The organism is Streptomyces sp. SAI-170, from assembly GCF_049739565.1.
GTDB lineage: Bacteria > Actinomycetota > Actinomycetes > Streptomycetales > Streptomycetaceae > Streptomyces.
In genome coordinates, this window is sequence record NZ_JBMGQD010000001.1 from 4,016,169 (window position 1) to 4,069,472 (window position 53,304).

Sequence of the window (53,304 nt, forward strand, 5' to 3'; positions counted from 1 at the left end):
TGTTCCACCCCGCGCTTGCAGTCGACACCGACCAACGCCACCGGGAGCTGCGCGAGCCCCTTGATCAGGTTGCGCTGATACATGGACTTGCCCGACTGGTTCGCCCCCAGGGTGAGCGCCATGGGCGCCTTGAGGTAGTCCCGCTCGAACGCGGTCCCGTCCTCCCGCAGTGCGACCGGCACCACCATGTCCCGCGGGACAGCCCCACGAGGCATCCTGACCCGGCGCAGCACGTCATAGCCGGTCATCCGCAGTTCGACGAACCCGGGCCGGGTCTCCACCACGGTCACCGAGTGCACACCCCACGCGTGACGCAGCCGCTCGGAGGAGGCCACCACGTCCGCCGGTTCCAGGCCGGCGGGAAGCCGGAGCGTCACCCGCAGACCGGTCGAGGTGCCCCGGATCCGGCGGATGCGCGGGGGAACCGGCTGGACCTCGCGACGTGCGACGTTACGGGTCATGAACGCCCGCAGCCCCGACGGCTGCACCGTCAGCCCGCACACGTCCATCGTCGAACGGTAGGTGAGGGCGAACCGCCCCCAGGTAACCGGCAGTCCGACCAGCGACCAGTACACGCGCGGGGCGCGGTACTTCGCGTATCCGAGACCGCCGGCGGCGCCTAACGCGCCCGTGGCCTCCAGCCACATCGTCAGGTCAGCCATGATCAGGCCGCCGGGACGATCGCGACCGCGCGGAACGAGATGCCGTGCCGCTTCTGGCCGTTGAACTCGTTCTCCCAGTCACGGGCCTTGAGTCCGGTCACCCGCACCGGCATCCCCGGCGCCAGCCCCTCCGGAAGACCCGTCTCCGGGATGGTCACCTGGTACAGGTTCCCCTCACCCTCGTCCGAGACCAGCAGGCCCACCGTCGACAGCGGCGCGCTGCTCTCCCGGTCGATGGCCCGCTCACCTGTCTTGGCGTTCGCCAGCTTCGGCGTCGGCGCGGTCGCCACGAACACCACAGCGGTCGAAAGGTCGATCTTGAAGGACGGCATGAACTCGTCTCCGCGGCATGGCAGTTGGCCACCCAGACACTCCAGGTAGCAGCTTCACTACGACCGTACTCACAGAAAAACTGCGAGTCAAGAAGTTCTGCTACTCGCAGGAACTCTGAAGTCCTGAGAGACTGACTGCGACTGAGAGGAGTGCACAGATGAGCGAGGGATTCGGCCTGGTCGTCCGCTTCACGCTGCGCGACGAGAAGGCGGCAGCAGAGTTCGACGAGCTGTGTTCGCGCACGTTGGAAGGCATCAAGGCCGACGAGCCAGGCACGCTCGCCTACGTCACCCACACGCCCGAGGGTGAGCCCTTGGTGCGGGTCTTCTACGAGCTGTACACCGACCGTGCGGCGTTCGATGCACACGAAGAACAGCCGCACACCAAGCACTTCCTTGCCGAGCGCGAGCAGTACCTTGCCGGTGTCGAGGTGACGTTCCTCGACGCGATCGCGGGGAAGGTGGCAGTTCAGCAGTGAGTTCCGAGGAGCGGCGCGTCTTCGGCGCGCGAGTGGCGGAGCTGCGCAAGCAGCGCGGCTTGACCCAAGGCGAGCTGGCTGCGGCGATCGGACGCACGTCGAGCTGGCTCTCCCAGGTGGAGCGGGGAATCCAGCCCGTCAATCGCCTTGACGTGCTGCGTCTGCTCGCCGACGGGTTGGGCGTGCCGCTCCAGGTTCTCCAGCCGGATGCGCCCCAGCCTGCGGAGCAAGAGCCGGCAGCTCAGGCCGAGACGAACGACCTGGACCAGGCCCGCCTCGTTCTCTCAGGCCATCCGGCAGTCGACATCCTGCTGAGCCCGCGTGAGGACTTCAGGCCGAGCACCATGCAAGACCTTCGCGAGGCAGCGGAACGGATTTGGGACCTCACGCACACCGACCAGTTCGCTGAGCTCAGCGCGGCTCTGGGCCCATTGGTTCCCCGCCTCGAACGAGCCTGCCGAACCGCTCCCGAGGAGTACCGAGCAGAGCTGCATGGTTTGACCGCGCGCATCTACCAGGCACTCGCAGCCGCCTTTGTGCGGCAGAACGAGGCGGACGCAGCGTGGGTCGCAGCAGACCGCGCGATCCGCGAGGCCGAACTGTCCGGCGAGCCCCTGGGCGTCTTCGCCGGCATTTACCGGCTTGCCCATGCCTTCGTACGGCTCAAGCACCTTGACCAGGCCGAACATGCCACGGCCACGGCCGTGAACGCCCTACAGGCCTACGTAAAGGATCACGAGCCCACACCTCAGCACCTTTCTGTGCTGGGTTCTCTGCACCTCATGCTTGCGCTCGTACACGCGCGAGCCGGCGAGAGATCTGCCGCCCGCGGGCAGATCGAGAAGGCCCGGAAAGTCGCTCACCAGCTCGGTGAAGACCGCAACGACTTCAACCTGGAGTTCGGGCCGACCAACGTCGAGATCCAGGCCGTGTCGACAGCCGTAGATCTAGGGGACGCAGGTGAAGCGCTGGATATCGGCGACTCACTCGACGCCAGCAGTTTGTCGATCGAACGGCAAGCGCGTCTGCTTATGGATCTGGGGCGGGCCCACGCGCAGCGGCGGCACTTTGGGGATGCCTTGAGCTGTCTACTCGCCGCTGAAGAGCTGGCCCCCGAGATGATCCATACGCACATCGCGGCCAGGGAAGTCATCAGGGAACTGATGCTCGTCGCTGGGCGAGCAGCATCGGACGAGCTGAGGGCTCTTGCAGAACGGACCGACGCGCTGGGCTGAGACGTCGCCGACCACCTTCAGGACTTCAGCCAGTTACGGCGGCGACGTGCGACGGCGAAGATCTGCTCGACCTGCCCCGGTGTGAACTTGCCAGTGACAGGGCCAAGCGCTGCCACGTCCCGTTCCTGGTAAATCCGGACGCTGTACTGGGTCGCAGCACGATCAAGGGACGCGATGCCGACGAATACAAGGGCCGGTTCGACTGGGACAGCAAAGTTGCAATGCCGCTCAAGCACGCCTTGGGCGTAGGCAGCCTCAGCCAGGCTCGCGACGGCGTACGGAACCGGCTTGCCGCCATTGATCTTGGCCATCGTGTCGCCGACCCAGACCGCAGCACCAGGGTGGGTCTTGGTGTTCATGCTGAACACACCGCCAGGGCCGATCAGCAAGTGATCGATGTCGCCGCCGTTGCTCTTGGGTACGCCATGCAGAACGCGCCAGCCATGAGCGGCCAGCCGTTCCAACTCACGGCCTACCCGCCTCTCACCTTCCAGGCCGGTGTACCAGCTGTCCCATTCCGATGGCCGACGCAGCAACTTCGCTCGCAGCCTTTGGGTGGGCGTGGGTCCTCGCTCAGCAATGAGCCCGAGCACACCTGCGCCAGGGCGGTTGCGTGCCAGGTCCTCGCTGGGAGCCGGATCGGGAAGCCTCGCCGGCGGCTGCCGACGCACAGGGTTACTCGGCGGAACAGGGCGTTTGCTTGGCGGCGAAGGGGTGAATCCCGAAGCGCCGGGGGACGCCACTGGTGAGGAGCCGACTGTGATCCCGTCGCCAAGGTGCCGACGCAGGAGGGCTAACGCCTCGTCCCGGTACCTCTGGACCTTGATCGTGACCACCTTCGTAGGCCGGTCCGCCCACGCCACAGTCGTCCCGTCCGGAAGGTTCACGTAGAGCCGATCCTTGCCGTGCCGCCTCCACGGATTCACCGTGAGATCACTCATGGCCTGCCCCCGACCCGCCAAGTGTGCCGTCCCCAACGCATATGGCAGCAGCAAGCCACCAAGTCGACAAGAGCGCCCCGCGAACATGGCTTGTTACAGGTTTCTCTACCTCATCAAGCCCCGGCTGCGCTCCGCTCCGCCGGGCGCGCTTCCCGGCTCCGCTCCGCGCGACGCTCCTGCCTTCGGCCCGCTCCGCGCGGGCTGCGCCGACGCGCGCCCACATGTGGATAGGCCGATGGCCATGAGTCGATCACCACACATCGCGGCCCACGCTCAAGACAATGCCTCCGGCGGGGGATCGGCCGGCACCGGGATGGAGGGGGCGCCGCCGCCGACTGCGGGTCCGTGGGTGGCGTGCGTGGTGGGCTCCCATCCCGTCCACCGCCGACCCAGGCAGAGCCGAGCAGACGCGGCCCATGGCGTCCAGGTCGTTCGTACAGTGGCGCGCTCCACCTGGACGCCATGAACCACGCCCGCTCCACGGTGTGTGGGTCGACGGCGGACGGGATGGGAGCTGGGGAGGATCGTGGCTAAGACTTGCTTAACGGCCCCCCGACTCGCCTGCAAGCAACTCGACGTCGTACGCTGACAGCAGGTCTACCGGGATTCGTTCGAGTGAGGGGGCCGTGGCCCTCTGGACAGAGAAGCCACGATCCGATGCAATAGCACTCCTCCGGACGGCTCGATGCTCGACCGCGAGGGCAAAAGGAGGAGGGGTGAAAGGCCAGTGGCCGTCCACCCCTCACAGGTAAAACTGGCGTTAGATGGCGGCAACCATCAAACGCCTCAGTCAGGCAGTACGCGCCTGACTCAGCGTCCGGTAGGCGGCTTCGCCCTTGCGGTCGATGCACGGCGGGAACGTAGCGCCCGCCTCATGGAAGGTCGAAACGCCATACTGGTCCGTGTACACGCCGGTCGCCGGCACGCGCTGGCCCGTCTTCCACTCTCCGTTGGGACCCTTCGGTCCGTGTCGTCGATTCATGCTGTTTCTTCTCTTTCTGTGAGTGATTCGATGAACGTCGTTGATCTGAACACGCGGAGGGCCGCGACTCCGGACCATTCGACCTCCGCCACATGCAAGTGCGGCAGCGGCTGGTTCGAGCTGAAGGTTCCCGGCAGCACCAGGCAGGGAGCCGTCTGCATGCGCCCAGACGGAACGGTCTCGGGATACGCTGGACAACCTCATTGCATGGAGTGCGGGACTCCTTGGACTCCTCGGTAGAGATCCGCTAGTCCTCATCACCACCGCCTACGCCATGATCGCTTTCAGGGGCGTCAGTCACGGCCGACCGCAGCACCCATGATCGATCCGGCATGCGATCAACAAGCCCAGCCCTCAACGCGCGCTGGTAGATCATGTTGATGGCAGACTTCGGAGCCCTCCAGGTCGGGTCCACCCAGCCACGGCTCTTCCATTCGTCCGTGATCTCGCGCATACGCATCGGCCGTTGAGCTTCGGCCAAGATCTGTGCCGCCCGACGCAGGGACAGTGACGGCTCACCCCTTCTGCGCGCCCCACGAGTCCCGCGCAGGGGCTCCGCCGCGGACTCCTCGACAGCAGGCCGAAGTTCAGGAGTCCGGCCAGCGTCTCCCGGTTCGAAGATCTGCTTGAGCCCGTACACGACGGACCGCAGGTTGTGCACGCGTTCCTGCACCTCGCGAAGCTCAGCTTCAGCCTCCACGAGTTGGCGTTGCGCCACCCCCAACGCGTCCCGAAGTGCTTGGTTCTCTCCCATGCTCCGAAGGATACCACATCTGAACGCCATTGTGCATGGCAACGTTTAAACGTGCCGTTGGCGTGCAGGCCGCCATGTGCCTCGAAAGACGGGTCCTCAGCCTTGGAAAGTAAGGGACGGTCATCCGAAATCGGACATATCTTCACTAGGGCCAACACTAGCTGGATCGAACAAACGGGCGGCTCCGCTCCCCTGGAGGGCACTGAACGAGTGCAGGAATGAAGTTTCGAGTTCACCCGCATACGGTGGGTCGAGGCCGCAGGGCACACGCTGCTCCGTGCCCTTACCGTGCCCGTCAGACCGGGTACTCATACGGAACAACATGGGTCACCAGACGCCGCACATGACGAAGGCCCCTGACCGTTTGACCTGATCAGGGGCCGTTCTCACTGCTCACCACGCGGAGGCGGCGGGATTTGAACCCACGGTGACATCGCTGCCACGACGGTTTTCAAGATCACCTACCTGAGCACGCGGCTCAGGTCAGAGCGCTTCCTTGTTCTCCTTGGGCGCCTCTCCCGACTTATGTACTGGAGGCAAGACACTCCAGGGGAAGTTGATCCACTCGTCGGTGCGCTTCCAGACGTACTCGCACTTCACCAGGGAGTGCGACTTCTCGTAGATCACGGCCGAGCGGACCTCGGCGACGTGGTCGAGGCAGAAGTCGTGCACCAGCTTGAGCGTCTTGCCGGTGTCGGCGACGTCGTCGGTGATCAGGACCTTCTTGTCGGAGAAGTCGATGGCGTTGGGGACGGGCGCCAGCATGACCGGCATCTCCAGGGTGGTCCCCACGCCGGTGTAGAACTCGACGTTCACCAGGTGGATGTTCTTGCAGTCCAGCGCGTAGGCGAGCCCACCGGCGACGAACACCCCGCCACGGGCGATGGACAGCACGATGTCGGGCTCGTAGCCGTCGTCGGCGATGGTCTGCGCGAGCTCGCGGATCGCGACGCCGAAGCGCTCGTAGGTCAGGTTCTCCCGTACGTCGCTCATACCTGGGTCCTGTGGAAGTTGAGGAAGGAACGGGAGGCGGTGGGCCCGCGCTGCCCCTGGTAACGGGATCCGTACCGCTCACTGCCGTACGGGAACTCGGCCGGCGAGCTCAGCCGGAACATGCACAGCTGGCCGATCTTCATACCGGGCCACAGCTTGATCGGCAGCGTGGCCAGGTTGGACAGCTCCAGGGTCACGTGCCCGCTGAAGCCCGGGTCGATGAACCCGGCCGTGGAGTGGGTGACGAGCCCGAGCCGCCCGAGGGACGACTTGCCCTCCAGCCGGGACGCGAGGTCGTCGGGCAGGGTGATGACCTCGTACGTCGACGCGAGCACGAACTCCCCGGGGTGGAGGATGAACGGCTCGTCGCCCTCCGGTTCGACCAGCCGGGTGAGGTCGGCCTGCTCGATGGCGGGGTCGATGTGCGGGTACCGGTGGTTCTCGAACACCCGGAAGTACCGGTCCAGCCGTACGTCGATGCTGGACGGCTGCACCATGGATTCGTCGTAGGGATCGATCCGTACCCGCCCGGCGTCGATCTCGGCCCGGATGTCCTTGTCTGAGAGAAGCACGCCCCGAGGATACGCAAGGCGCGCGGACCCGCCACAATCGTGACGACTCCGCGCGCTGGGCCTACCGCGTTTTGCACACGGCAGGTAACGGACGGTTACTGCTTCTGCAGGGTGACCGGCACGACGCTGCGCAGCCGCGCACACCGAGGACACCGCAGAAGCCGGCCCGGACCGAGCCGCTCGGCCTGCTGCATCGGGAACGAAGCGGTGCTGAACACGTGCCCATCGGCACAGCGGACGACGGTGCGTTCCATCAAGTCCCTTTAGTCCCTTCCCCAAGAGCCGCGTCACGCCTGGGTGGAATCCCGTGACGACGAAAGCCCACATTACGGGATGAAAGGGACGACCCTCCAGGCGGCACTCCGGCCCCATCGGGACCCTCTCCCACACCTCCACCGTACGCCCCAACTCCCGCCCCCCGCAGCCGCATCCCGCCCCTGAAACGCACTCAGACCCCACGGCTTCAGCACCGGGGGTCTGCGATGAGGTAGAGTGAGCGAGCATCGACACCGGCTCCTGTCGGCGTCTTACGCGGGTGTAGTTTAATGGTAGAACATCAGCTTCCCAAGCTGAGAGCGCGAGTTCGATTCTCGTCACCCGCTCCATGAAGAAGGCCCAGGTCATTGACCGGGGCCTTTTTGCTGTGCTGATTGGGTCAGTTGTGGCGTGCCAGACAGCTCGACGGGCCTCCCTGATGACACATCCCGAGCCGGCACCCGGCGGCGCCCAGGCGGACGGTGCTCCCGGTCACCCCCTCTCACCCAGGCCAGGCGTCGGCCATCGCGAGGAGCAACCCGCGCCCATGGGCGTCGGCGGCATCCGGCCGACGAAGGCGGACACGCCCCGGACATCCCGGGTTGTGGACCTCCACTCGCAGTGCGGTGCCCTCGCGGAACCACTCCACGCGCACGACCCACTTCTCGTCGGGCCGGCCGTAGAGGATCGCGTTGGTCACCAGCTCCGAGATCATCAGCGTGCAATCGTCGACCGAGCAGAGCGGGTTGTGCGGAGCGAGGAACTTCCGGAACCAGCGGCGGGCCCGCGGGACGGACTCCGGAGTCGGGCGTAACGCCATCGCCCCACGCCTCGGCCATTCCTCGCTCGGACAGCGGTCGATCAGGTAGGTCATCCGCACTCACTCCCGACCTCTCTAGAGAGGTCAACGGCTGCGCCGCGCTGCGTGGTGGGCGGAAGATGCGCACGGCTACAGGCAGCGAGCGAGCCCCAGACCTATGGCCTAGGCTCTCTAGAGAAGCGAGGAGGACGTCGGAATGGCCACCACCGACGACCGTCGGCCCAAGTACCAGCGGATCGCGGACTCCCTGCGCGAAGCGATCCGGTCCGGCGAGTACGGACCCGGTGATCGGCTCCCGGGAGAGAACGACCTCATGGCCACGTACGGAGTGGCCCGCATGACTGCCCGACAGGCCCTGAGCGTCCTGCGCGACGAAGGCGTCGTCGAAGCCCGCAAGGGTGCCGGCGTGTTCGTGAGGGCTTTCCGGCCGCTTCGACGCCGGGGCATCCAGCGCCCGGCGAGCGACCAGTGGGGCAACGGCCGTTCCATCTGGTCGGCGGACATCGAGAACCGCGCCCTTGAGGTCGACCAGGTCACCGTGTCCGAGGAAGAGGCACCCGATCGTGTGTGCGCCGTCCTGGACCTGGCCGACGAGGAGCTGGCCTGCGTGAGGCGCCGGCGCTTCGTCCTGGACGGCAAGCCGGTCCTGCTCGCGACGAGCTACCTCCCCTTGTCCCTGGTCACCGGATCGCCCATCACCCAGGAGGACACCGGACCGGGTGGCACGTACGCCAGACTCGCCGAACTCGGGCACGAGCCCGTTCACTTCCGCGAGGAGCTCCGCTCGCGCATGCCGTCGCAGGACGAGGCGGAACGACTGAGCATGTCCGCAGGTACCCCGGTCATCCTCATCTGCCGCACCGCCTTCACGGACCAAGGACGCCCTGTCGAGGTGAACGAGATGACGCTGGACGCCTCTTCGTACGTCCTGGAGTACGACTTCGCCGCGAGCGGGGGAACTGCTGGTCCTGGCAGGTGAGTTCATGGGGCGAGGACTCATCAGGAGTCGAGGACATCTGAAGCCCTTAATCGATCCCCGCGCAGGGGTGTCCGGTCACAATGGTGCCTTCGGCGGAGGATCGGCCGACACCGGGATGCAAGGAGCAGCGTGGCCCGGAGGAGACCTCGCGCCGCCGTGAGGACGACCTGCTGCGCGAAGAGGACCTGCACGACGAGGGGCTCTGACCAGTGCACGACTCGCCCACACCGTTGACTGGGATTACGCCGTTGGCGCGAAGCCTCCGGTCGGCCAGATTCCGGGCCGGCCCGACAGGGGAGACCCAACATCGTGGCAAACCGTGGAGCAGGAAACGTCATTCCGTACGAGGTACAGGGCAGCGGTCCGGAGAAGGTCATCGCACTCCACCACTGGCTCAGCGACAGGTCGAGTTTCGGCCATCTGCGGCAGCACCTGGACGGAGGCGCGTTCAGCTACGCGTTCGTGGACTGCCGTGGGTACGGCGAGGCGATGGACTTCCCCGGCACGTACACGATGGAGGAAATCGCGGCGGACGTCCTCGCCGTGGCCGACGACCTCGGCTGGGACACCTTCTCGGTCATCGGTCACTCCATGGGAGGCAAGGCGGCCCAGCAGTTGTTGCTGGACGCCCCCTCACGGATCCGCTCGATCATCGGCATCTCGCCCGTGCCGGCGTCCGGGTTCCCGCTCGAAGGGGAGATGTGGGAGCTGTTCGTCGGGGCCGTGGAGGATTCCGGCAAGCGCAGGACGATCTTCGAGGCCCTCACCGGCAGTCGGCACGACGACGCGTGGCTGGACGCCAGGGTGAACGGCTCGGAGCGCTCCTCGCAGGCGGCCCTGCGCGCGTACCTCGAATCCTGGACGCGCGGCCCCGATATCCACGAGCTGGTCAAGGGAAACGAGACGCCAGTTCTGGTAGTGGCCGGTGCGAGCGACCCGGCGATGGGCCCCGACACCATGCGGTCCACGTGGCTGCAGTGGTATCCGAACGCCGAGCTCGAGGTCTTCGACGACGCCGGTCACTTCGCTCCCGACGAAAGTCCGCAGGCCCTGGCAACGGCGGTCGAGAGGTTCCTCGGCCGCTAGAAGGCCAGCCGAGCGTACGGACTGCTGGGGCCCGCTCCGGCCGTCCCCGAGGTCACCGGAGCGGGCGGCGGCGGGCGGAGCGGCGGGTGCGCAGGGCCATGTAGAGGAGGTCTGCCACGAGTACCGCGATGCCGACGAAGAGGAGGAAGAGGAGTCCGTCGGCGACGGCCCCGATGAGACCCAGAACGATCGCGACGATGATCAGGACGAGGTCGACGTAGACGGATTCCAGTTCGCCGATCTTGTGGCCGCCGGGGTCCACCACGTCCTGGTTGCGCCACTCGCGGATGTCCGCTGTCTGGATCATGCCGCTCCTCCCTGCCCGGTCGTCGGTGCGGGAAGCGTGGCGACGAGGAGCTCGGTGGCCTGCGTGATGTTGTCGGCGTGGACCGCGCGGGCCATGGCCGTGCGGGCGGCATCGGGTTCCGTGTCCGGCGGCACCACCATCAGTGCGAAGTGGTCCTTGTCGCCACGGGTGATCAGGACGGTGTCGTCGCCGACGGGGAAGGAGTCGAGGTGGACGACCCGGTCGTCGATGACCAGCCGGGTCGGAATCTCGTCCCACGCGGTGGCGTCCAGGCCGACTCGGATGACGGGTCCGAGGTGCTCGGACAGGACGGACACCAGCGCGGGAACCTCCTGCTCCACCTCGCGCGTGCGCGGCCACCACGCCCCGTCGAGGACGCCCTGCCGGGAGTGCGTCGTCTCCAGCCGGAGCAGAGCCGTACCGGGGCGCACCGCCTGGTGGATCTCGTCCGGGAGGAGCAACGGGGGCGGGATGTCTGGGTCGGCCATGGTGGATCCGCTCGTCTGCGGGTGAGCTGCCGCGGCCGCCACGGCCACGCATGAGGGGCGACCGGCCGCCGACGGGGCGACTGTGCCGTCATCACACGGTAACTCCGGCTCCCGCGTGTCCGCCCGGCGCCGCACACTCGTTCGCACGAACCGGAAGCCTCTCCCTGTATAAGGCCGGAAATGGGCTGATCAGACGTACGCTGGAAGTACCGGAAGTACTTCGAGCACCAGCTTCCACGCAGGTGTCATTTCCGGGGAACACGAAAAACCGGGCTGCCGACGGGCAGCCCGGGGGCAGGTCCGCCATGACCACCATCCTCGACAGGACAGCGAACCGCGCCCTCACCCCAGGACTTCCGGCCCGCTTGTCGCTCACTCCGAAGACCACGCTCGCCGGTCGGCTCGACGGCGCCTGGTGGCCCCGTTCACGCGACCTGGCAGCCGAGCTGCCGGCGCTGGCCGACGCCCTCGAAGGACGCTGGGGCCGCATCACCCGCGTCCTGGTGAATCCCGGCCACTGGCCCGTCGTCCCGCACAAGGTCGCCGTCACCGGCCGCGTGCTGCACGTGGGCTGGTTCACCGAGCTGGACCCGGACAAGATCATCCTGCTGTCCTACACGACCGGCCGCTGCGACCTGCTCGTGGTTCCGCCTGAGACCGAACCCGCCTCCGCGGCCCGGCTGATGACCGCCGCCGCACTCCCAGGCAGCGTCCTCACCGCAGGCTCGCTGATGTCCGGCGAGGTTGCGACCGGCCGCCGTATGCGGGAGGCGCGCAGCACCGAAGACGCCTGGGAGAACGACGGCGGTGCAGCCCCGGCGCCCCGGTCGGACCCAGCGGCGCACCCGGTCGTCGGCGCGCGGATGATCCCGCTGCCGGGACGCATGAGGAGGTGAGGACATGGAGATCGTGATCACCCTCGTGGCAGGCGCACTTCTGATCGTGCTCGGCACACGCCTGATCCACCGGCTGAACTCCCAACACGACGCACGCATAGCGGCCCGTCACTTCGGCGATCCCTACCCCTCCCTCAGCCGGCCCCCCGGTCACAGCCACCCCAGGCCGCCCGAACGGATCGCCGATCGGCGGACTACGGGCACCTGGCCCTGACCTGCCTGACCTCAGACCACTCCTCCGGTCGAAGGCCGCGGGTGGGGCACCCGACACCCGGGACGACCCACCCGCCGACCTCTCGCTTTAGTCCCGAACGGAGCACTCCGTCTTGCACCCCACCGAGAACGAACCACCGCCGCAGGCCGAATACGCCGAGATCCGTATCGTCTCCGCCACGCCCGAGGCCGCCCGCGCGGTCGCCGAAGTGATCCGCCGGTGCTTCGCCGGCGCGGAGCAGCGCAGCTACCCCGTGCCGGGCGGCGGCACCCGGCTCCACCTCACCGTCGACACCGAGACCGCCGCCGGACCCGCCCGTACCTGGCTCGCCACCAGCAGACCTCCCACCGGCACCGGCCCTCACACCGAGGAGCCCTGAGCGGCAGCGGTACCGCCGGCAGATCCTCCAGGCCCTCTACACGGCCGCCGAAGGCAACCGCCTGCTCGGGTGTGATGCTCGAACCGGGGGACCGCGTCCTCTGCTTCAGCCAGCTGATCGACTGGGTCAACCAGTTGGGAGAAGACGGACCGAGGCGTCCGCGCGGTGGCACGGGACCTGTCCCACACGCTCAGGCGGGCCCGCGGCGAAGCCACCTCGGACGACGCCACTCTCGTCCTGGTCGAGTGGCTCGGCTGACCCGCCGCCGTGCCACAACGTGCCAGTAGAGGCGGTCAGCAGCGGACAACAAGGGAGCAACGTCCTCGATGTCAGACCGGCGCTGTACGGTCCGGCCGCATGGCTGAAAGACCGACGACGAACTGGCGCAGGGGCACAGCCGACGAAGCCGCGGAGCTTGCCGCCGGCACTCTGGACCCCGACTGCGCGTGCATGGTCCACCTGTTCCCTGACGAACTCCTGTCCGCGACCGACGCCGTCCTGGACGCCTTCGAGGCCGAGCTACCCACGCTCGCCGAAGGTGACGACGAGCAAGTCTTCGCCGTGGTCGAGCGTGTCGTCCTGGCCCTGAACGCAGTGAACGAAGCTCACGACGAGTGCGCCTTCGAGACCGATGAGCGCGAGCAGCTCTGCCTGTACATCGACGAGGCCCTCACGGAGCATGGGGTCGACGTCGCAGCCCTGACCGCCAGCCGCGGACTCGGCCGTCACGAGCTCACGGACCAGTGGCGGGCCTGGTGAACGCCTCACCCTCGCGGCAGCCGCTGGACCGGCGCCGTGGCGGAGCCGACCGCTCCTTGGCCAAGACCTTCTGCTCGCCGACCGACGGCACGCTCTACGCCACCACCGACGGCCTGCAGATCTGAGCGGCCAAGCGGCGCAGTTGAGGATTCAGTGGGTGGCAGGCACATGTGTCGAGGGGGACCTGTGCTCTCCGCGTGTCCTGTCTCGAGGCGTGTCGGGGGCGCGAGAATCAAACTCCGACAGAGGGATCCACCCCCAAGGTGGTGCCTTGGTGCCTGTCGCGTCTAGCGCGGCGCGCTGTCATCCGCCGGGAACGCAGGGCCGTGACCCGGCACGATGACGTCCGCGGTGGCGAGGACGCGGAGTCGGGATGTCCGGAGGGTCTCGTGGTTCGGGGCCACCGGGTCGAGGACGGGCCCGTTGGGGCGCCACCACAGGTCGCCGACGAAGGCGACGACGCCCGAATTCGTGCCTGCGAGCAGGGTGATGTCCTCGGGGCTGTGGCCGGGGGTGCGGATCAGCCGTAGGGACGGGGCGAGTTGGTGGCCCTCGGCGTCGCGGTCGGTCCACTGGTCGTTGTGGTAGATCGCCTTGTGGTCATGGACACGGGCCTGGCCGAAGAGGCCGACGTTCATGGTGTTGTCCGGGTGGTGGTGGCTGAGGACCACGTCGGTGATGTCGTCAGGGCCGAGCCCCAACTCGGCGAGGGGGCCGAGGATCCGGTCCCGGCCGGCCACCATGCCGGGGTCGACGATCACATGGCGTCCCCCGTCACGGACGTAGGAGACGGTGGCGGCGACCCCGGGACCGGTGGAGAGGGTGTAGCCGGTGGTCAGGATCGTGTACACGGCGCTGCGGCCGAGCGGTGCGTCTGTCATGGCCCCAAGTCTTCGGGCTGGGCGGCTGACCGACGAGTGGCCCTGCTGCCACTGATCGCAGGATTCGTGCCACACTCCCCGCATGCCGCCGTTCGTGACCGTCGCCGCCTACGCCCCGCCCGGGGTCGGCATGCTCGGTGCCGGCATCGTCTCCGAGGTGTTCGACGCGCGCGGCCAGGGTCTGCCCCGCTTCGACTTCGCGCTGTGCACGGACCGGCCCGGAAGGGTGCGCAGCGATGTCGGGCTGCCGCTCGTGGTCGAGCACGGGCTGGACCGGCTGGCCGCGGCCGACCTGGTGATCGCCTTGCCCTGGGCGGACTTCCGTACGCCCCCGGGACCTGCCGTGCTCGACGCGCTGACCGCCGCGCATGAGCGCGGCGCGCTGGTCGCGGGACATTGCGTGGGCGCTTTCGCGCTCGCCGCGGCCGGGCTGCTCGACGGGCGGCGCGCCACCACCCACTGGCGATTCGCCGGTCTGCTGGCCGACCGTCACCCGGGCATCACCGTCGAACCCGACGCCCTGTACATCGACGAAGGCCAGATCGCCACGGGCGCGGGAGCCGCTGCCGGCTTCGACCTGTGCCTGCACCTCCTGCGACGGGAGTACGGCGCCGCCACGGCCAACGCCATCGCCCGAGACCTGGTCCTTCCGTCCCACCGCGACGGCGGACAAGCCCAGTACCTGGCCACCCCGGCCCCCGAGGACTGTCAGGACGAACGGCTCGCGGACGTACTCGCCTGGGCCCGAGAGCACCTCCACGAGCCGCTCCCGGTGGCGGAACTGGCCCGCCGCGCCCTCATGAGCCGTCGCTCCTTCGCCCGACGCTTCGCCGCCTCCACCGGCACCACCCCACACGCCTGGCTGCTCGGCCTGCGACTCAGCCGCGCGGAGGAACTCCTCGAGACCACGGACCTCCCGGTCGAGGAGATCGCCCGCCTGGTCGGCTACGGAAGCGCGGCCGTGCTGCGCGAACAGTTCGTACGGCGCCGGGGCGTGCCGCCCCGTTCCTATCGCCGGTCCTTCACCCGCATGTCGTAGGCGAGGAGGCCGTGGCAGGCGGTCCATGCCGGGCATGTTGCTTCCCCGACCGGGTAGGCGCGGCCCTGAGGGCCTGCTCACCGGAGCGGGCGCGAACTGCAGGGAGGGCCTGGGATGACGACGGCATTCGTCGGCACGACGACCGACTCCGGCACGGAGTTGCCGCAGATCCCGGACCCCGGGAAGGTCGCACCCCAGGACGCCCGTGAGCTGACCCGGATGTTCCTCGAGCAGCTCGCCGTGCTCGAGGAAGGCACGCACGAGTACCAGTACGCGCGCAACACGCTCATCGAGATGAACATGTCGCTGGTGCGCTTCGCCTCGCGCCGCTTCCGCAACAGCGGCCAGGACATGGAGGACGTCGTCCAGGTCGGCACGATCGGCCTGATCAAGGCGATCGACCGGTTCGAGGTCTCCCGCGAGGTCCAGTTCACCAGCTTCGCGGTGCCGTACATCGTCGGCGAGATCAAGCGGTTCTTCCGCGACACCTCCTGGTCCGTGCACGTGCCGCGCCGGCTGCAGGAGGCGCGGTCCGAACTCGCCCGGGCCAACGAGGAATTGGGGAGCCGGTTGGGCCGGGCTCCCCGGGTCTCGGAACTCGCCGCTCTGCTGAACCTCACGGAGGAACAGGTCGTCGAGGTCCAGATCGCGGCGAACGGCTACACCTCCGCCTCCCTCGACGCCGCGATCACCGGTGACGCCGAGGACGGCGAGGCGGCCCTGTCGGAGTTCATCGGGGAAGAGGACACCGCTCTCCAACTCGTGGAGGACTTCCACGCCCTGGCCCCGCTCGTCGCCGAGCTGGACGAGCGGGACCGGCGGATCCTGCACATGAAGTTCGTCGAGGAGATGACCCAGGCGCAGATCGGCGAGGAGCTGGGGGTCTCGCAGATGCACATCTCGCGCCTCACCTCCCGCATCCTGGCCCGCCTGCGCTCGGGCATGCTCACCACCGACTAGCGGATCTCACGCCCGGCCGGAGTTCCTGCGGATGACGGAGTGGACGTGCATCTGGGTGGGCGTGCCGCCCTGCCCCCCGGCATCAGCCGAAGCTGCCCAGCCAACGCCCTCAGCCACCCCGAGCCGGCGCGGGTCGGTGGCAGGCCGCAGGTCAGAGGGTGATGAACGGTGAGTGCTCGATGAGCAGGAGTCTGCGCAGGGCCGTGCGGAGGCGGGAGGTGAGTCGGTGGTGTGGCGAGGAAGGTGTGGGCATGGCTCCCCCAGGAGTAAGGTACGCCTAGGCGCGTACCTGAAGTGAAGGTACGCAATGTCGCGTACCTTGTCGAAGGGGTGGAGTGATGGCGGCAGGCGAGTTGGAGCACCCTCGTGTCGAGGAGCTCGAGGTGGGGCCCATCCTGCTGGCGCTCGCGGACGCGAATCGGCGTCGGGTCGTGGCGGAGCTGGCCGAGCGGCCGGACGAGGAGCGGCTGTGCGCTTCGTTCGAGCTGCCGGTGAGCAAGTCCAGCCGCACCCGGCACTGGCGAGTGCTGCGCGAGGCGGGCCTGGTGTATCAGCGCGACGCGGGGAACGGGCTGTACATGCGCCTCCGGAAAGAGGACCTGGAGCGCAGGTTCCCCGGCCTGGTCCAGGCCGTCGTGGCCGCGGACCAGGGCCGGGGCTGACGTAGGCGAGGACGCCTCGCCCCACAGGTAGCAGCCCGTGCCTGATCAGGCCGCCGCCCGGGCGGTGGGCATCTCCGCCTCGGCCAGCAGGTCGATCAGGGTCGCCCGGGCGCGGGCCACGCGGGAGCGGACCGTGCCGATCGGGCAGTCGCCGGCCTCGGCCGCATCGGCGTAGGGCAGGCCGAGGAGCTGGGTGAGGACGAACGCCTCCCGGCGCTCGTCGGGCAGCGAGTCCAGCAGGTCCAGCAGAGCTATGCCGTCGTCGAAGCCGGGCAGGTCGCGCGGCTGTGCGTTCTCCACGGCCAGTTGCCAGTCCGGTACGTCGGACAGCCGCGGCCGGGCGGCGGCGTACCGGTAGCTGTCGACGACCGCCCGGCGGGCGATGGCCAGTAGCCAGGCCCGGGCGGAGGAACGGCCCTCGAAGCGGTGCAGGCTGCCGAGCGCGCGCAGGAACGTGTCCTGCGCGAGGTCGTCGACCGCCTGGGGGTCGGCGCAGAGGTGGGCGACGTAGCGCTGGACGTCGCGCTGCAGAGCCCGTACGAAACGCTCGACCGCGTCCGCGTCACCGCCGCGGGCGGCGAGCGCCCAGGCGGTCGTCGAGTCGTCGAGCAGTGCCGCTTTCTCGCCCGCGCGGGGCGAGACGGGCAGGACAGAAGTGATCACCTGGTGTCCTTCTCGTCATCCGGTGAGTGGGGTGACGGCCGTACCGCGCCTGTACGGGCGCACGACGCCTGTACGGGGGTACGGCCGATGCCCGAGGCACGCGCAGGGTGACCTCGGGATGCCGGCTGTCGTCAGCAGACAGCGGTCCCCAGCGGCGGACCCCGGGAGGTGATCGCGTGGACGAGAAGACGAAGAGCGGGCGCCCGGTCCGAGCGGGGCCGGAGCGCTCCGGGACGTGGGCCGTACGGGGCGAGGGGCAGGGCGAGCAGCAGCCGCAGCGGCGCCGCCAGCCATCCGGCCACGGCCCGCAGGATGCGGAACGCCGCCCTCTCGCCGTAGGCCAGCCAGAGGCCGGTGAGGAGGGCGGCGAGCAGGTGGGCGGCGAGCATGCCGAACGACGACGCACCATCGCCGCCGCCGTCCATGGAATGCCCCATGTGATCCATGTGGCCCATGTGGTCCATCTGCTTCACGTGGTCCATGGGGTCCATGCCGCTCATGTCCGTGGGGGCGGCGCCCGCCGACTGCGCCAGCGAGAACGCCCCGTGCAGCGCCGTCTGCGCGGCGACCACCACGGCCACCACCAGCGGCAGCCCGCGCTCACGGCCCGCCAGGCCCCAGCCCGCGGCGCCGGTCGCGGCCACACCGGCGGCCAGCGCCCAGGCGGGCACGGAGGTGCCGGACATCATCACGTGGCCCAGGGCGGCGAGCAGCACGCAGACGGCCGCGAACACCACGGCCCGTACTGCGCGAGAACACCGCCCTGCTGTCATGGCGCCTCATCCTCGCATCCGGGACCGGGTCGTCACGGGTGGGTACGGATATCGCCCTGCCCGCACTCAACCCGCCCCCCGTGTCCACCGATCGGTGGACGTGAAGTTCAACCCGTCGCCTCTGCCGGACAACCGCCCTGTTCAACAAGGCTGTTGGGCATGAATTCGTTCACTGTGCGCATGGCGCAATGGAGTGCTCGGCATCCCTGGCGGGCCGTCGTCGGCTGGGTCGTGTTCGTGGTGGTGTGCCTGGGGGTGGGCAGTGCCGTCGGTACGCACAGTGCGACGACGGCCGACTACCGGGTCGGGGAGGCCGGGCGGGCGGAGGCGATGGCCGCCGAAGGGCAGCTGGAGCGCAGGTCGGCCGAGCAGGTGCTGATCTCGTCCCGGTCGGGTGCCCTGGACCGGGGCGCGGCGGACGCGGCAGCGAGGGATCTGGCCTCCCGGATGCGGCGGTTGCCCGAGGTGGCGGACGTGGCCGCCCCGCAGTTGTCCGGGGACCGGTCGATCCTCATGGTCGAGGTGTCCCTGAAGGGCGAGGAGCGGGACGCGAAGGACAAGGTCGACGCGCTGGTCGCGCAGACCGAGGCGGTCGGGAAGGCGTATCCGGGGCTGCTGCTGGAGGAGACCGGAAGTCCCTCCATCAGCAAGGGCGTCGACCAGCAGCGCAGTGACGACCTGGCGCTCTCGGAGAAGATCACGCTGCCCATCACCCTGGTCACGCTGCTGGTGGTGTTCGGGTCCGTGACCATGGCCGGAGTGCCGCTGCTGCTGGCGCTGTCCTCGATCGCGGCGGCCGTCGGGCTGTCGATGGTGGTGTCGCACCTGTCCCCCGACGCCGGGGTCGGTACGAACGTCATCCTGATGATCGGGCTCGCGGTCGGCGTCGACTACACGCTCTTCTACCTCAAGCGGGAGCGGGAGGAGCGTGCCCGCTCGGGCGGCCGGCTGAGCTCCGAGGCGCTGGTGGAGCTGGCCGCGGCGACCTCGGGCCGGGCGGTCGTGGTGTCCGGGCTCGCGGTCGTGGCCTCCACCGCGACCCTGTATCTCGCCTCCGACGTCATCTTCTCCTCGCTGGCCACCGGCACGATCGTGGTCGTCCTGGTCGCGGTGGCCAGCTCCCTGACGGCGCTGCCCGCGCTCCTGGTCAAGCTCGGGCAGCGGCAGGAGCGCGGTGCCCGGCGCCGCGCCGAGCGCGGGAAGCCGGCCCGCCGGGAGCGGGGCGAAGGCGCGGGCCGTGTCTGGGCCGCGCTGCTGCGGCCCGCGAGCAAGCACCCCCTCGCCACCCTCTGCGTCTCCGTGCTCGCCCTGCTCGCGCTCGTCACCCCGCTGGCCGGGCTGAAGATCACCGAGATGAGCCGGGACACGCACTCCCGCGACATCCCCGCCATGCGCGTGTACGACCGGCTCAACGAGGCGTTCCCGGAGCACCGGGTCACGCACCAGGTCGTCGTACGGGCCGATGCCGCCCGTGCCGGAGAGGTCGCCGACGCTCTGCGCGAGGTGGCCCGGCGGGCCGGCGACGACCCGCTGTTCGCCGGCGCGTCGGGTGTCCGGACCTCCGCCGACCGGCGGATCAGCACGCTCGAACTGAGGGTGCCGTATCTGGGCGACTCCGAGCAGGCGTACGACTCCCTCGACCATCTGCGCGACCGCTACCTGCCCGCCACCGTGGGGCGGGTCGCCGGGGCGGAGTTCGGGGTGAGCGGGGACGTCGCCCGGTACACCGACTATCCCGCTCACCAGAACAGCAAACTGCCGCTGGTTCTCGGGGCGTTGCTGCTGGTGACCTTCGCGATGACCACGTACGCGTTCCGTTCCGTGGTGCTGGGACTGATCGGTGTCGGGCTGAACCTGCTGTCCGCGGCGGCTTCGCTCGGACTGCTCGTGCTGGTCTTCCAAGGGTCCTGGGCCGAGGGGCTGTTGGACTTCCACTCCACGGGGTCCATCGGGTCGCGCGTACCGCTGTTCCTCTTCGTGATCCTCTTCGGGCTCTCGATGGACTACCAGGTGTTCGTGGTGAGCCGCATCCGGGAGGCCGTGGTCTCCGGCGTGCCGACGCGGCAGGCCGTGCTGGAGGGCATCCGCCGGTCGGCGAGCGTGGTGACGAGCGCGGCGGTGGTGATGACGACCGTCTTCGTGAGCTTCGTCTTCCTGCACATCATCGAGATGAAGCAGATCGGCTTCGTCCTCGCCGCGGCCGTCCTGCTCGACGCCTTCGTCGTCCGGATCATGATCCTGCCGTCGGCGATGCTGCTGCTCGGGGAGGCCAGCTGGTGGCCCGGGCGGCCGGGGCGCAGGGCGGCCACCTCGGCTCGAACGGCCGACGCGCGGCCGGTGGTCGACGTACGTTGATCGGTATGACTGCACTCACCGCCCCTTTGACGGACGCCTTCTGGGCCGCGTCGCTGCGCCGCTGGAACATGGTGTGCTGGGTGCTGTTCGGTGCGATGGCCGTCGGGCTGGCGACGACGGCCCCGCCCGGCGGCAGCGCGTTCAAGCCGCTCGCGCTGCTCGCCTGCGTGGTGCTGTGCTACGCGGTCCTCGACCGCTTCCCGGGCAATCCCGTCGTACGGCCGCAGGTCTATCTGTCGGTGCTCGTGCTCGCGCTCGGCGGGCTGGCGTACCTGGGCAGCAGCTATGCGGCGCTGTTCATGGTGACGCTGCCGCACTACTGGATGTTCGGGCGCACACCGAAGGCCTCGATGGGATTCCTCGGGCTCGCCACCGGCGCCACGCTCGCCGGGAGCCTCGTCCGGCAGGGCTGGTCGGCGGAGTTCTTCGGCGAGACGACGGTGTCCACCCTGATCGTGGTCGCGGTGGGCGTGCTGATCGGCCTGTGGGCCCACTCGGTCGTCGCGCAGAGCAGCGAACGGGCCCGGCTCATCGAGGAGTTGGAGCAGACGCAGGCGCGGCTGTCCGAGGCGCACCAGCGCCAGGGGGCGGCGGACGAACGGGAACGCATCGCCCGGGACATCCACGACACGCTCGCGCAGGGCTTCGCGTCGATCATCGTCCTCGCGGAGGCCGCCCGCGCGGGCATGGCCGACGATCCGGCCCGAAGTGCCCAGCAGCTGCGGTCGATCGAGTCCACCGCGCGGGAGAACCTCACCGAGGCCCGGGAGTTGGTCGCCTCGGCCGGGCAGCCGGGACCGGGCCGGGCGGTGTCCGGGTCGGTGACGCAGACGCTGCGCCGCACCCTGGACCGCTTCGCGGAGGACACCGAACTCACCGTGGACGCCGACCTGGAGGACCTCGACTGCGACCAGCAGACCCGTATCGCGCTGCTGCGCTGCACGCAGGAGTCCCTGGCCAACGTGCGCAAGCACGCGGGCGCGTCCACGGTCGGCGTGGTGCTGGTCAGGCGGCCGTACGGGGTCGAGCTGGAGATCACCGACGACGGGGGCGGTTTCGTGGTGGAGGAGTCGACGGGCTTCGGTCTTGACGGCATGCGCAAACGAGTGGCGGAACTGGGCGGGAGGCTCACGGTGACGAGTTCGGTGGGCGACGGGACACGGGTCCTGGCGATGATCCCCCTGGCGGACGAGGTGGCGGCATGAGCGCGCGGGCCCTGCGCATCGTCGTCGTGGACGATCACACCGTGATGCGCGCCGGAGTCGTCGCTCTGCTCGCAGGCGAGGACAGTGTCGAGATCGTCGGTGAGGCGGGGGACGGACGGGCCGCGCTGGACCTGGTGGAGCGGTTCGACCCCGACGTGGCGCTGGTCGATCTGCGGATGCCCGTGCTGGACGGGGTGGCGACCACCACCGAGATCGTCGCCCGGTATCCGCGCACCCGGGTGCTGATCCTGACGACGTACGACACGGACGCGGAGATCGAACGCGCGGTGGAGGCCGGCGCCATCGGCTACCTGCTCAAGGACACCACCCGCGAGCAGCTCGTCGACGCCGTCCACGCGGCGGCCCGCGGCGAGACGGTGCTCGCTCCCCGGGTCGCCGCGAAGCTGGTGGCACGCATGCGCCGGCCCGCCCAGGAACCGCTGACCGACCGCGAGACCGACGTCCTGGAGGCGGTGGCCGACGGCCTCACCAACGCCGAGATCGGCAGGCGCCTCGTGATCGGCGAGGCCACGGTGAAGACGCACCTGCTGCGCCTGTTCGCCAAGCTCGACGTGAACGACCGTACGAGGGCGGTCGTGGTGGCGATGGAAAGGGGGCTGCTGCCGCGGCCCCGGCCGGCGGTGGGGCGGTCCGACTGAGGGCGGTGCCGACGTTGTGTCCTTCGTCTCCCTGCCGGGAGTCCGGTGCGTTCGCCGGGCTTCGGTCCCGTGGTGACGACGAGGGCCGCGCTCGGGCCATCGTAGGAGGTCACAGCGCTGTGGGCGCAAGAACTCGACGGTAATGCCGTGCCCCCGGAAGGCAATATCTGTGGTCGTCACATAAGAAATCGAGGGGGCGCACGGCAAATATTCCCGCGACGCCAATCGATGCGGAATTACTTACCGGGCAGGGGCCGAGGTCGGCGTGCTACTGTCGTCATCAGTTGCAGGTGTGGTTGCCAGAAGGTTTTTCCGACGGCTGATCATCACGGCGACACGGAATACGCACACTGCGCATTCCTGACACCGTTTCCGAAGGAGAAACAAAATGGCTACTGGCACCGTGAAGTGGTTCAACGCGGAAAAGGGCTTCGGCTTCATCGAGCAGGACGGCGGCGGCCCCGACGTCTTCGCCCACTACTCGAACATCGCCGCCCAGGGCTTCCGCGAGCTGCAGGAGGGCCAGAAGGTGTCCTTCGACATCGCTCAGGGCCAGAAGGGCCCGACGGCGGAGAACATCGTCACCGCCTGACGCAGCGCCGCTGACGCGTACTTCGCAGCTGGGGCCCGCACCTTGGGGTGCGGGCCCCAGCTCGCTTTGTTCCCAGGGCGATCGCGCCCTGTCATTTTTTTCGGCCCGTTCTCGCGATTCCCTGCGCCGCTCTCCCAGCTGCGGAAATTCCTTGATACGTGCCCGCATCGAGGAAGGTTCCGCATGAACCCCACCCGTACCACTCGCACGCGCCCCACTCGCTCGTACGACCGCTTCGAGGGAAGTGGCTCCGGCCGCTCGGGCGGGCCGCGCCGCTCCGAGGGTCCGCGCCGCTCCGGCGGTTACGGAAAGCGGCCGCAGCCCGCTGCCCCGCAGGGCGAGTTCGCCCTGCCGAAGACCGTCACCCCCGCGCTGCCCGCCGTCGAGACGTTCGCCGAACTCGCCATGCCGGCGCCGCTGCTGGCCACGCTCGGCCAGGAGGGCGTGACCGTACCGTTCCCGATCCAGGGGGCGACCCTGCCGAACTCCCTGGCCGGCCGTGACGTGCTCGGCCGTGGCCGCACCGGGTCGGGCAAGACCCTGGCCTTCGGCCTCGCGGTACTGGCCCGTACGGCGGGCCGGCGCGCCGAGCCGCGGCAGCCGCTGGCGCTGGTCCTCGTCCCCACCCGTGAGCTGGCCCAACAGGTCACCGACGCGCTCACTCCCTACGCCCGCTCCGTGCGCCTGCGGCTCGCCACCGTCGTGGGCGGCATGTCCATCGGCAGGCAGGCCAGTGCGCTGCGGGGCGGCGCCGAGGTGGTCGTCGCGACGCCCGGCCGGCTCAAGGACCTCATCGACCGGGGCGAGTGCCGGCTCGACGACGTGGCCATCACGGTGCTCGACGAGGCCGACCAGATGACCGACATGGGCTTCATGCCCCAGGTCACCGCGCTGCTCGACCAGGTGCGCCCCGAGGGCCAGCGGCTGCTGTTCTCGGCCACCCTGGACCGCAACGTCGACCTGCTGGTCCGCCGCTATCTGACCGACCCGGTCGTGCACTCCGTCGACCCGTCGGCCGGTGCCGTGACCACGATGGAGCACCACGTCCTCCACGTGCAAGACACGGACAAGCACCGCACGACGACCGAGATCGCGGCCCGGGACGGCCGGGTCATCATGTTCCTGGACACCAAGCACGCCGTGGACCGGCTGACCGAACACCTGCTCAAGAGCGGTGTCCGCGCCGCGGCCCTGCACGGCGGCCGGTCCCAGCCGCAGCGCACCCGGACCCTGGCGCAGTTCAAGGACGGCCATGTCACCGTCCTGGTCGCCACCAACGTCGCGGCCCGCGGCATCCACGTCGACAGCCTCGACCTGGTCGTCAACGTGGACCCGCCCACCGACCACAAGGACTACCTGCACCGCGGCGGCCGTACGGCCCGTGCCGGGGAGTCCGGCAGCGTCGTCACCCTGGTGACGCCCGGCCAGCGCCGCGGCATGACCCGGCTGATGGCGTCGGCCGGGATCACCCCGCGCGTCACCTCGGTCCGCTCGGGCGAGGCGGAGCTGAGCCGCATCACCGGCGCCCGGACTCCCTCCGGCGTCCCGGTGGTCATCACCGCACCTGCCGTGGAGCGGCCCCGCCGCGCCTCGTCGAAGTCCCGCGACCGCCGCGGCCGCACCGGCCAGGGCCGACCCGTTTCCGCGGGGGCGCGCCGCGGGACCCAGCGGCGGCCCGGGAACGACTCGGCCGCCTGACACCGGCCCCGGGGGACCAGGCGACCAGCCCTTACCGAAGGAGACACCCTTGACGTCAGCGCGCACGCAGTACCGCCGCATGCCGGACCCCGCCCCCGTCGAGGGACGGGGGCCTCGGGTGGGCGACGACATGACCGTCGAGGTGGCTCTGGCTCTCATGGCGGGTGCCGGGGTCGAGTATCTGACCGTGTGCGACGAGGACGACCAGCGCACGGGCCTGGTCACCCTGGGGCGGCTCGCCGTCCTCCGCGACAGCGCCACGTACACGGACCGGGTGCGACTGCGGGACGTCCTGGAGGGCGTCCCCGCCCTGTCGCACTGATCCGCCCGGCCCGCCTTCCCGCTCCCCCGCGACTTCTCCCCTGTGAGGCATCATGCGCTGTGTCATCGCCCGGTACCCGTTCGAGCTGACCAGGACCGGGGTGCTGGCCTCGATGCAGGGCGTCACGCCCGAGCTGGTCACGCGTGAGTCCGTGACCATCGGCCGCCGCCGCTATCCCGTCACGCAGGTGGGTCGGGTCCTCACCCGGCAGGACCCCCGCGACTTCACCGCCGCCGAGGTCACACGGGCCATGACGCGGCTCGGCTTCACCTGCCACGACCGCCCCGAGACCACGGCCGTCGACGGCCGCGCTCCGTTCGAGGTCGCGTCTGCGCTGCTCGGGGGCGCGGGCTCCGTGGCCGCGTAAGTACACGAGCAGGGGCGGACACCGCCCCCGAGGTCCCGGTGGGGGCCCTGCCGACGCGCGTCGGCAGGGCCCCCATTGCTGTGTCGCCGTCCGTGTGGGACGGAGGCGGCGGGTCAGCGGTCGCTGTAGCTGAGATCGCCTACGGTCCAGGCGCTGACGTCCTTGATCGCGACGCGGTACATGCCGCCGGTCTCCGGGATGCCGAGGCTGCCCTGGAGGATCCGGGCGAGATGGAAATGCAGATGCGTGGGCGCCTCGCCGCGACCGGGCCGGTCCTCCCCCGGCCCCCGGGCGAAGACGTGCGCGAACGGGCCGAGGCGGTCCGAGTCCTTCAGGACCTCCGCGACCCGCTCCCGCCACACGGCCTCGGGAGCGAGCCGGCCGGTGATGACGGCACCGCTGACGACCACGGTCAGCGCCATCTGATTGCTGGGCTCGGACTCCACCGCGGCGGAGATGGCGACGAGCAGCTCATCAGGGTTCGACATACGGCCAAGCCTATGGGGCCGAGCCGTCCCCGAACCGCCCGCGCGGGCGTCAAGAAGCGGATGCGAGGGCGACGGCGGGGTTCCGGCTCCACCGAAAGGATGAAACCTGCTCTTCCCGCTGTAGATTTTCACCCTCTCCATGGGTACGCTTCTTCACGTAGACACAGTCGAACCGGCTCCACCAGTGGTCGGTTCGGAGAAGAACGGAGGAAAGAACGCCATCAGGATCGCCCGGCCCGAGACGCCCTCGGCCCGGGTACCGCAAGACCCCGGATTGGATGGTGGTCCCCGGTCACGCAGCTGCGATCCCCCGCTCCGCCCTGCCGGGCCGGGTAGCGGAAACAGAAGGTCGGCACAGCAATAGGGCCGACAGATGGTGTTGAATTCCCTTCGGGGCCCTGGTGCCGTACGGCATCAGGGCCCCTCGACGCGTTGCACAGCGAGGTGACATGACATCGGACAACCCTCTGAATGATCGTCTGGACGACGACGACTACCCCGCGTACACCATGGGCCGGGCGGCCGAGATGCTCGGCACCACTCCCGCCTTCCTCCGAGCCATCGGTGAGGCCCGTCTGATCACTCCCCTCCGCTCGGAGGGAGGACATCGCCGGTACTCCCGCTACCAGCTGCGGATCGCCGCCCGCGCCCGCGAGCTCGTCGACAAGGGAACCCCGATCGAGGCCGCGTGCCGCATCGTCATCCTCGAGGACCAGCTCGAGGAAGCACAGCGCATCAACGCCGAGTACCGCCGCGCCGCCAAGGAATCGGCGGGCAGCCCCGGCCCGAGCTGAACGACCTGTACCGGCCGTCCGCCGGCTCTAGCCTGTGAGGCGTGACGGAGAGATGCCGAGCCTGCGGGCGCCCGATCGACGGTGGTGGTGGGCCGGGGCGGGCGGCGCTGTACTGCTCGCAGGCCTGTCGGCAGCGGGCGTACCGGGAGCGGCGGCAGGCGAAGGGCCTGCCCGTCCGGGAGCTGGTCGCCGAGATCGGGGATCGGCTGGGGCGGGTGCGGTGGGAGCCCGGGGCGGCGTTCCACGCCGATGTGGAGGCGCTCTCCGCGCGGTTCGCGGAGCTGCGGCGTCTCGCCCGACAAGCGCGGCAGGTCCAGGAACAGGCTCAGGAAGAGGCCCGGGAACAGGCCCCGGAGCACGCTCAGGCAGCGGACCCGGAACCCGATCCGTCCGTGCGCTCCACCGACGGCACGGATTTCGTCACGTCCCCCGGTGTGACGAAACCCGGCGAGGACACCTTCAGCGCGCTGGTCGAAGAGCACCGGCGCGAGCTGCGAGTGCACTGCTATCGGCTCCTCGGGTCGTACGACGAGGCCGAGGACCTCAGCCAGGAGGCGTTCCTGCGGGCCTGGCGGGCGCGGGAGGCGCTGGAGGAGGTCGGCAATGTGCGGGCCTGGCTCTACAAGGTCGCCACCAATCTGTGCCTCGACTTCTTGCGCAAGCACCATCGGCGGCCGGTTCCCTACGAGCCGGTGCCGGGCATGGACTCCGGGGGCGGACCGCCGCCGCCGCGCATGCCATGGCTGCAGCCGTTCCCCGACGAGCAGTTGCCGCAGACACCCGCGCCTCAGCACGAGCCAGATGAACAGGCAGTCGCGGGTGAGACCTTGGAGCTGGTCTTCCTGACCGCCATCCAGAAGCTTCCGCCCCGCCAGCGAGCGGCGGTGATCCTGCGCGATGTCGCGGGGTGGTCGGCCGAGGAGACCGCCGACCTGCTGGGCTCCAGCCCGGCCTCGGCGAACAGCGCCGTACAGCGCGGCAGGTCCGCTCTGCGCAAGGCGCTGCCGGGGCGGCGCGAGGACTGGTCGGCCGGTCCGGCCAGTGCCGAGGATCTGGCCCTGCTCCAGCGGTACATGGACGCGGCCGCCCGGGCCGACATCGACGCGATGGTCGAGCTCGTACGGGAGGACGCGGTGCTCACCATGCCGCCGAACCCGTTCTGGTTCACCTCGCGTGAGGCGCTCTTCGCGTTCGTACGGCCGAACCTCGACCCGGCGTCGCCGATGTTCGCCGGGCACTGGCGGCATCTGCCCGTGCGCGCCAACGGCCAGTTGGCGGTCGCCGGCTACCTCCGGCGGCCGGGGACCAGCGTCTTCCGGGCCCAACTCATCGACGTACTACGGGTGGAGGACGGCCGGATCGCCGAGATCACCACCTTCGAACCCCATCTGTTCCCCGCGTTCGGGCTGCCGATGACGTTCTGACCGATTCCCCTTGGGCAGCGATGAGTTCGCGCGGCCGGCACGTCCTATGAGTGACGGGCGCACACGGCGCCCCCACTGGAGGAGCGGACATGCTGGAGAACAAGGTCGCGGTCGTCTACGGCGGTGCGGGTTCCCTCGGTGCCGGAGTCGCGCGGGCGTACACGCAGGCCGGGGCGCGGGTGTTCCTCGTCGGCCGTACGGAGGACACGCTGCGCAAGGTCGCCGCCGAGACCGGTGCCGAGTACGACGTGCTGGACGCTCGGGACGAGGACGCCGTCGAGGCCCACGCGGCATCGGTCGTCGAGCGGGCGGGCCGGTTCGACATCTCCCTCAACCTCGTGCCGCGCGGCGACTTCCAGGGCGTGCCGCTGACCGAGATGACGGTCGAGGACTACACACGGCCGGTCGTGCAGGGCATCGCCTGCCAGTTCGTCACCGCGCGGGCGGCGGCGCGCCGGATGACCGCACAGGGCTCGGGCGTGATCCTCTCCCTGAACAGCGGGTCCGCCAACGGCAGTCCGATGATGGGAGGCACCGCCGCGGCCGACGGTGCGATCGACGCGCTGGTCCGGCAGCTCGCCCAGGAGGTCGGCCCGGCCGGTGTGCGCGTCTGCGGGATCTGGACCGCCGGTGTCACCGACACCCTCACCCCCGAGAAGCTGGCCGCCGCCGGCGCTCCGGGCATGGACGAGGCCGCGGTGGAGGGCATCCGCTCCCACCTGGACAGCCTGCGGATGACGAGGCGTTCGCCGCGGGTCGCGGACATCGCCGCGCTGGCGACGTTCCTCGCCTCCGACGCCGGTGCGGCTCTCACGGGCACCTGGGTCAACGCGACCGCCGGGATGTTTCCCAGCTGACCGGCCGCGCCGGGGTGATCCCTCGTGTCAGCGAACTCCCCCGGAATTGTCCGTTATTGGTAACGGAGGGAGCCCGGCGCCGCCGTTCCTCGTCCTGTGAGTTGGTCGGACGGCGACCGGGGACCGGCGGGGACTGAGCGAGGGTGGGGCGGACATGGCGCGGCACAGTGGTGGGCGGGGCTGGTACGGCAAGGTGCTCGGGGCGGCGCTCGGGGTGACGGTGCTGGTCGCCGGTGCCTCGGTGTGGACCGCGCAGGCCGGTTCCGTGGGCGCGTCCCCGAAGGCGACCGCGTCGCCCAGGCCTGGCGGTGACATCAAGCCGGTCGCGGTGACCATCGTGCACGCCTCGGACAAGGGGCCGCGCGGCGTCAACATCACCATCGACGACGGCCCGGACCCCGTGTGGACCCCGCAGATGCTCGACGTACTGCGGGAGCACGGCGTGAAGGCCACCTTCTGCATGGTGGGCACGCAGGCGCAGGCCCACCCGGACCTCGTGAAGCAGGTCGTCGCGGCCGGGCACCGGCTGTGCGACCACTCGGTGTCGCACGACACCACCATGGACAGGCAGTCCCAGGCCTACCAGAAGCAGCAGATACTCGACGCCGAGCGCATGATCACCGAGGCGTCCGGGGGCGTACGGCCCATGTACTACCGGGCCCCGGGCGGCGCCTTCACCCCGTACAGCCGTCAGATCGCCGCCTCCCGGGGCATGCGCCCGCTGGGCTGGAACGTGGACACCAAGGACTTCGAGCAGCCGGGCGCGGACGCGATCGTCGCCACCGTCCAGCGCGAGCTGCCCAACGGCCCGACGCTCCTCTTCCACGACGCCGGCGGCGACCGCTCCCAGACCGTCGAGGCCCTGCGCCGGGTCCTGCCCTGGCTCCAGGAGCAGGGCTACTCCTTCGGCTTCCCGGTGCGCTAGGACGCTGTGTTCGCAGGGGCCGGCTCGAGCGTCGGGGGAAGGGCCGGGGCCGGTTCGGGGTCGGCGTCCCAGCGGGTGGTGGTCCGGACGTACGCCGCGACCACCGAGGCCATCGCCAGCAGGAGCAGCGGCCCGGCCGCCCACGGGTGCTCGGCCATCTGGACCGGGACGAAGCGGTACGACGCCAGGAGCGCGGCGAAGACCGCGGTGCCGTGGGCGACCATGCGGAGGCCCGCCGGGTCCCAGCCCCGGTCGAGGGAGCGCAGGGCCGCCTCGATCGTGACGGTGAAGACGACGCCGGCGACAAGGTCCGCGCCGTAGTGGTAGCCGAAGCCGAGGGTCGCGCAGAGTGTGGCGATCAGCCAGAAGGTGCCTGCCCAGCGCAGGATGCGGGGCGCCTTGCGGGAGTGGATGAAGATCGCGGTGGCCCAGGCCGTGTGGAGGCTGGGCATGCAGTTGCGCGGGGTGATCCCGTCGAAGGGTATGGGGTGGGGGGACCCGATCGGCGTCGGCACGTCCGGCCACAGGTCGGCCACGGCCCACGGCAGGGTGGGCGGGCTCGGCGGCCACAGATGGGCCGAGGCCCAGTGCTCGTTGCCCGCGCCGTAGGCGTAGAGCGGGCCGACCACGGGGAAGATCATGTAGATGGCCGGGCCGAGCAGCCCGATCACCAGGAACGTACGCACCAGATGGTGCCTCGGGAAACGGCGCTCGGCCGCCACCCGGCGCAGTTGGTACAGGGCGACGACGACCGCGGCGACGGCGAGCTGGGCGTAGACGTAGTTGAGGGCGTGGGCACCGACCGTGCCGGTCGCCGTGAGGGCCCGGCCCACCAGCCAGGACGGATTGCCCAGCGCGTGGTCGGCGGTCGCCACGTACTGGTCGAGCACCATGGGGCGGGTCTTCGAGGTGATCAGCAGCCAGGTGTCACCGGTCTTGCGGCCGGCCACCAGCAGCAGACCCAGCCCGACACCCTTCAGCAGCAGGGCGCGTTCGGGACCGGTGCGGTGTCGTACGGCGATGACGGCGCAGCCCAGCATCACCCACAGGGCGCCGCTGCCGAAGGGGTGGCCGTCGGACAGGCGCACACCGGCCGCCCAGCGGAGCAGGAAGAGGACGACGTCGATGCCGATCGTGGCCGCGGCCGCGAGGAGCCGTTGCCGCCGGGTGAGCACCACCATCGTCAGCGCCAGACCGGCGTAGAGCGCGAAACCCGACTTGGGCGGCAGGACCGCCTCGCGTGCCAGGCCGGTGACCGGCCCGTACATCCCGTAGCGGTGCGCGGCGAACTCCAGCGCACCGAGGAATCCGAGGACCGTCACCCCGGCCGTGGCCCACAGGGTCGTTCGCGCTCTAGATATCAATTCTCTGGCCGCTTTGCTGTGTTCCGGTCGGTTCAGGGCATTTGTCGTGCCAGTGGCATCCTTTTCCGCCGAGGACAGGCGAAAGGGCAGCATTGGCCGCGAGTTCGCACATGCTAGCGGAGCGGCCGCGGCCCGGGGCGGCCGAGTCCCGGGCGGCCGGCCCGGCGTCCGCGGCCCGGGACTCGGCCGCGCCACGGCCCGCTCGTCGGCGTGCGGAGTGCCGGCCCGGGTGGCCGGGGTGCCCTGCGTCACGCGCGCGATATTCCCGTACGGCAAGGGGAGTTGCATTATTTTTTCCCCTGCCGGGCGGATTGTGGCGTGGTACCGTCGAGGGCGGCTGCTGTAGTGGTCGCCGGAATTGATTCAGAAGTTGGGACCTGCACCTCGAGGTGCGGGTCCTGTTTTTTGACGCGCGATTTCCTTGCCGGATCTGTGCCGCGTCCAGGAAAGCGTGAGGATTTCGTATGAGCCGTGCCCGCTCGCAGCGCAGACGCCCCAGCCGCCCGGAGGGTGAATTCGCGGTGCCCGCGACGACCACGCCGGCGTTGCCCGCAGTGGAGTCGTTCTCCGAACTCGCCATGCCTGCGCCGCTGCTGGCCGCGCTGGAGCAGGAGGGGGTGACCACGCCGTTCCCGATCCAGGCGGCGACCCTGCCGAATTCGCTGGCCGGCCGTGACGTGCTCGGCCGTGGCCGCACCGGCTCGGGCAAGACCCTCGCCTTCGGCCTCGCGGTACTGGCCCGTACGGCGGGTCTGAAGGCCGAGCCGCGCCGGCCGCTGGCCCTCGTGCTGGTCCCCACCCGTGAGCTGGCCCAGCAGGTCACCGACGCGCTCGCGCCGTACGCCCGCGCGGTGCGGCTGCGGACGGCCACGGTGGTCGGCGGGATGTCCATCGGCAAGCAGGCCGGTGCGCTGCGGGCCGGGGCGGAGGTGCTCGTCGCCACGCCGGGCAGGCTCAAGGACCTCATCGACCGGGGCGACTGCCGGCTCGACGACGTGGCCGTCACCGTCCTCGACGAGGCCGACCAGATGACCGACATGGGCTTCATGCCGCAGGTCACCGCGCTGCTCGACCAGGTGCGCCCGCAGGGTCAGCGGATGCTGTTCTCGGCCACCCTGGACCGCAACGTCGACCGGCTGGTCCGCCGCTATCTGAGCGACCCGGTGGTCCACTCCGTCGACCCGTCGGCGGGCGCGGTCACCACGATGGAGCACCACGTGCTGCACGTGCCCGACGCGGACAAGCGGCAGACGGCCACGGAGATCGCGGCCCGGGACGGCCGGGTGATCATGTTCCTGGACACCAAGCGCGCGGTGGACCGGCTGACCAAGCACCTGCTGAACAGCGGCGTCCGCGCCGCCGCGCTGCACGGCGGCAGGACCCAGCCGCAGCGCACCCGGACCCTGGCCCAGTTCAAGGACGGCGAGGTGACGGTGCTGGTCGCGACCAACGTCGCCGCCCGCGGCATCCATGTCGACAGCCTCGACCTGGTCGTCAACGTGGACCCGCCCACCGATCCCAAGGACTACCTGCACCGCGGCGGCCGTACCGCACGGGCGGGCGAGTCCGGCACCGTCGTCACGCTGGTGACACCCGAGCAGCGGCGTGACATGGACCGGCTGATGGCGTCGGCCGGCGTCACCGCGCGGATCACGCCCGTACGGCCGGGAGAGCCTGAGCTGAACCGGATCACCGGCGCCCGGACTCCGTCCGGCGTGCCCGTGGTCATCACCGCGCCCGTCACGCCGCCGGCCCGTCGGGCCGCGTCCTCCGCCACGTCTTCCGGCTCAGCCTCGTCGGGTCGTGCCCGCCGCGGGCGCAACGGCCGCGGCCGGTCCGCCGGCGCGGCCGGACGCCGGTCCTCGGTCGGCCGGGCGGCCTGACACCCACACCGGTCACCTGACACCCACACCGGTCCGGCCCAAACCCCGGCCTGACACCCCCGGCGGTCGATCCGCCGGGGGATTTCCCGCGGCTTTCCGGCCACTTCGCCGTCACTTCCCCTTCATATTCTTTTCAGGGGAATACGTCAGGGGAATACGAAAGAGGCCCGCACCTCGAAGGTGCGGGCCTCTTTCAGGCTTTTGTGGCCTTGGATCAGGCGGGAACGATGTTCTCCGCCTGCGGGCCCTTCTGGCCCTGGGTGACGTCGAAGGTCACCTTCTGGCCTTCCTGCAGCTCGCGGAAGCCGCTGGTGGCGATGTTCGAGTAGTGGGCGAAGACGTCAGCGCCGCCGCCGTCCTGCTCGATGAAGCCGAAGCCCTTTTCCGCGTTGAACCACTTCACGGTACCGGTGGCCATGTCAAAACTCCTGAGGCAGTAGCGAGGCTCGCACTTCACGAGCCTCCTCATCGCTGCGATGATCACCTGCCCGGGAAAAACCTGTGACAAAAACTGGCAACCACAACTGCAACTGACAGCCAGCGTACCACGATAAAAAGCGGCTGCAAGGAAAAACGGCGCCGCCGTGGGAAACCGGAGAATATCTGTTCCGGCGCTGTCAGTTTTTCAGCGTCCGCCGCGGTGGAGATCCCGGGGACAGCGGCGCACTCCCGTCCCGGCGGCGCCGGTCAACTGGCCGTCTCAGGAAGCCGGAGCGTTCGGGCGAAGTCGTCCAAGGCGTCCATCGCCGCGGCCATCACTTCCGGATCGTCGTGGTGGCCGCGGAGCAGGACGTCGGGGAGGCCGGCCGGAGTGTGCCAGTGGTACGTCACCGAGGTCATCATGATGGTGCTGTCCGCAGGGTAGGAGCGGGTGACCCGGACCCCGTCCGCGCCCAGGTGGGGAGAGTCGAACGGAACACTGCCGGTTCGCTGCTGCCACTCGGGGATGTCCGGGTGCGGCACCGTGGCCGCGGTGACTCCCTCGCAGGAGGACGCGTCACGGGCCTCGCAGTGGAGGCGGGTGGCGTGCATCACCAGCGGCATGTAGGTCAGCGGAACGGGGTGGTAGATGAACGCCTCGTCGGCCTGGAGCTTGTCCCTGAGCGTGACGATCGTCTGCTCGTAGAAGCTCTTGTGGAATCGGCGGAGTTTACGGGAGAGCTCGATGCCGTGGACGGCGGCCAGACCGGTCAGGTGCAGGTCCAGCCATTCCTTGAAGTTCTTCCTGTCGATCTGGAGGTGCAGATAGCCCCAGGGATCTGGGTTGGCATCCGTGTCGATGCGGAGCGGGGCACCGAGGTCGGTGCTCCACAGGGTGCCTTCGGACATGAACGGTCTCTTTCTTCGGGGGCGCGGCGGCAGGGAGCCTTCAGGCATAGCTCCAGCGGAAGGTGCCCATCACGGCATCGAACAACTCCACGAGGAGGTCGTAGAAGGAGGGATCCGAGCCGGGCGCGATCAGCGCGCTGAAGGAGAAGGTGACGTACTGGTCGGGGGCGCTGTCCGGGACCGGCACGAGGTACTCGACCCGGCGGTGTCCGACGTCGACGCCCTGGGCCGCGTCGGCGGGTACGTCTCGCTCCGAGCGCAGGGCCGCGGTGGCGTCGAGCTCTCGCACCTCGGCACCGGGAGTCACGGAGGCGAGCGCGGCCAGGACCGCTTCCGGCCCGCTGTCGGGCCGGACCCGCGGAATCTCGACCGGCTCCGAAGCCACGATCGAGACGGGCAGCGCGACGCCGCCTGTGCATGTGGTGTGGCGTACATATGATCACTGGTGCCTCGTGGACGCCGGTGCCGGTCCAGGAGATCTTCGGGAAGACCACACAAAGAAACCGCGTGTGCCCTGGGGCGCACGCGGTTTCCTTGTGGTCATTGGCCGGCCGGCCCGGTCACTTGATGTAGACCAGGCCGTCCGTGGTGATGGTCGGGCGGCCGCTGGTGCCGACCACGACGATCTTGACGGTGTGCTTGGCGCTGGTGGACCACGTCTTGGTCCAGATGGCCTGGCGGTAGAGCGTGGTGGAGGACTTCAGGTCGACCGTCGAGACCTTCACCCCGTCGACGTACACGTAGACCTGGCCCGAGGTGGACGCGCGGGAGACGACCCAGGAGGCGGAGCGGCCGGTGAAGGTCCAGGTCAGGGTCGCGCCCTTGGAGCCGCTGGAGTAGGACTTGCCGCCCAGGTAGCTGGTGGAGGAGCGGGTGGTCCAGGTGCCGGTCTTCACGGCCGAGGTCTCCTGGAGGATGACCGGGGTGTAGGCGGCCGAGGCGTCGCGGTAGTTGCCGGCGTAGTCGTACGCCCGCATAGACCAGGTGCTGGCCGAGCCGGAGGCGGAGGTGCGGTTGGAGAGCGTCGCGGCCGCGCTGAAGGTGGCGGTCGTCGGGGACAGCAGCTTCGTGTAGCGCAGGGCCTTGTCGTCGGTCGCCTTCCAGCTGAGGGTGACCGGGACGGCCGTCGTGTTCACGGTGCCGGTGCGCAGGGCCAGCTTCGGCGTGGTGGTGAATGTCGGGGCGGTGGCGTCGGCCACCACGGTCAGCGGCGTCGTCTCCGCGGGCTTGCCCGACACGTGCACGGCGCGGACGGCGACCGTGTGGCTGCCCGCGGCCAGCGTGACCGCCTTCGCCGAACCGGCGCCGGACGTCGTGGCGACGACGTTTCCGTCGACCAGCACCTCGTAGCGGGAGATCAGCGACGCGGGCGTGGTCGCCGACCAGCGGACGGTGACCGAGCCCTTGGTGTAGTACGTCGAGCCCGAGGCGGTCGCGCCGGTGAGCGAGCCGATCTTCAGGCCCTCGGACCGGGCCGGCCGCCCAGGTGCGGATCTTGGGGAGCTGGGCGTAGAGGGCGTTGCCCGGGCACTCGGTGTTGAAGCCGTCGCGGTGGCCGGAGATCCGGTTGAAGGTGTACGGCTGGCCCGCGGTGAACTGGGTCCCGAAGTAGTTCGGCTGCGTCGCGCCGGCGTTGAGGGCGACCGTGCCGGCCGGGTCGGCGCCGTACAGGCTGAGCTTCCACGCGGCCACGCGGGAGACGGCCTCCAGGGCGGCGTCCGAGGCGGAGCCGGAGACGTAGTTGCCGAGGACGGAGATGCCGGTCGACTCACGGTTGAAGCCGTAGGTGTGCGCGCCCAGCACCGGCTTGTCGATGCCGCCCTTGCGGCCCTCGAAGACGGTGCCGCACTTGTCGACGAGGAAGTTGTAGCCGAGGTCGTTCCAGCCGTTGCCCTGGGGCTTCGGGTCGGTGTGGTACGCGTAGATGCCCCGGACGATCGCCGGCGACTCGGAGCAGTCGTAGTCGGCGCCGGTGGTGTGGTGGACGAACACGGCCTTGATGTCCGCGTTGTACTCCGACGGGTCCGGGCTGCGGGTCTCGTCCGCGCCCCACTCGGCGCGGGAGACGACGGGCGGCTGCGGCACGGCGGCCGCGGCCTCGGCGGTGGTCGCGCCCTCGGCGGTCGTCGACACCGCGTACGCCGCCGGCTGCGGGGCGTCCATCTTCGTCTCGGCCTCGGTCACCACGCCCGGGTCGACCAGGCTGACCTCGAGGCCCTTGGGGAGCGCACCGGTGCTGCCGTCCTCGTGACGGACCTGGACCTCGACGCCGTCGGAGGGGCCGACCCACATCGGCGCCGACGCGCCGCGCATGTCGGCGTCCGGCTTGTCCGGCGGGGAGATGTCCAGATCCAGGTCGTACCACGGGCCCCACTCGCCGGTCCGCAGGCTGTGCGTGCGCACCTGCGCCGTGCCGTCGAGCTTCTTCAGGGCGCCGTTCCAGGTGACACCGACGAGCGAGAACTGCTTGGTGTCCGTGCGCGGCAGCTCGCGCTCGCCGCTCGTGGTGCCCTTCAGCGGCAGGTGGTAGACCTCCACCGGCCGCTTGTCCTGGCCCTCGGCCTCCGGGGCGGCGGAGGGGCTGGCCGCGGCGTAGGTCGCCACGCCTCCTCCGGCCAGCACCACGGCACCGAGCGTGATCCACGCCCGTCGTTTCAGGCTCAATGGTCTGTACGCATGCGACGTACGACGACTCACGACGAATCCATCCCGATAGTGGGCCGCAGTCGGCCTTGGAAGAAATCACAGAAGAGGCACCGAACACATGTGCCCCTCAACTATCTAGCGTCACCCGACCGGTGAACATCACGAAAAACCGGCCAGGCGTGACGCAGATCACCAATCAGGGGCTGGAGGCGGCGAGTTGCAGGCCTTCCGAACGGCAGCGTCGCCGTGCGCTTCTGAGCACCCGTCATGTCCTGAAGTGTCACACTTCGCCCCATTCATGACTGGCAGGCGACCGGCTCGATCCGGGGCGCGGTGTTGTGTGGACGCGCGCTGCCCGGATCCGCGCAGGAGCGTCACACGGGCTGCACACCCGGGCCGGGAAGTGTCGTTAGCGTGACTGGCCGTTCGATCACCGTGCGACGGGAACAGGAAGACGTAGATGGACTACTGCTCCGCGTGCCGGCGGCATCTCAACGGCGCCCTGGTGTGCCCCGGGTGCGGCGCCTACGCGCCTGACATAGCCCCGGCCGCCGTGCCCACCCCTGTCACCCGCCTCGCACCGGCACCGGCACCCGCGCCCGTCCCGGCCGAGGACGCCCCGCCCTCGACGCGCCCCGGGCGGGCGGCCCGGCGGCGTCAGCTCGCCCGCTTGAAGAAGCACAAGCGCCGGGCGGCCGTCGCGACCGCCGTCGCCCTGGTCGGCGGCGGCCTGACCCTCGCCTCGCTGGACCGCGGCACCCCCGCACGGGCGCAGGCCGCCGCGGCGCCGGACGACCGGCCCATGGGCGGAGTCGACCTCCAGGCCCCCGACCACACGCCCCAGCCGGTGTCGAGCCCGGCCGCCACGCAGCGCGCCCCCCGGCCGAGCGTGCCCGCCGAGGCCCCGGCCGCCCCGGCCGAGGTGACCACCCCTCGGGTCGGCGTGCCGGTCCAGCGGCACGCCCCGGCGGCCGCCCCGCAGCAGCGCGACATCCCGCAGTCCTCCACCGTCACCACCCCGCGGACGCCGCCCCCGAGCACGCCGACCGTGGAGCCGACCGCACCCACGGCACCCGAGGCCCCGGCCACGCAGCCCCCCGAGGCTTCGGCCCCGCCCACGGAACCGACCGAGCCGACGCAGCCGACGGGGGAGCAGACCGACCCGGCGAAGGTGTGCCTGCTGGTCCTCTGCCTCGGCTGAAACCGTTCTCAACCGGTCCCGCAGGGCGGCCATGGCTAGGCTGCCGCAATGACCACCGAGTTGACGCTGCTGGGCCAAGTCGCCTTTCGGGGACGGGAGATCACGGCGCCGCGGCTGCGCGGGCTGCTGGCGCTGCTGGCGGAGGACCTGCGGGGCGGGTGCAGCACCGGGCGGCTCGTGGAGGGGCTGTGGGACGGGGAGCTGCCGGAGCGGCCGGGGAAGGCCGTGCAGGTGCTGGTGTCCCGGCTCAGGACGCAGCTCGGGGCCGAGGTCGTGCTGAGCACGCCGAGCGGGTACCGGCTGGGGCTCGACGAGCGGCAGGTCGACAGTTCGGCGCTGCTGCTGTGCGAGGCGGCCTGCGGCGAGCGGGCCCGGGCCGGGGACCACGCCGGGGCGCTCGCGCAGGCCGAGGCGGGGCTGGCGCTGTGGGACGGGAGTGTGGGCGCCGGGTCCGGTGAGGAGCTGTACGACCCCGTGGTGGCGCTGCGCGCCGGACGGGTCGGGGCGTTCCGGGCGCTGGTGCGCGGTCGGGCCCTGGCGCTGGCGCGGCTGGGGCGGCTCGCGGAGGCCGTGGAGCCGCTGGCCGAGCTGGCGCGGGAGCTGCCGCGCGACGAGGAGGTGCTGGCGGAACTGCTGCGCAGCGAGGCGGCGACCGCGGGCCGGGCTGCGGCCCTGACCCGGTACGACGCCTACCGGCGCGCCCTGCGCGAGGAGCTGGGCACCGACCCTGGACCTCGACTGAAGGCCGTGCACCAGGAGTTGCTCAGCGCCGACGCGCCTCGGGTGCGGCAGGGCGTGCCGCACGAGCCGAATCCGCTGCTGGGCCGGGACGCCGATGTCGCCGCGGTGACGGGGCTGCTGCGCGAGGCGCGGGTGGTGACCGTGACGGGTCCGGGCGGGCTGGGCAAGACGCGTCTGTCGCACGCGGTGAGCCGGGCGGCCGAGCAGCGGGTGGTGCACTTCGTGCCGCTGGCCGGTGTCACGGCCGACGAGGACGTGGCCGGGGAGGTCGCCTCGGCCGTCGGCGCGGGCGAGGGCCTGCAGTTCGCGGGTGCCGGGGACCCGGTCGCGGGGATCGCCGCCGCGCTGGGCACACGGCCCGTGCTGCTGGTGCTGGACAACTGCGAGCATGTGGTGAGCGGCGCCGCCGGGCTCGTACGGGACCTGGTGTCGCGGTCGAAGGAACTGCGCGTCCTGGCCACCAGCCGTGCCCCGCTGGGGCTGACCTCGGAGTCCGTGTACGCGCTGCCGGAGCTGTCCCTGGACACCTCGGTGGAGCTGTTCGGGCAGCGGGCGCGGGCGGCGCGGCCCGGGGTGGAGCTGGACCCGGAGGCGGTCGCCGAGATCTGCCGGCATCTGGACGGGCTGCCGCTGGCCGTCGAACTCGCCGCCGCCCGGGTGCGGGTGCTGTCCGTGGCCGACATATCCCGTCGGCTCCGGGACCGTTTCGCGCTGCTGCGCGGCGGTGCCCGTGACGCACCCGAGCGGCATCGCACGCTGCGGGCCGTGGTCGAGTGGAGCTGGAACCTGCTGGAGGAGGACGGCCGGGCGGCGCTGCGCGCGCTGTCGGTGTTCCCCGGCGGGTTCACCGAGGACGCGGCGGAGCATGTGCTCGGGGAGGACGGCGACGCGCTGACCCTGCTGGAGCAGCTCGCCGACCAGTCCCTGATCAAGGTGAGCGACAGCAGGTCCGGGGTGCGCTTCCACATGCTGGAGACGCTGCGGGAGTTCAGCGCCGCCCGGCGTGCCGAGGCCGGTGAGGAGGAGGTGGTCACCGGCCGGTTCCTGGACTGGGCGCGGGAGTTCGGGCGGGCCCATCACGACGTGCTGTTCAGCGCCGACCCCCTGCCCGCCTGGAACCGTATCCGTGCCGAGCAGGACAACCTGGTGCTGGCGTCGCGGCACGCGCTCGCCCGCTCCGACGGGCCCGCCATCGCCGCCCTGACCGCCGTACTGGCGTCGCTGTGGGCCACCGACACCAACTTCACCCGGCTGACCGCGCTGGCCGCCGAGACCGGTGGGCCGTTGTCGCACTTCCGGCCGGGGCCCGAGGACGTGGAGCCGGCCCGCAGTGCGGCCGCCGTGTGCACGGCCAGCCTGTTCATGGGCCACGGCCCGCACGCCCTGCGCCAGTGGGTGACGCTGCGCCGGCTGCCGTCGGCCCCGCCGGACACGCTGCTGCGGGCGCTGTCCCTGGTCCTGTGTGCCGTACCGGAGATGCGGCCGCCCGAGTACGCGCGGCTGGAGGAGCTGTGCGACGCCGACGAGCCGCTGCTCGCGGGGGTCGCGGCGTGTGTCGCCAGCTATGTGTGGGAGTCGGAGCATCGGACCGGGCGGGCGCTGGAGTACGCCCGGCGCACCTTGCAGGCGCTGGCCCCGCTCGACAACCCGAGCATGCTGCTGCTCGGCCACGGCCGGATCAGCGAGCTGTGCCTCCAGACGGAGAACGGCGCGGAGGCGTACGAGCATCTGCGGGCCGCGCTGGACGTGCTCGGCGACTTCGGCGACTGGTCGGACTCGATCGGGGTGCGGTGGGGGCTGGTGATGGCCTGTCTGCAGCGCGGGGAGGTCGAGGAGGCGGAGTACTGGCTGGGTCTCGCGGCGCTGGAGCAGCCGTCGGTGCCCGACCAGATCTACGCCCCCGATCTGCCGGTCCGGGCGGAGATCGCGCTGGCCCGGGGCCTGACCGAGGTGGGGCTCGGGCTGTGGCGGCGGGCGGTGGAGCGGGTGGACGCGGACGGCCTGCGGCATGCAGGGGACCCGTTCGTGGCGCCGTGGGCGCTCCAGGTGCGGGCGGCCACGCTGGCGGCGCACGCCCGGCACGGCCGGCTGGAGCCGGTGGCCGCGCTGCCCGGCGAGCTGCGCACCCGGCTGCTCGCCCTGCTGAACGGCACGCCGGGCGAGGGGTCCCCGGTGGAGGCGCCCGTGTACGGCACGGTCCTGCTGGCGCTGGGCCTGGCGGGGCTCGCCTCCGGCGACCGTACGGCCGTACGGCTGGTGGCGCTGGCCGAACGCATGCCGGTGGTGCGGGACTTCCCCTCGCTGTCCTCGGCGCGCTCCCGGGAGGCGGCCGAGCACGCCGACCGGGCGGCGTACACCGACGCGAGGTCGAGGTACGCCGCCCTGGGGCCGGAGGAGCTGCGGGCCGAGGCCCTGCGGGAGCTCACCGGCGCGGCTCGCGGTTGAAGGTGGCCCGGGACCAGCGGTAGCCGAGGACCGTCAGGCCCAGGCACCAGGCGACGGCGAGGACGGCGTTCTGCGTGCCGATCTCACTGCCCAGCAGCAGGCCGCGCAGGGTCTCGATGGCGGGGGTGAACGGCTGGTACTCGGCGACCGGCCGGAACCAGCCCGGCATCGCGTCGAGCGGCACGAACGCGCTGGACAGCAGCGGCAGCAGGATCAGTGGGGTGGCGTTGTTGCTGGCGGCCTCGGCGTTCGGGCTCACCAGGCCCATGCCTACGGCGATCCAGGTCAGCGCGCTCGCGAAGAGCACGAGCAGTCCGAAGGCTGCGAGCCACTCCAGGACCGTGGCGTCGGTGGAGCGGAAGCCGATGGCCACGCCGACGGCGCCGACGAGGACCACGCTGAGCACCGACTGCAGGACGCTGCCGATGACATGACCGGTGATCACCGAGCCGCGGTGGATCGCCATCGTGCGGAAGCGGGCCATGATGCCCTCGGTCATGTCGTTGGAGACGGAGACCGCGGTGCCGACCACGGTGGAGCCGATGGTCATCAGCAGCAGGCCCGGGACGACGTAGGCGATGTAGTCGGAGCGGTCGCCGCCGCCCATGCCCGCGCTCATCGTGTCGCCGAAGACGTACACGAAGAGCAGCAGCAGCATGATCGGCGTGAGCAGCAGGTTGAGGGTGAGGGACGGGTAGCGGCGGGCGTGCAGGAGGTTGCGCCGCAGCATGGTCATGGTGTCGCGGACGGCGAGGCCGGCGGCGGTCATCGGAGGGTCTCCTTCGGGGCGGACTGGGCGGGGACGGTGCTGCCGGTCAGGGCGAAGAACACGTCGTCGAGGTCGGGGGTGTGCACGGACAGCTCGTCGGCCTCCACGCCGGCGCTGTCGAGCCAGTCGAGGATGGCGCGCAGTTCGCGCTGGGTGCCGTCGCTGGGGACCTGGAGGGTGAGCGCCTCGTCGTCGCGGGTGGTCTCGCGCAGGGCCCTCGCGGCGCTCTCGTAGGCGACCGGGTCGGCGAAGCGCAGCCGGACGTGCCCGCCGGGGACGAGCCGCTTGAGCTCCTCGGCGCTGCCCTCGGCGACCAGCTTGCCGCCGTTGAGGACGGCGATCCGGTCGGCGAGCTGGTCGGCCTCCTCCAGGTACTGGGTGGTGAGGAAGACGGTGACGCCGTCGCGGACCAGCTCGCGGATGATGCCCCACATGTTGTGGCGGGAGCGCGGGTCGAGTCCGGTGGTCGGCTCGTCGAGGAAGATGATCCGCGGGCTGCCGACCAGGGTCATGGCGATGTCGAGGCGGCGCTTCATGCCGCCGGAGTAGGTGGAGGCGGGTTTCTTCGCGGCCTCGGTGAGGTCGAAGCGCTCCAGCAGCTCGGCGGTGACCCGGCGGCCCTCGCCCCGCGACAGATGCTGGAGGTCGGCCATCAGCAGCATGTTCTCCTCGCCGGTGATCAGCCCGTCGACGGCGGAGAACTGCCCGGTGACCCCGATCGCGGCGCGCACCTTCTGCGCGTCGGCGACGAAGTCGTGCCCGGCGATCCTGGCTTGCCCCGCGTCGGCGGAGATCAGCGTGGTGAGGATGCTGACCGCGGTGGTCTTGCCGGCGCCGTTGGGGCCGAGGAGCGAGAAGACCGTGCCCGCGGGCACCTGAAAGTCGATGCCGTCGAGGACCGTCTTGTCCCCGTAGGCCTTGCGCAGCCCGGTGGCCTCGATCGCCGGCTCGTGGTGTGTCGTCGTCATGGGGAGGACTGTGCGGCCCGGCCGGTTCACCGCGGTTTCAGGCCGGTTTCAGCGCGCCGGGGCAGTGCCGGGGCAGTGAAACCCATGGGCCGGAAGCCGCCCTTCCACCACCACGTAGGCTTAGGCAAGCCTTAGCTGACTCACAGGGGAAGGGCGCATGTCAGGAGTCGCGAGACGCCGCGTCGGCTGGACCGCCGCCGCCCTTGTGCTGGTGCTGGCCGTACTGCTGAGCCTCGCCGTCGGCAGCCGGCCCGTCGCGCCGTCGGTGGTGTGGGACGCGCTGGTGCACGGCGGGAACAGCCCCGACGCGCAGGTGGTCCGGGCGCTGCGGGTGCCGCGTACGGTCGTCGGTGTGCTGGTGGGAGTCGCGCTCGCCGTCGCCGGCACGGTCCTGCAGGGCATCACCCGCAACCCCATCGCCGAGCCGGGCATCCTCGGCATCAGCCAGGGCGCCTCGCTGGGTGTCGTGTGCGCCATCGCCTTCTTCGGGGTCCACTCGCTCACGGGGTACGTCTGGTACGCCTTCGCGGGCGCGGCCCTCGCCGCGGTGTGCGTCTATGCCGTCGCGAGCGGCGGACGCGGCGGAGCCTCGCCGGTGAAACTGGCGCTGGCGGGCGCGGCGATGAACGCGTTCCTCGCCTCGGTCGTCTCGGCGGTCCTGACCACCGACGCCCGCGCGCTGGACGAGTTCCGGTTCTGGGACGTCGGGTCCATCAGCGGGCGGGACGCGGCGATCGCCGGTCAGGTCTGGCCGTTCCTGGTGGCCGGGCTGGTGCTGGTGCTCGCCATGGCCCGGGGTCTCGACGCCCTCGCCCTCGGCGACGACATCGCCCGGGGGCTGGGCCGCAATGTGCAACTGCTGCGCGCCACCGGCGCGCTGGGGGCGACCGTGCTGACCGGTGCCGCGGTGGGCGCGGCCGGTCCGATCGCCTTCGTGGGTCTCGCCGTCCCGCACATCGCCCGCGCGCTCGTGGGCCCCGCGCACCGCCGGCTGCTGCCGATGGCCGCGCTGCTCGGGCCGGTGATGCTGCTGCTGGCCGATGTCCTCGGCCGGGTCGTCGTACGGCCCTCGGAGGTGCCGGTGGCCGTGATGACCGCGCTGGCCGGGGTGCCGTTCCTCGTCGTCCTGGTCCGGCGGAAGGCGGTGACGGCATGACCGCGCCCGTCGGTCCTCAGGCCCCCGTCGCTCCTGCGGGTGCCGCGCGCGTGACCCCGGTGGGGCACACCGTCCTGCGGGCCGGGCGCGGCAGCCTCCTGCTGCACCGCCGGAGCCTGCTGGTGGCCGTGGCGCTGAGCGTCCTGCTCGCGGCCGCCGTGGTCGCCTCCCTCTGTGTCGGCCGGTCGTTCGTCGCGCCCGGCGAGGTCGTGCGGGTGCTGCTCGGCCTGCCCAGCCCGGACGAGCTCGTCGTCGGCACGCTGCGGCTGCCGCGGCTGGTGACCGGGCTGCTGGTGGGGGCCGCCTTCGGCGTCTCGGGCGCGCTGGTGCAGACGGTCGCGCGCAACCCGCTGGCCAGCCCGGACGTCATCGGGGTGACGCACGGGGCGGGCGCGGCGACGGTCGCCGCGATGACCTTCGGCGTCACCTCGTACACCGCCCTGCCGTACGTCTCCGTCGCGGGCGGTCTCGCCGCCGCGGCCCTGGTCTATGTGCTGGCCTGGCGGCGTGGGCTGAGCCCCGCCCGGTTCGTGCTGGTCGGCATCGGCATCTCGGTGGCGCTGGGCTCGCTGACCCGGCTGTTCGTGACCAAGGGCGACTATCTGGTCGCCCAGCAGGCCAAGGTGTGGCTCACCGGCTCCCTCAACGGCCGCGGCTGGGACCAGGCGGGCCCGCTGGCGACCGCGCTGCTGGTGTGTGTGCCGTGTGTGCTGTGGGCGGCCCGGGCGCAGCGCGCCGCCGCGCTGGACGAGGACACCGCCACCGCCCTGGGCAGTCGGCTCGGCCGGGACCGGCTGGGGCTGAGCGTGCTCGGCGTGGTGCTGGCGTCGCTCGCCACGGCGGCGGCCGGTCCGGTGGACTTCGTCGCCCTGCTCGCCCCGCAGATCGCCCGCCGTCTGACCCGCACCCCGCACATCCCGCTGGTGGGCTCGGCGCTGACGGGCGCGCTGATCGTGGTCGTGGCCGATCTGCTGGCCCGGCGGCTGCTGTCGCCGCTGGAGCTGCCGGTCGGCGTGTTCACCGCCCTGGTGGGCGCCCCCTACCTGATGTGGCTCATCGTCAGCTCTCGCAGCAGCCGTTCCGGAGGAACCGCGTGACCGGCAACCGCCTCACCGCCCAGTCGCTCACCCTGGCCTACGAGGACCGCGCGGTCGTCGAGGACCTGGACCTGGAGATCCCGCACGGCCGGGTGACCGTCATCGTCGGGCCCAACGCCTGCGGCAAGTCGACCCTGCTGCGGGCCCTGGGCCGGCTGCTGAGGCCGAAGCGCGGCGCGGTGCTGCTGGACGGCACCGAGCTGGCGCGGATCCCGACCCGGCGGATCGCGCGGGCGGTCGGGCTGCTGCCGCAGACGCCGGTGCCACCGGAGGGCATCACGGTCGCGGACCTGGTCGCACGCGGCCGTCAGCCGCACCAGAAGTGGTGGCAGCAGTGGTCGGAGGCCGACGAGCGGACCGTCGCGGAGGCGATGGAGCGCACCGGTGTCGCCGAGCTCGCCGCCCGCCCGGTCGAGGAGCTGTCGGGTGGTCAGCGCCAGCGCGTGTGGATCGCGATGGCCCTCGCGCAGGACACCGACATCCTGCTCCTGGACGAGCCCACGACCTATCTGGACATCGCGCACCAGGTGGAAGTCCTCGACCTGGTGCGGCAGTTGAACCTGGAGCGGGCCCGGACCGTGGTCGCCGTCCTGCACGACCTGAACCAGGCAGCCCGCTACGCCGACCACATCGTCGCCATGAAGGCCGGCCGGATCGTGGCGCAGGGCGCACCGGCGGACGTGGTCACGGCGGAGCTGGTGCAGGAGGTGTTCGGGCTGGCGTCGGTCGTCGTACCGGACCCGGTGACGGGGGGCCCGCTGGTGGTGCCGGGGCCGCCGCGGACGGCCGGGGTGCCCGAACAGGCCGTACGGGAAACCTGACGCGGACGTGATCGGAAGCACAGGCTCCGAATGCGTCGTACTCACAGGTATCTCATAAAGTAAGGCTTGCCTAAGTTTCACTCGTACGACGGGAGTCCTCCCATGTCCGCAAGCCGCCGCGGCACAGCCGCCGTTGCCCTCGCGCTCGCCGCCGCGCTGTCCCTGACCGCGTGCGGCGGTTCGGGCGACAGCGAGGAGACGACCGCCGGGAAGCCGTCGGCCGGCGCCGGCGACAAGAAGTCGGTCGCCCAGGGCGGCGAGGACTTCGCGAAGGCCGCCGAACAGACCGCGAAAATGGGCACGGACGCCAAGCCCGGCGAGTGGCCGCGGACCATCGAGCACGCCATGGGCGAGACCGAACTGAAGGCCCAGCCCAAGCGCGTGGTCGTGCTGGACGTCGGCGAGCTGGACAACGTCGTGTCCCTCGGCATCGAGCCGGTCGGCCTCGCCCCCACCGAGGGCTCGCCCGAGCTGCCGTCCTACCTGAAGAAGGACGCGGGCCACCCGGAGAACGTCGGCACCATCAACAACCTCAACCTCGAGGCCATCGCCGCGCTCGAGCCCGACCTGATCCTGGGCAGCCAGCTGCGCGCCGCCGACAAGTACGACGAGCTGTCGAAGATCGCCCCGACCGTGTTCTCCCTGCGCCCGGGCTTCACCTGGAAGGAGAACTACCTCCTCAACGCGGCCGCCCTGGACAAGACCGCGCAGGCCCGGGCGAACCTCGCCGCCTACGACAAGAAGGCGAAGGCGCTCGGCGACAAGCTCGGCGCGAAGAAGCCGACCGTGTCGATGGTCCGCTACCTGCCCGACGGCGTCATCCGCCTGTACGCCAACGCCTCGTTCATCGGCACGATCCTCAAGGACGTCGGCATCCCGCGGCCCAAGAACCAGGACATCGAGGACCTGGCCGCCGAGATCAGCGCCGAGAACATCGACCAGGCCGATGCCGACTACATCTTCACCGGCGTCTACGGCGACCCGAAGGCCACGGACAAGTCCCAGGCCCAGGCCAACCCGCTGTGGAAGAACCTGCGGGCCGTCAAGTCCGGCCACGCCTACGACGTCCCGGACGAGACCTGGTACCTGGGCCTCGGCGTGACCGCGGCCGACCAGGTGCTCGCCGACCTGGAGAGCCGCCTCACGAAGTAACCCGCCGATCCCCTGCGGCGCGGCTGCCCCACCGGGCGGCCGCGCCGCGTCAGCATGGGCCTCCCCCGTCATGACGTAACCCTGGAGGTCCCTTGCGGCACTGGAGGTGGGCGGTCCTTGTCGCGCTGACGGCCTGTCTGGCCGGGTGCGCGACGCTCGGCGAGCGGGAGACGGCCGCGTCACGGGCGGCGCTGCGCTTCGCCGACAGCGTCCGGCAGGCCGACGGCCCGCGCGCCTGCGCGGCCCTGGCCCCCGAGACCCGGCAGGAACTGGAGCAGTCGGCCGAGTCGCCCTGCCCCGAGGCCCTGCTCCAGGAAGACCTGACCTACGACGGCCGGGTGCGGTCGGTGCAGGTCTACGGGCAGCAGGCGCGGGTCGTGCTCGACACCGACACGCTGTTCCTGTCCCGCTTCCCCACCGGCTGGAGGATCACCGCGGCGGGCTGCGAGCCCCGCCCCCAGCGGCCCTACCAGTGCCAGGTCAAGGGCGGGTGAGGCGGCGATGCGCTCCCTGTTCACGCTGCTGCTGGTGATCGTGTGCGGCGGCCTCGCCTACTTCACGGCCGTGGGACTGATGCACCGATGAGCCGCCTCACCCGGTACCTCAAGCACAACGGCCTCACCCTCGCCTTCGGCGCCGGCTTCCTGCTCACCGTCGCCGGGCAGGCCGTCTCCGGGCACGCCGAGTTCAACAACCAGCTCGTCGCCGACGGACTGCACCCGCTGAGCTTCCCCGACTACCTGGCGACCTCCGACTTCGCCGTCGACGTCACCGAGAACTGGCAGTCGGAGTACCTCCAGTTCTTCCTCTACGTCTTCGCCACCGTCTGGCTGCTCCAGCGCGGCTCGCCCGAGTCCAAGGAGCTGCACAAGGCGGGCCCGGAGAGCGACGAGGAGCAGATGGTCGGTCCGCACGCCGTCGCCTCCTCGCCGCGCTGGGCCTCCGCCGGGGGCTGGCGGCAGCGGGTGTACGGGCGCTCGCTGGGCATCGTCTTCGCGGTGATCTTCCTGTGGTCCTGGCTGGCCCAGTCGATCGCCGGCACGGCCGCCTACGACGAGATGCAGTTGCGCGACCTCCAGGCGCCCCTCACCTGGTCGCAGTACATCGGCACGGCCGACTTCTGGAACCGCACCCTGCAGAACTGGCAGTCCGAGCTGCTGGCCGTCGCCTCGATGGCCATCCTGTCGGTGTATCTGCGCCAGCGCGGCTCCCCGGAGTCCAAGCCGGTCGGCGCCGCGCACACCTCGACCGGCGTCGAGGGCTGAGGGAACGTCAGTCCGTCGGTGTCGGCACGGCCGTGGGGGTCGGGACGGGCGCCTCGGTGGCGGGGGAACTGGGCGAGGCCGTCTCCGCCGGGGACTCCTCGAGGCCCGGCGGCAGGGACGGGGCCGGGGACGGCGCCTCGCTGACCGTCGGAAGGCTGCGCTCCGGAGTCGGCGCCCCGCTCGTCGGCGCCGGCGCGGGGGCCAGCGGCGGCGCCGGACGGGCCGGTCCTTCCGGGGCGGCGAGATACAGCGGGAGCGCGGCCAGGGCGAGCGCCGCGCAGGTCAGCCCGGCCGCAGCGGCGGTACGCAGCAGCCGGCGGCGGGACGCGGCCCGGCGCAGGGCCGTGTAGTGACCGGGCGGCGGGGCGAGATGCCCGGTCGGCGGGCCGAGCAGCACCGTGAGCGGGTCGTCGCGGCCGAACTCCTCCTCGTCGTCGAAGTCCTCGTCAAAGCGAGTGGTCAAGGCTTCTCCTCAGGTGGACGCGGAGCAGTTCGCGGGCCGCGTGCAGGTCGGCCTTGACGGTTCCTTCCTTGCGTCCGGTCAGCACGGACACCTCCCGGATCGGCATGTCAGCGTAGTAGTGCAGGAGGATCGGGATGCGCAGCCGGTCGGGCAGCGACTGCACGAGAAGCCGCACCGAAGGGTCGGCCTGCTCGGGATGCGGCCGCACCGCCGCCTCCGTCGTCGCCCGGCGCACCGCGTGCCGTTCGCGCTCCAGCTTGCGCCAGTGGTCCCGGACCAGGTTGGCCGCGGTGACGTAGAGGAAGCCGCGCGGCTCGTCCACCTTCGTCCAGCGCGCCCACAGCCGGGTGAACGCCTCCGAGGCGACCTCGTGGGCGGTCTCGTCGTCGTCGACGAGCCGCCGGCACCAGCCGGCGAGACGCGGGTACAGGGCGGCGAACAGCTCGGAGGCCGCCTGGTCGCGGGACCGTTTCAAGCCTCCGGGCTCCCCTGGATCAGTGCGGCGGACACGATCACGTTGTCGCGGTACTCGTCCCCGGTACGGGGCCCGCCGCAGGTGATCAGCCGCAGCTCCGGGCGGCTCACGTCACCGTAGACGTCGTCGGCGGGAAAGTCGGCCTTGGCCACCGTCCGTACGGTGGTCACCGCGAACACCGCCGTACGGCCGCTCTTCAGCCGCACCTCGACCCGGTCGCCGCGCCGCAGCCCGGCCAGCCGACGGAAGACGCCGTCGCCGTAGGGGCCGACGGTGACATGGCCGAGCAGGACCGACGGGCCGGTCTGGCCGGGCGTGGGCGAGTGCCGGTACCAGCCGGCCCGGTCGTGCTCGGTGACCGGCGGCACCTCCACGGTCCCGTCCTCGGCCAGCCCGAGCCGGATGACCGGGGTGTCGACATCGGCGGCCGGTATCCGCAGCCGCACCGGCTCGGACCGGGCGAGGGGCCGGGCGGCCGGGCGGGGGGACGCGCCGGGCCGGTCGGCTTCCAGGTCCACGGCCCGGTCGGCATGCCGGTCCTCGCCGCCGCCCCCTCCTCCACAGCCTGTGAACAGCGCGGCCGCGCCCGCCGCACCGGCTCCGGCGAAGGCCCGCCTGGACAGTGCGGTCATGCCCCGGTCGCCCGCCGGCGCCGTACGACGAAGGCGAGCCCGCCGGACGCGGCGAGCAGCGTCGCCGCCCCGGCCGCTCCGAGGCCCGCCTGGGAGGAACCGCCCGTCGACGCCGCCACCCCGGTGTCGGGCGCGCCGCTGGGGACCACGGACACCTGGCCGCCGCTCTTTTCGGACGCCTCCGTCGGCACCGGCGACGGCACGGCGGTCGCCGGTGCTTCGGTGGGCGCCGGGGTGGGGGCCTCGCTCGGCACCGCGCTGGGGGTGGGCGTGGGCGTGGCCGGGGGGAGGGTGGGCGAGGCGGAGGGGGCCGGGGCCGGGCTGTCGGCGAAGGCGGCCCCGCCGCCCGCCAGGACGGCGGCACAGGCAACGGCCAGGGCACTGAGGACGGTGCGTCGCATGAGTCTCGTTCTCTCTCGTCGGTGACGGATCGTGCTCAGAGACGAGACAGCGACGGGCGGGGTTGTAAAGAGATGGCAAAGGCCCGCGAACCCCGGCCGCCTTCAGCACGACGCCCCCCTCGTCTTCCTCCTCCTCGCGCGCTGAGTGTGAGCGCGCGGGGACGCTGCGCTCGCCGAAGCTCACGGGCGCGTTACGGAACGCTCAACCGCTGGTGTCCGCAGGGTGATGGGGCGACCATGGGCGCATGACTCCGGCCCAGCGCGCCCGGGAACGTCTCGCCGTGTGGCCCGACCTGACGCCGGGTCCGGCCGGCTGCGGCACGGGCCAGGCGCTTCGCTCCCCGCACGGCGAGATAGTCCACTTCCACACCGGCCACGACGTCGACCTGCATCTGACCGACTCCTCGCTGGGCCGCTGGTCCGCCGACCTGCGGGAGTCCACCGCCGTCCGGCTGGTGCCGGGCTCGCGCTGGGTGACCGTCCACCTCGACTGCGACACGGACGTCGACCTGCTGCTGAGCCTGGTCAGCATGGCCCTCAAGGCGCAGCAGACCGAAGGGGACCACTCCGGCTGCAACCTGCACCGGGTGACCGTGCTGCCGCGCGACTGAACGGCCCTCAGTCCTCGGCCAGTTCCTCCAGGAAGTCGGCCGGCGGCACGAAGAACTGCGTGCCCGTCACCGGCCGGGAGAAGTCCAGCAGCGGGTCGGGTCCGGTCTCCTCGGTGCCCAGGTACATGCGGCGCAGCATGGTCTCGGGGATGTCCGGGTCGGCGGCGTAGGCGATGAAGTACGTGCCGAACTCGCCGTGGCCCGGCCGTCCGAAGGGCATCGCGCCGCGCAGGATCTGCCGCTCGGCGCCGTCGGCGTCGGTGACGGTGTTGACGTCGACGTGCGAGCCGGGGGCGTGGATCTCCAGGTTGGTCAGCTTGGTGCGGCCGACCGTACGCTCCTGCTCCTCGACCGACAGCTTCTCCCAGGCGTCGACCTCGTGCAGATACTTCTGGACGAGGGCGTAACTCCCGCCGCGGAAGCGGGGATCCTCGTCGCCGACGAGCGCGGTGGCGGCGGCCTCCGCCCCGACCGGGTTCTCCGTGCCGTCCACGAAGCCCAGCAGATTGCGGGAGTCGAAGTACGCGAACGCCTGCACCTCGTCCTGCACGACGGCCGTGTCACCGAGCCGCCGGACGATCTCGGCGGACAGCGCGAAGCACAGGTCGGGCCGCTCGGCGCGGACATGGAACAGCAGGTCACCCGGGGTGGCCACGGCCCGGTGGCGGGGCCCGGCCAGCTCCCGGAAGGGCCGCAGCAGGGCCGGGCACGGTCCGCCGGCCAGCCGGTCCCAGGCCTGGGCGCCGATCCCGGCCACACAGGACAGCCGCCCCTCGGGCCGCCCGAAGCCGATCGCCCGCGCCAGCCCCGCCAACTCCCCGAGCAGGGCCCGCGTACGGTCCTCCCCACCGGGCTCGACGGTGACGACGAGGAACACCGCGGCAGCGGTCGGCGCCTCCAGGACAGGCTGCGGTCGCAAGGGCGACGACGGCGACGGCATGGTCTCTCCCTCTCGTTCCGGGCACGCCCCCAGGACGCCCCGCCCCCGCCCGGCGGCACCGGGCCCTTCCAGGGCGTCACGATGCCCCACACGCCTCCGGCCGTCACCGGTCCCGACCCCTCGGCCCGGAGCACGCTCCGTGGCCGGAATGCGCCTCAGCGCCCGTGATGCGCCCGCGGCGCGCCGTCAGCCCGCCGCGGCCCGCTGCGCCTGCGGCCGGCGCCGCAGCGCGGGGTCGGTCAGCGAGGCCGGCTGCCAGACGCCGTCCGCGCGGTACAGGTCCGTGCCCGGGGGCACGATCTCGTCGATGCGGTCCAGCACCTCGTCCGGCAGCGTCAGCGCGGCACCCTTGAGCAGCCCCTGGAGCTGGTCCAGCGTGCGCGGGCCCAGGATCACCGAGGTCACGGACGGGTGCACCAGCGGGAAGGCGACCGCCAGTTCCGGCAGCGTACAGCCGAGGTCGTCGGCGACGCCGATCAGCTGCTCGACGGCCTCCAACTTCCTGACGTTCTCGGGAAGTTCGGGGTCGAAGCGCCACGGAGTGATCGCCGCACGCCCCGCGCTCATGTCGACGGCACCGCCCTTGCGGTACTTGCCGGTGAGGAAGCCGGAGGCGAGCGGTGCCCAGGTCAGCGCGCCCATGCCGTGGCGTGCGACGGTCGGCAGCACCGCGCGCTCCACCCCGCGCGCCAGCAGCGAGTACGGCGGCTGCTCGGTGCGGAAGCGCGGCAGCCCGCGCCGCTCGGCGACATGGTGGGACTCGGCGATCTCCTCGGCCGGGAAGGACGAGCAGCCGAACGTCCGTATCTTGCCCTGCCGTTGCAGATCACCGAGGACGGCCAGGGTCTCCTCGACGTCGGTCGTCGGGTCCGGCCGGTGCACCTGGTACAGGTCGATCCAGTCGGTGCCGAGCCGGGTCAGGCTCTCCTCGACGGCGCGGGTGATCCAGCGGCGCGAGTTGCCGCTGCGGTTGCGGCCCTCGCCCATCGGGAAGTGCACCTTGGTCGCGAGGACGACGTCGTCGCGCCGCCCCCGCAGCGCCTTGCCGACGATCGTCTCGGACTCGCCGGAGGAGTACATGTCGGCGGTGTCCACGAAGTTGATGCCCGCGTCCAGCGCGGCGTGCACGATCCGTACGCAGTCGTCGT

The 53,304-nt window shown here is 71.0% G+C and carries 58 protein-coding genes, 1 tRNA gene and 3 pseudogenes (2 of these 62 running past the window's edge); 36 read left to right on the forward strand and 26 right to left on the reverse strand.

Going from position 1 to position 53,304, the window contains the following annotated elements; genetic code table 11:
* Positions 1 to 662 carry the 5' end (the start) of an FtsK/SpoIIIE domain-containing protein gene (locus RKD23_RS17945; RefSeq protein WP_424854582.1) on the reverse strand. 679 nt of this gene lie to the left of the window's left edge, so only the first 662 of its 1,341 coding nucleotides appear in the window; it begins with the start codon at positions 660 to 662; its stop codon lies off the left edge, out of view.
* 2 nt (positions 663 to 664) lie between these two features.
* Positions 665 to 994 carry a hypothetical protein gene (locus tag RKD23_RS17950; protein WP_424854583.1) on the reverse strand — a complete coding sequence of 110 codons (330 nt, stop codon included), beginning with the start codon at positions 992 to 994 and terminating at the stop codon, positions 665 to 667.
* A gap of 158 nt (positions 995 to 1,152) precedes the next feature.
* Between RKD23_RS17950 and RKD23_RS17955 the strand changes: the two genes are divergently transcribed.
* Complete coding sequence (locus RKD23_RS17955) at positions 1,153 to 1,473, forward strand: putative quinol monooxygenase (protein WP_424854584.1); 321 nt, start codon at positions 1,153 to 1,155, stop codon at positions 1,471 to 1,473.
* Positions 1,470 to 2,708, forward strand: coding sequence for a helix-turn-helix domain-containing protein (locus RKD23_RS17960; protein ID WP_424854585.1), 1,239 nt, complete (start codon positions 1,470 to 1,472; stop codon positions 2,706 to 2,708). The genes RKD23_RS17955 and RKD23_RS17960 overlap by 4 nt, the downstream gene beginning before the upstream one ends.
* A gap of 17 nt (positions 2,709 to 2,725) precedes the next feature.
* Here the strand turns inward: RKD23_RS17960 and RKD23_RS17965 are convergent, their stop codons facing one another.
* The 4 genes from RKD23_RS17965 to dcd all read right to left on the reverse strand — a co-directional run bounded on the left by RKD23_RS17965 (position 2,726) and on the right by dcd (position 6,950).
* On the reverse strand, positions 2,726 to 3,736 hold the full coding sequence (locus RKD23_RS17965) for an NERD domain-containing protein (protein WP_424854586.1): 1,011 nt from the start codon (positions 3,734 to 3,736) through the stop codon (positions 2,726 to 2,728).
* Between the two features lie 1,142 nt (positions 3,737 to 4,878).
* Positions 4,879 to 5,385: an HTH domain-containing protein gene (locus tag RKD23_RS17970; RefSeq protein WP_424854587.1), complete on the reverse strand. Its 507-nt coding sequence runs from the start codon at positions 5,383 to 5,385 to the stop codon at positions 4,879 to 4,881.
* A gap of 483 nt (positions 5,386 to 5,868) precedes the next feature.
* Positions 5,869 to 6,378, reverse strand: a complete 510-nt coding sequence (locus RKD23_RS17975; RefSeq protein WP_424854588.1) for a phosphoribosyltransferase — start codon at positions 6,376 to 6,378, stop codon at positions 5,869 to 5,871.
* Entirely contained in the window at positions 6,375 to 6,950 is a 576-nt protein-coding gene (dcd, locus tag RKD23_RS17980) for a dCTP deaminase (protein WP_404037469.1), read from the reverse strand. Before dcd ends, RKD23_RS17975 begins: the two co-directional genes overlap by 4 nt.
* Before the next feature lie 531 nt (positions 6,951 to 7,481).
* On the opposite strand from dcd, the gene RKD23_RS17985 reads away from it, so the two are divergent.
* A tRNA-Gly gene (locus tag RKD23_RS17985) sits at positions 7,482 to 7,555 on the forward strand.
* 152 nt (positions 7,556 to 7,707) lie between these two features.
* Here RKD23_RS17985 and RKD23_RS17990 read toward each other — a convergent pair.
* A complete protein-coding gene (locus RKD23_RS17990; protein WP_424854589.1) occupies positions 7,708 to 8,079 on the reverse strand; it encodes an ATP-binding protein in 372 nt (123 codons plus the stop codon).
* Positions 8,080 to 8,221: 142 nt separating this feature from the next.
* On the opposite strand from RKD23_RS17990, the gene RKD23_RS17995 reads away from it, so the two are divergent.
* The 3 genes from RKD23_RS17995 to RKD23_RS18005 all read left to right on the forward strand — a co-directional run bounded on the left by RKD23_RS17995 (position 8,222) and on the right by RKD23_RS18005 (position 10,090).
* Complete coding sequence (locus tag RKD23_RS17995) at positions 8,222 to 9,004, forward strand: GntR family transcriptional regulator (protein ID WP_424854590.1); 783 nt, start codon at positions 8,222 to 8,224, stop codon at positions 9,002 to 9,004.
* Positions 9,005 to 9,084: 80 nt separating this feature from the next.
* On the forward strand, positions 9,085 to 9,210 hold the full coding sequence (locus RKD23_RS18000) for a hypothetical protein (RefSeq protein WP_424854591.1): 126 nt from the start codon (positions 9,085 to 9,087) through the stop codon (positions 9,208 to 9,210).
* Between the two features lie 103 nt (positions 9,211 to 9,313).
* Entirely contained in the window at positions 9,314 to 10,090 is a 777-nt protein-coding gene (locus RKD23_RS18005; protein ID WP_424854592.1) for an alpha/beta fold hydrolase, read from the forward strand.
* Between the two features lie 211 nt (positions 10,091 to 10,301).
* Here RKD23_RS18005 and RKD23_RS18010 read toward each other — a convergent pair.
* Positions 10,302 to 10,397: pseudogene (locus tag RKD23_RS18010) on the reverse strand (PRC-barrel domain containing protein); the annotation flags it as partial.
* A complete protein-coding gene (locus RKD23_RS18015) occupies positions 10,394 to 10,885 on the reverse strand; it encodes a DUF5994 family protein (RefSeq protein WP_424854593.1) in 492 nt (163 codons plus the stop codon). The gene RKD23_RS18015 and the pseudogene RKD23_RS18010, both read right to left, overlap by 4 nt.
* A gap of 305 nt (positions 10,886 to 11,190) precedes the next feature.
* On the opposite strand from RKD23_RS18015, the gene RKD23_RS18020 reads away from it, so the two are divergent.
* From RKD23_RS18020 to RKD23_RS18045, 6 genes and pseudogenes are all read left to right on the forward strand, one after another.
* Positions 11,191 to 11,781: a DUF5994 family protein gene (locus RKD23_RS18020; protein ID WP_424854594.1), complete on the forward strand. Its 591-nt coding sequence runs from the start codon at positions 11,191 to 11,193 to the stop codon at positions 11,779 to 11,781.
* 4 nt (positions 11,782 to 11,785) lie between these two features.
* Positions 11,786 to 11,995 carry a hypothetical protein gene (locus tag RKD23_RS18025; RefSeq protein ID WP_424854595.1) on the forward strand — a complete coding sequence of 70 codons (210 nt, stop codon included), beginning with the start codon at positions 11,786 to 11,788 and terminating at the stop codon, positions 11,993 to 11,995.
* Between the two features lie 112 nt (positions 11,996 to 12,107).
* Positions 12,108 to 12,374, forward strand: coding sequence for a hypothetical protein (locus tag RKD23_RS18030; protein ID WP_424854596.1), 267 nt, complete (start codon positions 12,108 to 12,110; stop codon positions 12,372 to 12,374).
* Positions 12,375 to 12,451: 77 nt separating this feature from the next.
* A pseudogene (locus RKD23_RS18035) lies at positions 12,452 to 12,632 on the forward strand (serine/threonine-protein phosphatase); the annotation flags it as partial.
* A gap of 99 nt (positions 12,633 to 12,731) precedes the next feature.
* On the forward strand, positions 12,732 to 13,133 hold the full coding sequence (locus RKD23_RS18040) for a hypothetical protein (protein WP_424854597.1): 402 nt from the start codon (positions 12,732 to 12,734) through the stop codon (positions 13,131 to 13,133).
* Complete coding sequence (locus tag RKD23_RS18045) at positions 13,130 to 13,258, forward strand: hypothetical protein (RefSeq protein ID WP_424854598.1); 129 nt, start codon at positions 13,130 to 13,132, stop codon at positions 13,256 to 13,258. Before RKD23_RS18040 ends, RKD23_RS18045 begins: the two co-directional genes overlap by 4 nt.
* Before the next feature lie 162 nt (positions 13,259 to 13,420).
* Here RKD23_RS18045 and RKD23_RS18050 read toward each other — a convergent pair whose 3' ends face one another.
* Positions 13,421 to 14,014, reverse strand: coding sequence for an MBL fold metallo-hydrolase (locus RKD23_RS18050; RefSeq protein ID WP_424854599.1), 594 nt, complete (start codon positions 14,012 to 14,014; stop codon positions 13,421 to 13,423).
* Between the two features lie 82 nt (positions 14,015 to 14,096).
* Here RKD23_RS18050 and RKD23_RS18055 point away from each other — a divergent pair, with 82 nt between their 5' ends.
* From RKD23_RS18055 to RKD23_RS18065, 3 genes are all read left to right on the forward strand, one after another.
* The gene (locus RKD23_RS18055) at positions 14,097 to 15,053 is read left to right on the forward strand and encodes a GlxA family transcriptional regulator (RefSeq protein ID WP_424854600.1); all 957 of its coding nucleotides are present in this window, start codon (positions 14,097 to 14,099) and stop codon (positions 15,051 to 15,053) included.
* Positions 15,054 to 15,167: 114 nt separating this feature from the next.
* Positions 15,168 to 16,013 (forward strand): RNA polymerase sigma factor SigF, encoded by an 846-nt coding sequence (locus RKD23_RS18060; protein WP_424854601.1) that lies wholly within the window; start codon positions 15,168 to 15,170, stop codon positions 16,011 to 16,013.
* 338 nt (positions 16,014 to 16,351) lie between these two features.
* Positions 16,352 to 16,675 carry an ArsR/SmtB family transcription factor gene (locus tag RKD23_RS18065; RefSeq protein WP_424854602.1) on the forward strand — a complete coding sequence of 108 codons (324 nt, stop codon included), beginning with the start codon at positions 16,352 to 16,354 and terminating at the stop codon, positions 16,673 to 16,675.
* A gap of 45 nt (positions 16,676 to 16,720) precedes the next feature.
* Here RKD23_RS18065 and RKD23_RS18070 read toward each other — a convergent pair whose 3' ends face one another.
* Positions 16,721 to 17,338, reverse strand: coding sequence for a sigma-70 family RNA polymerase sigma factor (locus RKD23_RS18070; RefSeq protein WP_424854603.1), 618 nt, complete (start codon positions 17,336 to 17,338; stop codon positions 16,721 to 16,723).
* 131 nt (positions 17,339 to 17,469) lie between these two features.
* Positions 17,470 to 18,111 (reverse strand): hypothetical protein, encoded by a 642-nt coding sequence (locus RKD23_RS18075; RefSeq protein ID WP_424854604.1) that lies wholly within the window; start codon positions 18,109 to 18,111, stop codon positions 17,470 to 17,472.
* Positions 18,112 to 18,270: 159 nt separating this feature from the next.
* Between RKD23_RS18075 and RKD23_RS18080 the strand changes: the two genes are divergently transcribed.
* The 7 genes from RKD23_RS18080 to RKD23_RS18110 all read left to right on the forward strand — a co-directional run bounded on the left by RKD23_RS18080 (position 18,271) and on the right by RKD23_RS18110 (position 25,309).
* Positions 18,271 to 20,466 (forward strand): MMPL family transporter, encoded by a 2,196-nt coding sequence (locus RKD23_RS18080; protein WP_424854605.1) that lies wholly within the window; start codon positions 18,271 to 18,273, stop codon positions 20,464 to 20,466.
* 5 nt (positions 20,467 to 20,471) lie between these two features.
* Positions 20,472 to 21,671 (forward strand): sensor histidine kinase, encoded by a 1,200-nt coding sequence (locus RKD23_RS18085; RefSeq protein ID WP_424854606.1) that lies wholly within the window; start codon positions 20,472 to 20,474, stop codon positions 21,669 to 21,671.
* Entirely contained in the window at positions 21,668 to 22,330 is a 663-nt protein-coding gene (locus RKD23_RS18090) for a response regulator (RefSeq protein WP_424854607.1), read from the forward strand. Before RKD23_RS18085 ends, RKD23_RS18090 begins: the two co-directional genes overlap by 4 nt.
* A gap of 388 nt (positions 22,331 to 22,718) precedes the next feature.
* A complete protein-coding gene (locus RKD23_RS18095) occupies positions 22,719 to 22,922 on the forward strand; it encodes a cold-shock protein (RefSeq protein ID WP_020113641.1) in 204 nt (67 codons plus the stop codon).
* Between the two features lie 183 nt (positions 22,923 to 23,105).
* Positions 23,106 to 24,620, forward strand: a complete 1,515-nt coding sequence (locus RKD23_RS18100; RefSeq protein WP_424854608.1) for a DEAD/DEAH box helicase — start codon at positions 23,106 to 23,108, stop codon at positions 24,618 to 24,620.
* A gap of 79 nt (positions 24,621 to 24,699) precedes the next feature.
* Entirely contained in the window at positions 24,700 to 24,942 is a 243-nt protein-coding gene (locus RKD23_RS18105) for a CBS domain-containing protein (protein ID WP_424858267.1), read from the forward strand.
* Positions 24,943 to 24,994: 52 nt separating this feature from the next.
* Positions 24,995 to 25,309: an SCO5918 family protein gene (locus tag RKD23_RS18110; protein ID WP_424854609.1), complete on the forward strand. Its 315-nt coding sequence runs from the start codon at positions 24,995 to 24,997 to the stop codon at positions 25,307 to 25,309.
* 113 nt (positions 25,310 to 25,422) lie between these two features.
* On the opposite strand, the gene RKD23_RS18115 is transcribed toward RKD23_RS18110, so the two are convergent.
* The gene (locus RKD23_RS18115) at positions 25,423 to 25,797 is read right to left on the reverse strand and encodes a hypothetical protein (RefSeq protein WP_424854610.1); all 375 of its coding nucleotides are present in this window, start codon (positions 25,795 to 25,797) and stop codon (positions 25,423 to 25,425) included.
* Positions 25,798 to 26,246: 449 nt separating this feature from the next.
* On the opposite strand from RKD23_RS18115, the gene RKD23_RS18120 reads away from it, so the two are divergent.
* From RKD23_RS18120 to RKD23_RS18135, 4 genes are all read left to right on the forward strand, one after another.
* A complete protein-coding gene (locus RKD23_RS18120) occupies positions 26,247 to 26,591 on the forward strand; it encodes a MerR family transcriptional regulator (protein WP_424854611.1) in 345 nt (114 codons plus the stop codon).
* A gap of 41 nt (positions 26,592 to 26,632) precedes the next feature.
* Positions 26,633 to 28,015 carry an RNA polymerase subunit sigma-70 gene (locus tag RKD23_RS18125; protein WP_424854612.1) on the forward strand — a complete coding sequence of 461 codons (1,383 nt, stop codon included), beginning with the start codon at positions 26,633 to 26,635 and terminating at the stop codon, positions 28,013 to 28,015.
* A gap of 89 nt (positions 28,016 to 28,104) precedes the next feature.
* Positions 28,105 to 28,872 (forward strand): SDR family NAD(P)-dependent oxidoreductase, encoded by a 768-nt coding sequence (locus RKD23_RS18130; protein ID WP_424854613.1) that lies wholly within the window; start codon positions 28,105 to 28,107, stop codon positions 28,870 to 28,872.
* A 154-nt stretch (positions 28,873 to 29,026) separates the two neighbouring features.
* On the forward strand, positions 29,027 to 29,797 hold the full coding sequence (locus RKD23_RS18135) for a polysaccharide deacetylase family protein (protein ID WP_424854614.1): 771 nt from the start codon (positions 29,027 to 29,029) through the stop codon (positions 29,795 to 29,797).
* Here the strand turns inward: RKD23_RS18135 and RKD23_RS18140 are convergent.
* A complete protein-coding gene (locus RKD23_RS18140) occupies positions 29,794 to 31,137 on the reverse strand; it encodes a phosphatase PAP2 family protein (protein ID WP_424858268.1) in 1,344 nt (447 codons plus the stop codon). The two genes, RKD23_RS18135 and RKD23_RS18140, sit on opposite strands and share 4 nt — an antisense overlap.
* 488 nt (positions 31,138 to 31,625) lie before the next feature.
* Here RKD23_RS18140 and RKD23_RS18145 point away from each other — a divergent pair, with 488 nt between their 5' ends.
* A complete protein-coding gene (locus RKD23_RS18145) occupies positions 31,626 to 33,044 on the forward strand; it encodes a DEAD/DEAH box helicase (RefSeq protein WP_424854615.1) in 1,419 nt (472 codons plus the stop codon).
* A 214-nt stretch (positions 33,045 to 33,258) separates the two neighbouring features.
* On the opposite strand, the gene RKD23_RS18150 is transcribed toward RKD23_RS18145, so the two are convergent.
* The 4 genes and pseudogenes from RKD23_RS18150 to RKD23_RS18165 all read right to left on the reverse strand — a co-directional run bounded on the left by RKD23_RS18150 (position 33,259) and on the right by RKD23_RS18165 (position 37,031).
* Complete coding sequence (locus tag RKD23_RS18150; RefSeq protein ID WP_020871138.1) at positions 33,259 to 33,462, reverse strand: cold-shock protein; 204 nt, start codon at positions 33,460 to 33,462, stop codon at positions 33,259 to 33,261.
* 269 nt (positions 33,463 to 33,731) lie between these two features.
* Entirely contained in the window at positions 33,732 to 34,373 is a 642-nt protein-coding gene (locus RKD23_RS18155; protein ID WP_424854616.1) for a hypothetical protein, read from the reverse strand.
* Between the two features lie 40 nt (positions 34,374 to 34,413).
* The gene (locus tag RKD23_RS18160) at positions 34,414 to 34,758 is read right to left on the reverse strand and encodes a hypothetical protein (RefSeq protein WP_424854617.1); all 345 of its coding nucleotides are present in this window, start codon (positions 34,756 to 34,758) and stop codon (positions 34,414 to 34,416) included.
* Positions 34,759 to 34,933: 175 nt separating this feature from the next.
* A pseudogene (locus RKD23_RS18165) lies at positions 34,934 to 37,031 on the reverse strand (N-acetylmuramoyl-L-alanine amidase).
* A 448-nt stretch (positions 37,032 to 37,479) separates the two neighbouring features.
* Here RKD23_RS18165 and RKD23_RS18170 point away from each other — a divergent pair.
* Both RKD23_RS18170 and RKD23_RS18175 read left to right on the forward strand, forming a co-directional pair.
* On the forward strand, positions 37,480 to 38,220 hold the full coding sequence (locus RKD23_RS18170) for an SCO2400 family protein (protein ID WP_424854618.1): 741 nt from the start codon (positions 37,480 to 37,482) through the stop codon (positions 38,218 to 38,220).
* A gap of 48 nt (positions 38,221 to 38,268) precedes the next feature.
* Positions 38,269 to 41,406 carry an ATP-binding protein gene (locus RKD23_RS18175; RefSeq protein ID WP_424854619.1) on the forward strand — a complete coding sequence of 1,046 codons (3,138 nt, stop codon included), beginning with the start codon at positions 38,269 to 38,271 and terminating at the stop codon, positions 41,404 to 41,406.
* Here RKD23_RS18175 and RKD23_RS18180 read toward each other — a convergent pair.
* On the reverse strand, positions 41,384 to 42,175 hold the full coding sequence (locus RKD23_RS18180) for an ABC transporter permease (protein WP_424854620.1): 792 nt from the start codon (positions 42,173 to 42,175) through the stop codon (positions 41,384 to 41,386). The two genes, RKD23_RS18175 and RKD23_RS18180, sit on opposite strands and share 23 nt — an antisense overlap.
* A complete protein-coding gene (locus RKD23_RS18185) occupies positions 42,172 to 43,143 on the reverse strand; it encodes an ATP-binding cassette domain-containing protein (protein ID WP_424854621.1) in 972 nt (323 codons plus the stop codon). The genes RKD23_RS18180 and RKD23_RS18185 overlap by 4 nt, the downstream gene beginning before the upstream one ends.
* A gap of 157 nt (positions 43,144 to 43,300) precedes the next feature.
* On the opposite strand from RKD23_RS18185, the gene RKD23_RS18190 reads away from it, so the two are divergent.
* From RKD23_RS18190 to RKD23_RS18215, 6 genes are all read left to right on the forward strand, one after another.
* Complete coding sequence (locus RKD23_RS18190; protein WP_424854622.1) at positions 43,301 to 44,299, forward strand: FecCD family ABC transporter permease; 999 nt, start codon at positions 43,301 to 43,303, stop codon at positions 44,297 to 44,299.
* Positions 44,296 to 45,396: a FecCD family ABC transporter permease gene (locus RKD23_RS18195; RefSeq protein ID WP_424854623.1), complete on the forward strand. Its 1,101-nt coding sequence runs from the start codon at positions 44,296 to 44,298 to the stop codon at positions 45,394 to 45,396. Before RKD23_RS18190 ends, RKD23_RS18195 begins: the two co-directional genes overlap by 4 nt.
* Positions 45,393 to 46,217 carry an ABC transporter ATP-binding protein gene (locus tag RKD23_RS18200; protein ID WP_424854624.1) on the forward strand — a complete coding sequence of 275 codons (825 nt, stop codon included), beginning with the start codon at positions 45,393 to 45,395 and terminating at the stop codon, positions 46,215 to 46,217. The genes RKD23_RS18195 and RKD23_RS18200 overlap by 4 nt, the downstream gene beginning before the upstream one ends.
* Before the next feature lie 102 nt (positions 46,218 to 46,319).
* Entirely contained in the window at positions 46,320 to 47,369 is a 1,050-nt protein-coding gene (locus RKD23_RS18205; protein ID WP_424854625.1) for an ABC transporter substrate-binding protein, read from the forward strand.
* Positions 47,370 to 47,461: 92 nt separating this feature from the next.
* Entirely contained in the window at positions 47,462 to 47,863 is a 402-nt protein-coding gene (locus RKD23_RS18210; RefSeq protein WP_424854626.1) for a hypothetical protein, read from the forward strand.
* Between the two features lie 87 nt (positions 47,864 to 47,950).
* Positions 47,951 to 48,634, forward strand: a complete 684-nt coding sequence (locus RKD23_RS18215) for a DUF6766 family protein (protein WP_424854627.1) — start codon at positions 47,951 to 47,953, stop codon at positions 48,632 to 48,634.
* Positions 48,635 to 48,641: 7 nt separating this feature from the next.
* On the opposite strand, the gene RKD23_RS18220 is transcribed toward RKD23_RS18215, so the two are convergent.
* The 4 genes from RKD23_RS18220 to RKD23_RS18235 are packed head-to-tail and all read right to left on the reverse strand — an operon-like array spanning position 48,642 to position 50,605.
* Positions 48,642 to 49,097 (reverse strand): hypothetical protein, encoded by a 456-nt coding sequence (locus tag RKD23_RS18220; RefSeq protein ID WP_424854628.1) that lies wholly within the window; start codon positions 49,095 to 49,097, stop codon positions 48,642 to 48,644.
* Positions 49,081 to 49,572 (reverse strand): RNA polymerase sigma factor, encoded by a 492-nt coding sequence (locus RKD23_RS18225; protein WP_404037345.1) that lies wholly within the window; start codon positions 49,570 to 49,572, stop codon positions 49,081 to 49,083. Before RKD23_RS18225 ends, RKD23_RS18220 begins: the two co-directional genes overlap by 17 nt.
* On the reverse strand, positions 49,569 to 50,204 hold the full coding sequence (locus RKD23_RS18230; RefSeq protein ID WP_424854629.1) for a class F sortase: 636 nt from the start codon (positions 50,202 to 50,204) through the stop codon (positions 49,569 to 49,571). Before RKD23_RS18230 ends, RKD23_RS18225 begins: the two co-directional genes overlap by 4 nt.
* Entirely contained in the window at positions 50,201 to 50,605 is a 405-nt protein-coding gene (locus RKD23_RS18235) for an LPXTG cell wall anchor domain-containing protein (protein WP_424854630.1), read from the reverse strand. Before RKD23_RS18235 ends, RKD23_RS18230 begins: the two co-directional genes overlap by 4 nt.
* A gap of 245 nt (positions 50,606 to 50,850) precedes the next feature.
* On the opposite strand from RKD23_RS18235, the gene RKD23_RS18240 reads away from it, so the two are divergent.
* Positions 50,851 to 51,216 (forward strand): luciferase family protein, encoded by a 366-nt coding sequence (locus RKD23_RS18240; RefSeq protein ID WP_404037336.1) that lies wholly within the window; start codon positions 50,851 to 50,853, stop codon positions 51,214 to 51,216.
* Between the two features lie 7 nt (positions 51,217 to 51,223).
* On the opposite strand, the gene RKD23_RS18245 is transcribed toward RKD23_RS18240, so the two are convergent.
* On the reverse strand, positions 51,224 to 52,156 hold the full coding sequence (locus RKD23_RS18245; RefSeq protein WP_424854631.1) for a Dyp-type peroxidase: 933 nt from the start codon (positions 52,154 to 52,156) through the stop codon (positions 51,224 to 51,226).
* Positions 52,157 to 52,342: 186 nt separating this feature from the next.
* Positions 52,343 to 53,304, reverse strand: the 3' portion of a protein-coding gene (locus RKD23_RS18250; RefSeq protein WP_424858269.1) for an aldo/keto reductase. 91 nt of this gene lie beyond the right edge of the window; 962 of the gene's 1,053 nt are visible here — the last part of the coding sequence; the start codon falls outside the window, past its right edge — the gene reads right to left on this strand; the stop codon is at positions 52,343 to 52,345.

What these genes read in the sequence shown, in the direction of transcription:
- RKD23_RS18040 (WP_424854597.1), top strand. Translation starts at nt 12,732, where the DNA reads ATGGCTGAAAGACCGACGACGAACTGGCGCAGGGGCACAGCCGACGAA.
- RKD23_RS18050 (WP_424854599.1), bottom strand. Translation starts at nt 14,014, where the DNA reads ATGACAGACGCACCGCTCGGCCGCAGCGCCGTGTACACGATCCTGACC.
- RKD23_RS18000 (WP_424854591.1), top strand. Translation starts at nt 9,085, where the DNA reads ATGGTGCCTTCGGCGGAGGATCGGCCGACACCGGGATGCAAGGAGCAG.
- RKD23_RS17995 (WP_424854590.1), top strand. Translation starts at nt 8,222, where the DNA reads ATGGCCACCACCGACGACCGTCGGCCCAAGTACCAGCGGATCGCGGAC.
- RKD23_RS18230 (WP_424854629.1), bottom strand. Translation starts at nt 50,204, where the DNA reads ATGACCGCACTGTCCAGGCGGGCCTTCGCCGGAGCCGGTGCGGCGGGC.
- RKD23_RS18185 (WP_424854621.1), bottom strand. Translation starts at nt 43,143, where the DNA reads ATGACGACGACACACCACGAGCCGGCGATCGAGGCCACCGGGCTGCGC.
- RKD23_RS18100 (WP_424854608.1), top strand. Translation starts at nt 23,106, where the DNA reads ATGAACCCCACCCGTACCACTCGCACGCGCCCCACTCGCTCGTACGAC.
- RKD23_RS18015 (WP_424854593.1), bottom strand. Translation starts at nt 10,885, where the DNA reads ATGGCCGACCCAGACATCCCGCCCCCGTTGCTCCTCCCGGACGAGATC.
- RKD23_RS17965 (WP_424854586.1), bottom strand. Translation starts at nt 3,736, where the DNA reads ATGTTCGCGGGGCGCTCTTGTCGACTTGGTGGCTTGCTGCTGCCATAT.
- RKD23_RS18235 (WP_424854630.1), bottom strand. Translation starts at nt 50,605, where the DNA reads ATGCGACGCACCGTCCTCAGTGCCCTGGCCGTTGCCTGTGCCGCCGTC.
- RKD23_RS18145 (WP_424854615.1), top strand. Translation starts at nt 31,626, where the DNA reads ATGAGCCGTGCCCGCTCGCAGCGCAGACGCCCCAGCCGCCCGGAGGGT.
- RKD23_RS18090 (WP_424854607.1), top strand. Translation starts at nt 21,668, where the DNA reads ATGAGCGCGCGGGCCCTGCGCATCGTCGTCGTGGACGATCACACCGTG.
- RKD23_RS17990 (WP_424854589.1), bottom strand. Translation starts at nt 8,079, where the DNA reads ATGACCTACCTGATCGACCGCTGTCCGAGCGAGGAATGGCCGAGGCGT.
- RKD23_RS18215 (WP_424854627.1), top strand. Translation starts at nt 47,951, where the DNA reads ATGAGCCGCCTCACCCGGTACCTCAAGCACAACGGCCTCACCCTCGCC.
- RKD23_RS18175 (WP_424854619.1), top strand. Translation starts at nt 38,269, where the DNA reads ATGACCACCGAGTTGACGCTGCTGGGCCAAGTCGCCTTTCGGGGACGG.
- RKD23_RS18020 (WP_424854594.1), top strand. Translation starts at nt 11,191, where the DNA reads ATGACCACCATCCTCGACAGGACAGCGAACCGCGCCCTCACCCCAGGA.
- RKD23_RS17970 (WP_424854587.1), bottom strand. Translation starts at nt 5,385, where the DNA reads ATGGGAGAGAACCAAGCACTTCGGGACGCGTTGGGGGTGGCGCAACGC.
- RKD23_RS18080 (WP_424854605.1), top strand. Translation starts at nt 18,271, where the DNA reads ATGAATTCGTTCACTGTGCGCATGGCGCAATGGAGTGCTCGGCATCCC.
- RKD23_RS18065 (WP_424854602.1), top strand. Translation starts at nt 16,352, where the DNA reads ATGGCGGCAGGCGAGTTGGAGCACCCTCGTGTCGAGGAGCTCGAGGTG.
- RKD23_RS18205 (WP_424854625.1), top strand. Translation starts at nt 46,320, where the DNA reads ATGTCCGCAAGCCGCCGCGGCACAGCCGCCGTTGCCCTCGCGCTCGCC.
- RKD23_RS18075 (WP_424854604.1), bottom strand. Translation starts at nt 18,111, where the DNA reads ATGACAGCAGGGCGGTGTTCTCGCGCAGTACGGGCCGTGGTGTTCGCG.
- RKD23_RS17950 (WP_424854583.1), bottom strand. Translation starts at nt 994, where the DNA reads ATGCCGTCCTTCAAGATCGACCTTTCGACCGCTGTGGTGTTCGTGGCG.
- RKD23_RS18085 (WP_424854606.1), top strand. Translation starts at nt 20,472, where the DNA reads ATGACTGCACTCACCGCCCCTTTGACGGACGCCTTCTGGGCCGCGTCG.
- RKD23_RS18195 (WP_424854623.1), top strand. Translation starts at nt 44,296, where the DNA reads ATGACCGCGCCCGTCGGTCCTCAGGCCCCCGTCGCTCCTGCGGGTGCC.
- RKD23_RS18150 (WP_020871138.1), bottom strand. Translation starts at nt 33,462, where the DNA reads ATGGCCACCGGTACCGTGAAGTGGTTCAACGCGGAAAAGGGCTTCGGC.
- RKD23_RS18055 (WP_424854600.1), top strand. Translation starts at nt 14,097, where the DNA reads ATGCCGCCGTTCGTGACCGTCGCCGCCTACGCCCCGCCCGGGGTCGGC.
- RKD23_RS17955 (WP_424854584.1), top strand. Translation starts at nt 1,153, where the DNA reads ATGAGCGAGGGATTCGGCCTGGTCGTCCGCTTCACGCTGCGCGACGAG.
- RKD23_RS18120 (WP_424854611.1), top strand. Translation starts at nt 26,247, where the DNA reads ATGACATCGGACAACCCTCTGAATGATCGTCTGGACGACGACGACTAC.
- RKD23_RS18190 (WP_424854622.1), top strand. Translation starts at nt 43,301, where the DNA reads ATGTCAGGAGTCGCGAGACGCCGCGTCGGCTGGACCGCCGCCGCCCTT.
- RKD23_RS18025 (WP_424854595.1), top strand. Translation starts at nt 11,786, where the DNA reads ATGGAGATCGTGATCACCCTCGTGGCAGGCGCACTTCTGATCGTGCTC.
- RKD23_RS18155 (WP_424854616.1), bottom strand. Translation starts at nt 34,373, where the DNA reads ATGTCCGAAGGCACCCTGTGGAGCACCGACCTCGGTGCCCCGCTCCGC.
- RKD23_RS18115 (WP_424854610.1), bottom strand. Translation starts at nt 25,797, where the DNA reads ATGTCGAACCCTGATGAGCTGCTCGTCGCCATCTCCGCCGCGGTGGAG.
- RKD23_RS18170 (WP_424854618.1), top strand. Translation starts at nt 37,480, where the DNA reads ATGGACTACTGCTCCGCGTGCCGGCGGCATCTCAACGGCGCCCTGGTG.
- RKD23_RS18110 (WP_424854609.1), top strand. Translation starts at nt 24,995, where the DNA reads ATGCGCTGTGTCATCGCCCGGTACCCGTTCGAGCTGACCAGGACCGGG.
- RKD23_RS18240 (WP_404037336.1), top strand. Translation starts at nt 50,851, where the DNA reads ATGACTCCGGCCCAGCGCGCCCGGGAACGTCTCGCCGTGTGGCCCGAC.
- RKD23_RS18135 (WP_424854614.1), top strand. Translation starts at nt 29,027, where the DNA reads ATGGCGCGGCACAGTGGTGGGCGGGGCTGGTACGGCAAGGTGCTCGGG.
- RKD23_RS18180 (WP_424854620.1), bottom strand. Translation starts at nt 42,175, where the DNA reads ATGACCGCCGCCGGCCTCGCCGTCCGCGACACCATGACCATGCTGCGG.
- RKD23_RS18105 (WP_424858267.1), top strand. Translation starts at nt 24,700, where the DNA reads ATGCCGGACCCCGCCCCCGTCGAGGGACGGGGGCCTCGGGTGGGCGAC.
- RKD23_RS18060 (WP_424854601.1), top strand. Translation starts at nt 15,168, where the DNA reads ATGACGACGGCATTCGTCGGCACGACGACCGACTCCGGCACGGAGTTG.
- RKD23_RS18245 (WP_424854631.1), bottom strand. Translation starts at nt 52,156, where the DNA reads ATGCCGTCGCCGTCGTCGCCCTTGCGACCGCAGCCTGTCCTGGAGGCG.
- RKD23_RS18095 (WP_020113641.1), top strand. Translation starts at nt 22,719, where the DNA reads ATGGCTACTGGCACCGTGAAGTGGTTCAACGCGGAAAAGGGCTTCGGC.
- RKD23_RS18130 (WP_424854613.1), top strand. Translation starts at nt 28,105, where the DNA reads ATGCTGGAGAACAAGGTCGCGGTCGTCTACGGCGGTGCGGGTTCCCTC.
- RKD23_RS17975 (WP_424854588.1), bottom strand. Translation starts at nt 6,378, where the DNA reads ATGAGCGACGTACGGGAGAACCTGACCTACGAGCGCTTCGGCGTCGCG.